This window comes from Loktanella atrilutea (genome assembly GCF_900128995.1).
Taxonomy (GTDB): Bacteria; Pseudomonadota; Alphaproteobacteria; order Rhodobacterales; family Rhodobacteraceae; genus Loktanella; species Loktanella atrilutea.
Genome location: NZ_FQUE01000007.1, coordinates 56283 through 113953, shown reverse-complemented (window position 1 = coordinate 113953; position 57671 = coordinate 56283). Strand labels below are relative to the sequence as shown.

The following is a 57671-nucleotide window of genomic DNA, read 5'->3' as shown; positions in this document are numbered from 1 at the left end:
CATTGGGGGGCCAGTTCTTCCAACCCACCATCGTGACCCATGCCACTCAGGACATGAAAGTCGCGACCGAAGAAACCTTTGGACCCTTTGCACCGCTCTTCATGTTCGAGGACGAGGACGAGGTGATCGCCATGGCCAATGACACGATCTTCGGCCTCGCCTCCTACTTCTACGCCAAGGACTTGTCCCGCGTGTACAAGGTGCAGGAGGCGCTGGAATACGGCATCGTCGGCGTAAACACGGGCATCATCAGCACAGAGGTCGCGCCTTTCGGCGGCGTCAAGCAGTCAGGTCTTGGCCGCGAAGGTAGCCATCACGGCACCGACGACTACCTTGAAATGAAATACATCTGCACAAGCATCTGACACTGCCAGGTCACCACAGGCCGGCCACCCGCACGGTGGTCGGCGACTTTCAACGATGACCTTTTTGCCGGGTTGTCCACAGCGACGGTGCGCCGTATGTCAGGCGACATAGTTCCGTTCTCCTGATCTTTCGTCTGGATAAGGCCTCATGCGCGCGCCTCTTCACCCTTCCGAAAACGACCGTCTGCGCACCCTTGCGGACTATGACATCATCGACACCCCCTCCGATGCCGATTTCGACGAGATCGTCGCGCTAGCCTCGCGCATCTGCGAAACGAAGGTTTCGCTCGTGTCCCTGGTCGAGGAGACGCGGCAATGGTTCAAGGCGTCGCAAGGTTTTGCCGGGACCGAGACCGCACGCGAAAACGCGATCTGCGGTCATGCCCTGCTGCAGGAAGACATCCTCGAAATTCACGACACGACGTTGGACCCACGCACCCTCGACAATCACCTGGTGGTGACGGAACAGGGGATGCGCTTTTATGCCGGTGTCCAGTTGAAGGCCCACAATGGACTGCCGATCGGCACCCTTTGCGTGCTGGACGATAAACCCCGGACGCTGACAGACCTGCAGCGCCAGACCCTGCGCACTCTGGCCAATCAGGTGATGACGCAACTCGAACTTCGTCGCACCTTGCGCAATCAGGAAATCCTGCGCGGCGAGATGGATCACCGCGTCAAGAATTCCCTGCAGACTGTACAGTCGCTGATCCGGCTCTATGCCGGCAAGATCAAGGATCCCGATGCCCTGACCGCCTTTGCCGCGATCGAGCGGCGGGTTGCGGCCATCGTGGCCTTGCACCGCGAGTTGCATCAGTCCAGCAGCATCGCGCAGGTCAAGATGAAGCCCTTCCTTGGCGGCGTCCTCAACCACCTTTCGGCGACCTGCCCCGACCACGTTTCGATCAAGACCGATATCGCCGATTTCGAACTGGCCTCGACCGAGGCGACGGCGCTGGCCGTGGTGGCATCGGAATGTGTCGCCAATGCCATCAAGCATGCCTTCCCGGAAGATCGGAAAGGCCAGATTACCGTCACGCTGGCTTATACGCCGGAAGGTGAGGTGCGCATGACCTGTCGCGACAACGGCGTCGGCGCGACAGAGGAACTGGCCAAACCCGACGCGCTGACGTCCCTTGGCCTGCGCATCATGGATGCCTCCGCGCAGCAGATTGCGGCACGGGTCGACCGGCAAAGCACTTCCGACGGTTACGTGGTGACCATGACCTTTCAGCCCGTTCAATCCTGATCAGGCAAATCTGCTGCGGGAATGATGGGAAAGAACTCGCCTGCGGATCGCAAACCGAACCAGTCGATACCATCGATCGGCGCGTTCTCTCCCATCTCGACAAGGCGGTAAAAGCTCTTGCGGTCGATCAGTGCCTCGAGCCTGTCGCGGACGAGGACGTAGGGAGACGGTTCCCCGGTCTCGGCATCTCGGGTAACGCGGATCGGATGTGCGGCATCCGCAGTGACACGATCCCCGACGTTCGTTTCGAAGACCAGATCACCACCTGTGCGCTGGAAATCGACAGCAACGAAAGGCGCGTCCTCGACCGTGATCCCTACCTTCTCGACGGGGGTGACAAGGACATAATCGTCGTCGTCGCGCCGCAGGATAGTCGAGAAGAGCTTTACCAGCGCCGGACGACCGATCGGTGTCCCCTGATAGAACCAGGTCCCGTCGCGCGCGATGCGCATGTCGATGTCGCCGCAATGGGGCGGGTTCCACAGATGCACCGGCGGAAGCCCCTTGCCCGACTGCGCCTTCTGCGCCGCCGCCGCGAGTCCCTCTGCGTCGGGGGTCACGTTCTTTTGTGCGTTCGTTGCTTTTGCCATTGGGGCCAACCGGAATAAATGCTGCTATGCCAGACATAGAGTTGCAGGGAGCATTGTCATGTCCGACACCGACGATCTGGTCGCGAAGATCGAAACGCTCGGGGTGAAACTGGGTCAGGCCCGGTCCTCGATCGCCAGCCGCTTCCTTGGCCAGGATCGCGTCGTCGATCTGACGCTGACCGCCCTGATCTGTGGCGGGCACGCGGTGCTGATCGGCCTGCCGGGGCTGGGAAAGACGCGGCTGGTGGACACATTGTCGACCGTCATGGGCCTTGATGGTAACCGGATCCAGTTCACGCCAGATCTGATGCCCGCCGATATTCTAGGGTCTGAGGTGCTGGACAGCATGGCCGACGGCACCCGCCAGTTCCGCTTCGTCGAAGGCCCGATCTTCTGCCAGCTTCTGATGGCGGACGAGATCAACCGTGCCTCGCCCCGCACGCAGTCGGCGCTGCTGCAGGCCATGCAGGAAAGGGAAGTCACCATCGCGGGCCAGCATCGGCCCTTGGGCAAGCCTTTTCACGTCCTCGCCACCCAGAACCCGATCGAGCAGGAAGGCACCTATCCCCTGCCCGAGGCGCAGCTCGACCGCTTCCTGGTGCAGATCGATGTCCCCTATCCGGACCGGGCGACGGAGCGAGACATCCTCATCGCCACCACCGGTGCGGTCGAGGCGCAGTCTACAGCGGTCTTTACCGCCGATGAATTGCTGGAGGCGCAGTTGCTGCTGCGGCGGATGCCCGTGGGCGATGCTATCGTGGAGATGATCCTCGACCTCGTGCGCGCCTGCCGCCCCGATGCCGACGCCCCCGCCGCTGTGCGCAATGCCGTCAGCTGGGGACCCGGCCCCCGTGCCGCACAGGCCCTGATGTTGTGCGTCCGGGCGCAGGCGCTGCTGGCAGGTCGCCTCGCCCCCACCCCCGACGATGTGCGCGTGATGGCAGCCCCGGTGCTGAAGCATCGCATGGCTCTGTCCTTCGCCGCCCGCGCGCGGGGAGAGAACCTGGATGCCCTCATCGATGGCATCGCCGCCGACGCGACCCGGACCGCCCGCGCCGCATGACCGATGCGCTGACCCTGCGCGCCGGCGCCGAGGCACAGGCCAGTGCCCTGCCCCCGCTGCTGGCGGCGGCAGAGCATCTGGCCAGTACGGTGATCCTGGGCGATCACGGGCGCCGCCGGGCGGGCACTGGCGACACTTTCTGGCAATATCGCTCGGCCCAATCGACAGACCACGCGCGCAGCATCGATTGGCGCCGCTCGGCGAGGTCCGACGCCAGTTTCGTGCAGGACAAGGAATGGCAGATTGCGCAGTCCGTCGTGCTGTGGTGCGACCGTGGTGCATCGATGCGCTTTGCCTCGACCGACAAGCTCCCCGAAAAGGCGACTGTCGCCCGCACGCTGGTGTTGGCCTGCGCGATCCTGCTGATCCGGGGTGGAGAACGCGTCGGCATGACCGGCAGCGACCTGCCACCACGGCGGGGCACGGGGCAGATCGCGCAGATGGCCGCCTTGCTGGCGCGGGACGACGACGCCGACTACGCCTTGCCAGAGGTGCGCGGCCTCATCCCTCACTCGCGTGCGGTCTTCGTCTCGGATTTTCTCGGTGACATCGCGCCAGTCGAAGACGCGCTGACCCGTGCTGCCGACCGCGGCGTGCGTGGCGCCCTGGTGCAGATCCTCGACCCGCAGGAGGAAGCCTTTCCCTTCGACGGGCGCACCGTCTTCGAATCCATGTCCGGCACCCTGCAGCACGAGACGCTGAAGGCCGGCGACCTCCGATCGCGCTACCTCGACCGCCTCGCACAGCGCAAAGACCGCCTAACTCAACTGGCACGCACGACCGGCTGGCAATTCAGCACCCACCACACAGACGCCCCCGCCACACAGTCGCTGCTCTGGCTCTATCAATCCCTCGCCCAGCCCGCATGACCGGGGCCCCCCTTCTTCTCGTCACAAATACCTCGGGGTCTGGGGCAGAGCCCCAGGACGTCGCCCAAATCACAAGGCCCGCCTGATGTTCACCCTCGGCCCCCTCGGCTTCACCGCGCCATGGCTCCTGCTGGGTCTGATCGCGCTGCCGGTCCTGTGGATCCTGCTGCGCGCTGTACCGCCCGCGCCGATCCGGCGCCGCTTTCCCGGCGTGGTATTGCTGCTGGGCCTGACCGATGCCGACAGCCAGTCCGACCGCACGCCATGGTGGCTGCTGCTGCTTCGGCTGGCCGCTATCGCTGCGGTCATCATCGGGTTTGCCGGGCCCATCCTGAACCCGCAGGACACCCGCGCGGGGACCGATCCGCTGCTGATCGTTGCCGACGGAACCTGGGCCGATGCCAGCGACTGGCAGGCCCGCACCGACCGTATCGGCGCCCTGCTTGACAATGCCGCCCGTTCGGGGCGGACCGCAGCCGTCGTGACACTGACCGACCTGCCTGTCGATGGTCCCACATTCCAGTCGGCCGAGATCGCGGCGCGAGGCCTGCCGAACCTTGGACCCGCCCCATGGGAACCCGACACTGTGGCCTTGACGACTTTCGCCGACACGCTGACAGGAACCTTCGATACCTTCTGGCTGTCGGACGGATTGGCACGAGACAGCCGTGCACCTCTGCTGGAGGCACTGGAACGCCATGGCCGCGTGACGGTCTTCCAGACACCGCGCAGCACGGTCGCCCTGCGACCGGCCCAGTTCGTCGACGGCAACATCATGTTGTCCGCCACCCGCACTCCGACCGGGCCGGCACTGACCGTGCCCGTGCAAGCCATCGGCCTCGATCCCGCGGGAGCGGAACGTGTCTTGGCAAGCGTCGACATGGCTTTTGAAGCTGGCGAGGGCATCGGTGATGTCACGCTGTCCCTACCCCCCGAACTGCGCAACCGCGTCACCCGCTTCGCCGTCGCCGCCACCCGCTCGGCAGGGGCCGTCACGTTGACCGACGATGCCCTGCGGCGGCGCGAAGTGGCACTGATCGCCGGAGGAGGAGAGGCTGAAGGGCTCGACCTGCTGTCGCCGCTCTATTACTTGCGCGAGGCGCTGAGCCCGACCGCCGACCTGATCGACGGCACGCTGGACGACGTGCTGCTGGCAAACCCCGACGTGATCGTGCTGGCCGATGTCGCCAATCTGTCCCCGACCGAGGAAGACGGCCTCGTGCAATGGGTCGAAGCGGGCGGCCTGTTATTGCGCTTTGCCGGGCCACGGCTGGCCGCGTCCGACGTGGGCCGCACGACAGAAGATCCATTGCTACCCGTTCGCCTGCGCGCCGGGGGCCGCAGTGTCGGAGGCGCAATGAGTTGGGGAGAGCCGAAAGCGCTGGCGGCTTTTCCCGAAGGCTCGCCATTCTTCGGCCTCGCAATCCCTGCTGACGTGACGGTTGCGTCACAGGTCGTGGCCCAGCCGGATCCGACGCTGGCCGACCGGTCCATCGCACAGCTTGCCGACGGTACGCCGCTGGTCACGCGCAAGACGATGGGTGAAGGCCAGGTGGTGCTGGTTCACGTCACGGCGAACGCCGAATGGTCGACGCTCCCGCTTTCCGGACTTTTCGTGCAGATGCTGGAACGGCTCGCGATTTCCACCCGCCCCACCGCGCCGGATGCCGAAGCGCTGGAAGGCACGGTCTGGCTGCCGCAGGCCCGACTGGATGCCTTCGGGCGGCTTGACGATGCGACATCAGAGGCTGGGATTGCCGGCGAGATGCTGGCGCTGGGCGTCGTTGGCCCGGACTTGCCCCCGGGTCTTTATGCCAGTGAAGATGCGCGGATCGCCGTGAATGTCGCGGGGCCCGATACCGTCCTCGCGACAGCCCAGTGGCCCGCCCGCGTCCCAGTGGAAGGTTTGGACGTCGCCCGAGAGACGCCGCTGAAAGGCGCCCTGCTGGCCGCTGCGCTGGCGCTCTTGATGATCGACGTGATTGCCTCGCTCGCTGTCGGCGGGCGGTTGCGCGGGCCACGCGCTGATGTCGCGGCGGCGCTGACCTTGGGGCTGCTGCTGGGACTTGCGCCGCATGCCACGCGCGCCCAGACCCCGCCCAATGCCGCAGCCGACGATTTCGCCATCGCCGCGACCAGCAACGTGGTTCTGGGCTACATCCTGACCGGTGACCCGCAGACCGACGAGATTTCAGAGGCCGGGCTGCGCGGCCTGTCTGACACGCTAACACGCCGCACCTCGATCGAGCCGGCCGCACCGATGGCCGTCAACCTCGAGACCGACGAACTGGCCTTTTTTCCGTTCCTCTATTGGCCCGTCGTGCCGAATGCGCCGCTGCCCAGCCGCGAGGCCTATGCCAAGCTGAACCGCTACCTGCGAACCGGCGGCATGATCCTGTTCGACACCCGCGACGCGGATACCGCGCACTTCGGCTCTGCCAGCCCCGAGGGGCGGCAGTTGCAGGCGATCGCCCGCACCCTGGACATTCCACCGCTGGAGCCGATCCCAGAGGATCACGTTCTGACGCGGACCTTCTACCTTCTGCAGGATTTCCCGGGCCGGACCGACAGCCGCGACGTCTGGGTCGAGGCGGCACCGCCCGATGCGGAGCTGGCGGACGGCATGCCCTTCCGCAACCTCAACGACGGCGTGACGCCGGTGGTGATCGGCGGCAACGACTGGGCGAGGGCCTGGGCGGTCGATGCGCGCGGCAATTCGATGTTCCCGGTCGGTCGCGGTCAGGCCGGAGAAGTCCAGCGCGAGTACGCCTATCGCTTCGGGGTGAACCTGATCATGCATGTGCTGACCGGCAACTACAAATCCGACCAAGTGCATGTGCCGAACCTGCTGGAGAGGTTGGGTCAATGACCGGACGACGCGCGCGCGGCTCGGGTGAAATGCCTCCGGCGAAGGTATTTGAGACGAGAAGAAGCAGGGGACCCGCGCAATGACCGGAACAATCGTTCTCGACCCGCTGCTTCCGCTTCTGGCGATCTACGTCGTGGCGACTATGGTTGTTTCGGGGATCGCGCTGGCGATCTGGCGGCGGCTGCCGGGATGGTGGCTGCGCGGGCTCGCGGGGTTGGCGCTGCTGGCAGCACTGCTGAACCCGGCGGTCCAGTCAGAGGAGCGTGAGGCACTGTCCGACATCGTGGTGCTTGTCGTCGACCAGTCCGCCAGCCAGCGCCTGAGCGACCGGCCCGCGCAAACGCAGACGGCCATCGCCAATGTCCGGGCAGAGGTCGCCCGGCTGGACAACACGGAACTACGGGTCGTCACGGTCGGTGACGGCGAAGGCGACGGTGGCACGTTGCTGATGACCGGCCTGTCCGAGGCCTTGGCCGAAGAACCGCAGGGCCGGATCGCGGGGACCATCCTGCTGACCGACGGGCGGTTGCACGATCTGGAGCGGACCCCGGCGCTACCTGCACCATTGCACGCCTTGCTGACGGGCCAGCCTGATGACTGGGACCGGAGGCTGGTCGTCTCCAACGCCCCCGCCTTTGCCATTCTGGGCGAACCCGTGACCCTGACGCTGCGGATCGAGGATCAGGGCGCGGCGCCGGCGGGTGTTCCCACCGTGCCCCTGACGATCAGTATCGACGGAGCAGAGCCGCTGCCTTTCGACGTGCCGGTGGGGCAGGATATCGAACTGCCGGTCGATCTGCCTCACGGCGGCATGAACGTGCTGCAATTCGCGACGCCAGCGGTGGATGGCGAGCTGACGGCGCGCAACAATGCCGCTGTTGTACAGATCAACGGCGTGCGCGACCGGTTGCGCGTGCTGCTCGTCAGCGGCGAGCCCCATGCGGGCGAGCGCACCTGGCGCAACCTTCTGAAGGCTGATGCGGCGGTGGACCTCGTGCATTTCACCATCCTGCGCCCACCGGAAAAGCAGGACGGGGTGCCGGTCGACGAGTTGTCGCTGATCGCCTTCCCGACCCGCGAACTCTTCATGGAAAAGATCGAGGATTTCGACCTGATAATTTTCGACCGCTATCGGAGGCGGGGCATCCTGCCGTCACTCTATCTGGAGAACATTGCCAATTACGTCCGCAACGGCGGCGCGGTGCTGGTCTCCTCCGGCCCGGAGTACGGCGGGGCCGAAAGCATCTATCGTTCGCCACTGGAATCGGTCCTGCCCGGCGCACCGACCGCACGCGTATTCGAGGAAGGCTATGTCCCCCAGGTCAGCGATCTGGGCGAACGCCATCCGGTAACCGAGGGTCTGGAAGCCATGTCGCCCGCCCCGGCAGAGGGCGAGGGTCCCGGCTGGGGCCGCTGGTTCCGGCTGGTGGATACGACGGTGGCCGACGGGGCTGAGGTCCTGATGACCGGCCTCGACGATCGCCCCCTGCTGACGCTGAACCGTGTCGGCGAGGGCCGCGTGGCACTGATCGCCTCGGACCAGAGCTGGCTGTGGGATCGTGGCTATGAAGGCGGCGGGCCACAGGCAGAATTGCTGCGCCGGCTGGCACACTGGATGATGAAGGAACCGGAACTGGAGGAGGAGGCGCTGTGGGTCGAGCCGACCGGGCAGACCATGCGCATCATTCGCCGCACGCTGGAGGAGACGACGCCGGACGTCACCGTGACGGGCCCGGACGGAACGGAGACGGTGCTGACTCTGGACGAGGTCAGCCCCGGGCGGTTCGAAACGCTGTGGGACGCGCCCGACGTTGGCCTTTATCGGCTGACGGACGGCACGCTGGACAGCGTTATTGCATTGGGACCGGCGGCACCGAAGGAATTCGAGCAGACCATCGCCACGGGCGATTTGCTAAATCCTGTCATCGACCGTACTCGAGGCGGGATGACCAATATCGCAGACGGCGCGATCGACCTGCGTAGCGTGCGCGAAGGGCGGCCCGCTGCTGGCCGTGGCTGGATGGGGATCACGCCACGCGGCGCCTACCGCACCGCGGCGATCAGCGTCCGGCCTGTGCTTCCAGCCTGGACCTTCCTTCTGATCGCGGCCCTGCTGACCGTGGCTGCATGGCTGCGCGAAGGGCGAGGATCTCGGCGCTAGACGATCTCGCCCAACAGGATGCGGCGAGGGAGAGAGGCGAACTCCCGGCTCCAGATCGTCCAGGCGACGACGAGCGTGGCAAGGATCATCGCCCATGCCCCAATCAGCCACGCGAGGGCGCCCAGCGCGAAATACATGGCGCGCAGTCCCCGGTTGAAGTTCATCGCAGCGCGAACGTTCAGTTCCCCCGCTTGCGCGGCGAGGGGATAGGCTTTGGGGTCGTCCGGGTCCTGCGGGACGGCAGCCATTACGACGGAGCAATAGCCGAACACCCGGTTCGACCAGACGAACTTCAGGAAGGCTGTGACAAGGAACAGCGTGACAAGGCCGAGCTTTACCTGCCAGACCAGTGCGGGCGTTTCGACCACCATGACCTCTGCCGCGACACCGCGCAGGGGGTCCGTGTTGCCGATCAGCGCGAGCACGCCGCCGATGGCGAAGATGCTCGTCGAGGCGAAGAAGGATGTGCCTTGCCGCAGGCTCGAAAGTATCTGGCTGTCAAAGATGCGGGGTTCGCGGGTGACGAAGACCTTCATCCAGTCACGGCGACGCTGCGCGACAAGGACGGTGACAGAAGGACGGTGCGGATGCGGATGCTCGATCAACCAGCCCAACGCAAGCCAGGCGCCGACGATCAGCAAAAGCGCGACGATATCGAGCGCGCCGAGTGCGGCGAGGTGGGTCATGGCTGTCATCCTTTGGATCTACCATACCCCCGGCGCCTTGCCATCCGTCCGAATTGGTTATATTTACTTACCAATCCGGAGGATTCCCATGCAGATGCCAGACCCAAGCGCCCGCGTCATCGCCCTGAAGGAGCGACTTGCCGAACGTCTGAGACAGGTCCTGGCGGCTGATGCGGTGATTTCCGATGTGTCAGAGACAAGGGCCTATGAATGTGACGGGCTGTCCGCCTACCGGTGTCCGCCGCTCCTCGCAGTTTTGCCGGCCTCGACCCAGGAAGTGTCGGACGTGCTGCGCATTTGTCACGAGATGGGGGTGCCGGTCGTACCACGGGGCTCGGGTACATCCCTTGCGGGTGGGGCGATGCCGACGGCAGACAGCGTAATCCTCGGCGTGTCTCGTTTGAACGCGGTGATGGAGACGAACTATGCCGATCGGATCATCCGGGTACAGACCGGACGCACGAACCTGAGCGTCACCGGGGCCGTGGAGGGCGCAGGTTTCTTCTACGCGCCTGACCCGTCGTCTCAACTGGCCTGCGCGATTGCCGGGAACATTGCGATGAATTCCGGCGGGGCGCATTGCCTGAAATACGGCGTGACCACGAATAATCTGCTTGGCGTCACGATGGTGATGATGGACGGCACGGTGGTCGAGATCGGTGGGGCGCATCTGGACGCACCGGGCCTCGACCTGCTGGGCCTGATCTGCGGGAGCGAGGGTCAATTGGGCGTGGTGACCGAGGCAACTTTGCGCATCCTGCGCAAGCCGGAAGGCGCGCGGCCTGTGCTGATCGGCTTCAACGGCAATGCCATCGCCGGCGCCTGCGTGTCCGACATCATCAAGGCGGGGGTCCTGCCCGTCGCCATCGAATTCATGGATCGCCCCTGCATCGAAGCCTGCGAAGCCTTTGCGCACGCGGGCTATCCCGACTGCGAGGCGGTGCTGATCATCGAGGTCGAGGGCTCTGACACGGAGATTGATCACCAGCTAGCGCTGATCGGAGAAATAGCGGCGCGGCACGATCCGGTAGAGGTGCGCGAGGCGCAGGATGCCGATCAGGCGGCGCGCATCTGGCTGGGTCGCAAGTCGGCCTTTGGCGCGATGGGACAGATCAATGATTATATGTGCCTCGACGGCACGATCCCCGTGACGGAATTGCCGAACGTGCTTGACCGTATCCGCCAGATGTCGGCTGAATACGGGCTGGATGTGGCCAACGTCTTTCACGCTGGCGACGGCAACATGCATCCACTGATCCTTTATAACGCCAATACGCCGGGCGATCTGGAGCGTTGCGAAGCCTTCGGCGCTGCGATCCTGAAGCTGTGCGTCGAGGTCGGCGGTTGCCTGACCGGAGAGCACGGCGTTGGCATCGAGAAGCGCGACCTCATGCACGTTCAGTTCAATGCTGCCGATCTGGAGGCGCAGATGGCGGTGAAGGATGTCTTCGATCCCGGCTGGCTGTTGAACCCGGCGAAGGTGTTTCCCCTGGACGCGAGCGAGGCGCATCGGGCGGCCTGAGCCTTTGGGCCAGCCCCCAAACCCCCAAGATGTTTGTGACGAAAAGAAGGGTGGACCGGCGCCATGATGCCAGTGACCGAGGATGAACTGGCCGATGTGATCCGGGATGCTGACGGGCCGCTGGAGGTGCGGGGCGGTGGCACGCGCGGAATAGCTTGCAAGGGGGCCATTGTGTCCACCGCAGGGCTGACTGGCATTACACTCTACGAACCCGGCGCGCTGACGCTGGTCGTCAAGGCGGGCACGCCGCTGGCGGAGGTCGAAGCGGCCCTGGCCGCTGAGGGGCAGCGGTTGGCCTTCGAGCCGACTGACATGAGGAGGCTGCTTGGGACAGGCGGTGAGCCCACCATCGGCGGGGTCGTGGCGACAAATGCCAGCGGACCGCGGCGAATTCAGGTCGGGGCCTGCCGGGATCACCTGTTGGGCGTGCGCTTCGTCGACGGCACCGGCAACATCGTCAAGAACGGCGGACGCGTGATGAAGAACGTCACGGGCTACGATCTGGTCAAGCTGCTTGCCGGGTCGTACGGCACGCTGGGGGTCATGACCGAAGTCAGCCTGAAGGTGCTGCCCTTGCCGCAGGCGATGGCCTCGGTTGCGATAACGGGACTGGACGACATGCAGGCGGTGGCAGCGATGTCGGCAGCACTTGGCTCGCCCTACGACGTTACGGGGGCGGCTTTTGTCAATGGTCGCGTCGTCGTGCGGCTGGAAGGATTCGGCGAATCTGTCACCTATCGCGCCGAGAAGCTGATGCGCGAACTGGCCACGTTCGGGGCGGCTTCGGTGACGGATTTCGACTGGCAGGCGCTCCGCGACTGTGCCGTCTTCGGGAACCGGTCCGGCGACGTCTGGCGCGTGTCGATCAGGCCGTCGCGGATGCCCGACACCGTCGCAGCCCTGCGCGCCGGTGGAGAGGTCGACGTCATTGCCGACTGGGGCGGCGGTCTGTTGTGGGTTCTATGCCGGGCGGAGCGCGATCTGCGAGCCGACATCACCACGGGCCATGCCACACGGGTACGTGGCACCGGCGGAGCGTTCCCGCGCTTTCATCCCGAACCCGCGCCGGTGGCGACCCTCAGCACGGGGCTGCGCCGGCGCTTCGACCCGCGCCGAATTCTCAACCCTGGAGTTATGGGCTGATGCAGACGACATTTACCGAAGCCCAGCTGCGCGACCCCGGCACGGCACGCGCTAACCAGATCCTGCGGGCTTGCGTGCATTGCGGGTTCTGCACCGCGACCTGTCCGACCTATCAGGTGCTGGGCGACGAACTCGACAGCCCGCGCGGGCGCATCTACCTGATCAAGGACATGCTCGAAAACGAGCGGGTCCCCGATGCGAAGACCGTGAAGCATATCGACCGTTGCCTGTCCTGCTTGGCCTGCATGACGACCTGCCCATCGGGCGTTCACTACATGCATCTGGTCGATCACGCGCGGGCCTACATCAACGAACACTACCAGCGTCCGCCCGGCGACCGCGTGCTGCGCTGGGTGCTGGCGCGGGTGCTGCCCTATCCTGGGCGGTTCCGGCTTGCGCTGCTGGGGGCGAAGATTGCAAAGCCGTTCGCCGGATTGATCCCCGATGCCCGACTGCGTGCGATGATCCGCATGGCGCCAAAGGTGATCCCCCCCGTCAGCCGCAACGACGATCCGCAGACCTTTGCCGCGGCGGATCAACGGATGCGCGTGGTCCTGATGACCGGCTGCGCCCAGCGCGCACTGAACACAGATATCAACGACGCCACCATCCGTCTGCTGACACGTCTGGGGGCAGAGGTCGTGATCCCCGAGGGGCAGGGCTGCTGCGGCGCCCTCACCCACCACATGGGCATGGAGGACGAAGCCCATGCCACCGCCGCCCGCAACATCCGGGCGTGGACGGCGCAGATGGATGCAGGCGGCCTCGATGCCATCGTCATCAATACAAGTGGATGCGGAACAACGGTGAAGGACTACGGCCACATGTTCCGCAACACCGATCTGGCGGAGGATGCCGCGCGGGTTTCGGCCATCGCCAAGGACGTGAGCGAGGTGCTTCTCGATCTGCTGCCCACCGGGTCGCCGCATCTGAACCTGAACGTGGCCAAGGGCGGTATTGCGGGCATCGACGCCGCACGCCTGCCGTCTGACCCCGATGGTGCCGAAACCGGGGGGCTGCGCGTTGCATATCATGCCGCCTGCTCCCTGCAGCACGGACAGAAGGTAAGGGCGGCGCCGAAGGATCTGCTGAAGCGCGCAGGCTTCACTGTGCTGGAGCCGGCCGACAGTCACCTGTGCTGCGGATCAGCCGGCACCTACAACCTGATGCAGCCCGAAATCTCTGAACAGCTGAAAGTCCGCAAGGTGAGGTCGCTGGCGGCCCTACGGCCGCATGTGATCGCGGCGGGCAATATCGGCTGCATGATGCAGATCGGGACCAATGCAGGTGTCCCGATCGTGCACACGGTAGAGCTGCTGGATTGGGCGACAGGCGGGCCACGCCCCCCTGCCTTCGATCGTCCGGTCGATGCGCCACCGGTTCCCATATTGCGGTAGACGCCATATGACCGCCGTAACCGGTCACTACAATGACCGCAAACCGACGGGACGAGGCATGCGAAACCTTCTTCTGGTATTGATTCTTGGTATTCTGGCATCACGTCTGCCGGCGCAGGATACGGACCTGCAACCGATGGTGACCAAGGAAACCAGTCGCGGCTGGGAAGCGGTCGGCCGCCTCGACATCGACCGGAGCGGGTTCTGCACGGCGGCACTGATTGCCGAAACGACGATCCTGACCGCAGCACACTGTCTGTTCGACGATCAGGGCGCTCGCATTCCGCCTGACCGGTTCACCTTTCTGGCAGGCCTGCGCGATGACCGCGCCGCTGCGACGCGTGCAGTGACCCGCGCCACGCCGCATCCCGATTACATCCACCACGGTGCGCGCGCGCAAAACGACGCGGTTTCGGTCGATTTGGCAGTGCTGGAACTCGACCGACCGATAAGACTACCCAGCCTTGCCCCCTATCCGGTCGGCGTCGCGCCGACGCAGGACATGCCGTTGACGGTCGTGTCCTACGCCCGTGACAGGGCCAATATCGCGAGCCTGCAGAAGACCTGTCATGTGCTGGACGCGATCAGTCACGTGGTGATGATGACCTGTGCCGCGGATTTCGGCGCCAGCGGCGCGCCGGTCTTTGCCACCGGCAACGGCATCGCGCGGATCGTGGCCGTGCTCTCTGCCAAGGGAGAGTCGGATGGTGACGCCGTGTCATTGGCCGCGACGGTATCAGATACGCTGGACGCGCTGCTTGCGGCACACATCACAGCTCAGACCCCGATCTTGTCCAACGGTCCGCGATTTACAGCCAGCGGGGCACGCAACGACACCGGCGCAAAATTCGTCAGACCCTGAGGGGACATACCCTCTTGAACGGAACGAAATTGATTCCCAAATATGCCGGGCGACGGTGCCACAGCGGGCCGTTGCAAAAACCCGGCCCGTCCTCGAAGGGGAGGGCTATCACCATGTTATCGCTTTGAAAAGGATGACCCAATGCGTACCTTTGACCTGACACCCCTATACCGTGCCACTGTCGGATTCGACCAGATCGCCGACCTTATGGACCGTGCCTTGGCCTCTGACGTCGGCCAGTCGACCTACCCGCCTTACAACATCGAAAAGACCGAAGATGACGCGTGGCGCATCTCGCTCGCGGTGGCCGGATTTTCTGATACCGACCTGTCGATCGAGGTCAATGACCGTGCCCTGCTTGTGACCGGTCGCAAGGCCGAGGACGACAGCGATCGCAAATTCCTGCACCGTGGCATCGCCACCCGCGCCTTCGAGCGTCGTTTCCACCTCGCCGACCATGTGCGCGTGACCGGCGCAAGCCATGTTGACGGCATGCTGCATATCGACTTGGCTCGCGAAGTACCCGAGGCGCTGAAGCCCCGCCGCATCGCGATCGAGAAGGCTGCTGCCAGTCATACGGACGTGGTGGACGCCAAGGCCGTCAACTGAAGTTGCCATAGCCCCGACATGACGAAGGCGGGCCGTCAGGCCCGCCTTTTCTGGTTGTAGCGGTAGCGATCAGAACGTCAGATCGGCCTGATAGCCCTGATCGGGTTCTGCACCCGTGATATTCGCCTTCGCGATTTCGTAGATGAACTTGACGCCGCTTGTAGTGCTGAACCAGCATCCAGCCATGCGGGGCGTCAGGCACAGCAGTTGAACGTCCGGGTCTTCTTTCCCATCGTCAAACCATGCCGCGGCGACGGCATTCCATAATTCATCGAGGATGGCCTTGTCGTTCACATGGGCAAGTTGCCCTTCGACGTTGGCATAGAGGCCGGATTTCGCATCTGCGATGACGAAACGCGCATCCTTGGATGCCGCCGCGGTATTGTCCACGATCTCTTCGCCCTTCGCGGCGATGAACCAGATTTTGCCATCACGCGCCTTGCGCAGGGTCGGCGACATTGGCACCAGCTTGCTGTTTTCCGCAAGGCCCAGCATGCCAGCCTGCACGGTGTCGACGCGATCCCAGAAATCAGCTTTTGCGTCTTTGGTCATGTACTCTTTCCTTCGTTGATACGTCGCACAAGAAACCCGCGCGTCGCGGGCTTTGTTCCCGTCGCCGCGAACGGCGAAAGGCCACGATCATGCGATCGCGGCCCCTGCTCTGGTCTTCGATCCTGTCGTCAGGCTGGCTGCGCCTCGCCAAGATCGTGATCGGACATGTCCATGACATCTTCGTTGTCCGCGTCCCACTTCCGGCGCTCCTCGTCCGTCGCTTTGGGCGAGAAGAGGCCCGTGATGGCATAGAAGATGCCGATTACCGGCGCCGTCCAGCAGGCGAAGGCCAGCGGTATGTAAAGCAGGTTCTGCAGGTTGCCATCCATGATCCCCAGACCAAGCGCGCTGATGACGAAGGCGCCACCGGCGTTCCACGGGATCAGAGGCGACATCATGGTGCCACCCTCTTCGACGGCACGGGACAGGTTCAGCGTGGAATAGCCCATGCCGCGGTAGAGGGGCGAATACATCCGTCCCGGCAGCGCGATACTGATGTAGGGATCGCCAGCCACCACGTTGGTCGCAAAGGACGTGGCAATGGCAGAGGTCTGGACCGCGCCGAAACTGCTGACCTTGGAAATGATCGACTGGATGATCGATTCGAGGCAGCCAGTCCGTTCTAGCGCACCGCCAAAACCCAGCGCGATGAGGATCAGGGAAATCGTCCACATCATCGACTGGATGCCACCGGCGTTCAGCAGGTTGTCGATGTCGCCGACGCCCGTCTCGATGCTGTAGCCGGATTGCGCATAGGCAAAGACGTCGTGAATTCCCACGCCCTGCCAGAAGACCGCAACAAGACCGCCGGCCAGTACACCGGCAAAGAGCGAAGGCAGCGGTGGATTCTTGGTCAGCGCCAGCACGACCACCACGACGGCGGGCAGCAACGGCACGATCCCGAGGTTAAATTGCGATTGAAGCTCTGACGTGATTGCCGTGATCGCGTCAAAGGAGGATTCGCCTGTATCGATAAACATGTATTCGGCAACCAGATAGATTACCAATGCGATCAACATCGCAGGGATCGTCGTCGCGAGCATGTTTTGAATATGGTCGAAGACGTTGGTGCCTGTAACGGCGGGGGCGAGGTTGGTGGTATCCGACAGCGGAGAGATCTTGTCGCCAAAGAATGATCCGGACACGACAGCGCCGGCGGTCCAGTAGACCGGCACACCGAAGCCTGCACCTATCCCCATGAGTGCAAGGCCGACAGTGCCGACCGTCCCCCAACTCGTACCAAGCGAAACCGAAACGACGGAACACAGGATCATCGCGGCAGCGAGGAAGATCGACGGGTTAAGGATGTTCAGCCCGTAGTAAATCAGCGTCGGAACGGTGCCAGACGCAATCCACGTGCCGATGATCATGCCGACCACGATTAGGACGGCGACGGACGGCATCGAGACATGGATGACGTGAAATATGCCTTCGCGGATATCCTCCCACGTCTGCCCGCGCAGTACGCCGAGCAGCGACGTGATGGCAAGGCCGATCGCCAGCGGGATGTGAGGGGTGAAATCGCCGTAGTAAAAGAGCTGAAGGGCAAGTAGCCCCAGCGTCAATACGACCGGCAACAGCGCCAGTCCCAGCGATGGCAAATTCTTTTGCGACATTGTGGTTCCCTCGGTTTTGTTCCGTCTTGTTGACGGGCCAACGGACTCATCGGCAATTTAGTTCCGATTTCCTGACTGGGTTGAAGATTATTGCGCCAACCATCTGATACGCAGCAATCTTTTTGCGTGCCACATCTGTCGGTTTAGGCGTCCGGCTCGCTTTTCGATCTGCCGGCTTTACTATGAAGCCGCCCAGGTCAGGCCGAGGGTATGGCCTCAGACGACATTTCGCCTCGCGTTTCGCCCTTCATCAGGTCCGCAAGGGTCATGCCTTCGAACATCAGCAGATAACCGTAATAGGCATCGGAAAAGGCGCGGCGGATGCGGCAAGTCGCTTCGTCGGTACAATCGTCGCAGATCCGGTAGGCTACCCGCGACAGGCATGGCAGTGGAGAGATCGGGCCATCGATCAACCGAAGCAGAGACGGAATGGATATGCCAGCAGGATCCTTGATCAGCACGTAGCCGCCGGACCGGCCACGAGTAGATGCGACCAAGCCCGATTTCTTGATATCCAGCATGATGTGTTCAAGAAACCGCTTTGGCGCGCCGGATTGCTGGGCAATATCTTCGATCCGCAAGGGCCGCCCCTGCCCCGCAGCCTCGTCGCCAAGGACCATGACGGCCTTGAGGGCATATTTCATCTTTTGCGTGATCATTCCGCACAGTATGCAAACTGCGCTGCCGCTCGCAAGCCAATGACGCCGTGATCGGTCGTGATTTCAATTCACCATCGGCTGCCGGGTGGCAGTGGCGTTCAGTGGGCAGCGGCCCAGTTCGGCCCCTGCCCCGCATCGACGGCCAGTTTGACGTCGAGCCGGACCGCAGGATCAGAGGCGTTCTCCATAATATCGCGCGCCGTATCGATCAGCTTGTTCTGCGCGCCGTCCTCAACCTCGAACAGCAGTTCGTCGTGAACCTGAAGCAGCATCTTCGCCGGCTGCCCCTTGATCGCCTCCGGCATGCGGATCATCGCGCGGCGGATAACATCGGCAGCGGTCCCTTGGATCGGCGCATTGATCGCCGCGCGGCGGGCGAATCCGGCTTGCGGGCCCTTCGCGTTGATCTCGGGCGTGTTGATCTTGCGCCCGAACAACGTCTGGACGTACCCGTGATCCTTTGCAAAACGGATGGTGTCGTCCATATATGCGCGGATGCCGGGAAAGCGTTCGAAATAGCGATCGATGAAGCCCTGAGCCTGATCGCGCGGAATACGCAGATTTCGGGCCAGGCCGAAGCCGGAAATCCCGTAGATCACGCCAAAGTTGATTGCCTTGGCCTGCCGGCGAATGTCCGGTGTCATCTCCTCCAGCGGCACGTTGAACATCTCTGATGCTGTCAGGGCGTGGATGTCGACACCTTCGCGGAAGGCCTGTTTAAGCTCCGCAATCCCGGCGACGTGGGCGAGGATGCGCAGTTCGATCTGGGAGTAGTCGAGACTGACCAGCACCTTGCCCTCTTCGGCAATGAAGGCCTCGCGGATACGCCGCCCTTCCTCTGACCGGACCGGGATGTTCTGCAGATTCGGATCGGTCGACGCGAGACGCCCAGTATTCGCCCCGGCGATGGAATAGGAGGTATGGACGCGCCCTGTCTCCGGGTTGATGTGCTTTTGCAGCGCGTCGGTATAGGTGCTTTTCAGCTTGTCCAGTTGCCGCCAGTCGAGGATCAGGCGCGGCATGTCATGGATCGTTGCCAGATCCTCGAGGATATCCGCCCCTGTGGAATAGGCCCCGCTTTTCCCGGTTGCCGGCTTCTTGCCGTCCGGCATCGTCAGGTTCATCTCGTCGAACATCAACTCGCCCAGTTGCTTGGGTGAATTGATCGCGAACTTTCGTCCTGACAGGGCATATATCTCGTCCTCCAGCCCCGCCATCTTCTGGCTGAAGGCGTTGGACATGCGGCTTAGCGTATCGCGGTCGACCTTGACGCCCGCCATTTCCATTTGCGCAAGCACCGGCACCAACGGACGTTCCAGAGTCTCGTAGACAGTGGTGACGCCCTTGACGTGAAGTTGCGGCTTCAACACTTCCCACAAGCGGAGGGTAATATCCGCATCTTCGGCCGCGTAGCGCACGGCATCGTCGATCGGCACCCGATCAAATGTGATGGCGGATTTGCCAGATCCCAACAGTGGCTTGATCGGAATCGGTGTGTGACCGAGGTAGCGTTCGGACAACGTGTCCATGCCGTGATTGTGCAATCCTGCGTGCATCGCGTAGGACAACAGCATGGTGTCGTCTATCGGCGCGACGTTGATGTCCAGCAGGGCCAGAACCTTCGCGTCGTATTTCATGTTCTGACCGATCTTGAGGATGCTTTCATCCTCCAGCACCGGTTTCAAAGCGGTCAGACAAGCGGCCATGTCCATCTGCCCTTCGGCCCGGGCGTCAGAGCCGAACAGGTCGTCCTGCGACGCCGCCTTGTGTCCCAGCGGAATGTAGCAGGCCTCCCCTGCCTCCACGCACAACGATATTCCGACCAATTCGGCCCGCATCTCGTCAAGGGACGTGGTCTCGGTGTCGATGGCGACGTGGCCCCGTTCCACGATCCGATCGATCCAGACCTGCAGCGCCTCCATCGTGCGAACGCATGCGTAGGCATCGGTATCGAAAGGCTTGTCCGCGACCTGCGCCACCTCGGCCACGGGTGCGGCCTCGATCACCGGCGCAGCTGTACCGAGTCTGTCCGCGATCCGCTTGGTGACCGTGCGGAATTCCATCTCGGCCAGAAAACCCAGCAGGGTCTCCGGGTCCGGATCGCGGATTTCCAGATCGTCGAGGCCGAAAGGCAATGTCATATCGCAGTCAAGCTGCACGAGCCGCTTCGACAGTTCGATCTGTGCTCGATGTTCGATCAGCGTTTGTCGCCGCTTCGGCTGTTTAATCTCCTCCGCCCGGTCCAGCAGGCTCTCCAGATCGCCGAACTCGTTGATCAACAAGGCGGCGGTCTTGATTCCGATGCCGGGCGCGCCGGGGACGTTGTCGACGCTGTCGCCTGCCAAGGCCTGCACATCCACCACCCGCTCCGGCCCGACGCCGAACTTCTCGATCACGCCGTCGCGGTCGATGCGCTTGTTCTTCATCGGGTCCAGCATCTCGACCCCGTCACCGACCAGCTGCATCAGGTCCTTGTCCGAGCTCAGGATCGTGACGCGGCCACCAGCTTCGCGGGCCATGTGGGACAGGGTGGCGATGATGTCGTCGGCCTCGAACCCCTCCAGTTCCTCGCAGGCGATGTTGAAGGCGCGGGTGGCGTCGCGCGTCAGCGGGATCTGCGGGCGCAGATCCTCCGGCATCGCCTCCCGGTTGGCCTTGTACTGGTCGTACATCTCGTTGCGAAAGGTCTGCGACCCCTTGTCGAAAATCACCGCCACATGGGTCGCCGCATCGGGACCGGCGTTCGTTTCCACATACCGCTGCAGCATGTTCACGAAGCCGCTGACCGCCCCGACCGGCAAACCGTCGGACGCGCGCGTCAGCGGGGGCAGCGCGTGATAAGCGCGAAAGATGAAGGCCGATCCGTCGATCAGGTGCAGGTGGCAGCCCTTGCCGAATTGCGTCGTCATGTGCTCGTCTCCCGGTGCGGCGTTTCGTCGTTCTGCCATGAAGTCATGGAAGCGTCCATGTGAATGGCGTCCAGATGCCGACCCGTGCCCCCGCCTGCCGCAGCATGTCGCCGACCCAGACATTGCAGGTCCGCCAGAGGGTGAAGCGGCCTGTCGCGGGATAGAACGCGTCCCAAGGGGTGAAGCCCGGACCCGGAAGCGGCACCGGCCGGCTGACGGAAGCGCGGATGCCGGTGACGAGCCGTGTGAACTGCGCCGCCGTCAGCGACACACGTGACAGGCGCGACGTGTCCCAACCGGCGCCGCCCGTCTCGATCCGCATGACTGCGCTGTCGCCCATGATCGCACGCAGCGCGGGCCGCAGCCGCAAGTCCCCGGCAGTCCGGGTCCGTTGGTAGAAATCATGCGCGCCCCACCCGACCACGATCCAGGTTGTCGCAGGGTCGGTAATGGGCTGGCCTGCATCCGCAAGAAAGGCAAAGGCGCGGCGGACCTCAGGCGTGACCGGCAGGACGATATCCGTGTGGATCGGACTCGGCAGCAGCAGGACGACCGCATCGGCGCTGTCCGCCACCTGACCTGTCCGGATCAGGCCGCCCAGCGTGCCGGCCGCCAGATACAGCAGCACGGCCAGCAAGGCGACAATGGCTCCGCGCCGGATCAGTCCGGCTTGCTTTCGAAATCCCGGTGCACGTATTTCGCATCGCAATAACCGCATTCGACCCAGCCCAGGTCGTGCGGAATGGCCAGCCAGACGCGCGGGTGGCCAAGCCCCGGACCGCTGCCGTCGCAGGCGACCTTCCACGTGTCGACGATCTTGGTTTCCGGTGCGGGACGTGTCATGCGCTGGCCTGTCAGTTGTCGCGGGCCACGCCCGCCTTAGATCGACCCCGACACTACCCCAGCCCCGTCAGGGGGGAAAGACACCAATGACCGACAATGCCATCGAAATCACGGGCCTGAAGAAGACCTACGCCGCGACCGGCCGTTCCCCGGCGAAGGAGGCTTTGAAAGGCATCGACCTGTCGATCCCGCGTGGTTCGATCTTCGGGCTGCTAGGGCCGAACGGGGCCGGCAAGTCGACGCTGATCAACGTGCTGGCCGGGCTCGTCGTGAAATCCGCCGGCAAGGTCAGGATCTGGGGTTTCGATCAGGACGTGAACCCGCGGCAAAGCCGGGCTGCCATCGGGATCATGCCGCAGGAACCCAACCTCGACCCCTTCTTCACCCCGCGCGGTTCGCTCGACGTGCAGGCCGGACTCTACGGCGTGCCCAAGGCGCAGCGCCGCACAGAGGAGATCCTCGACCTCATCGGCCTCGCCGACAAGGCCGATGCCTACGCCCGGTCCCTGTCCGGCGGCATGCGCCGCCGCCTGTTGCTGGGCAAGGCGCTCGTGCACAGCCCGCAGATTCTCGTGCTGGACGAGCCCACCGCCGGCGTCGACATCGAGTTGCGCAACCTGCTGTGGCAGAACGTGCGCAAGCTCAACGACGCAGGCATGACGATCATCCTGACGACGCACTACCTCGAAGAGGCCGAGGCGATGTGCGACGAGATCGCCATCATCAACCACGGCGAGATGATCGTGCGCGATACCACGGCAAACCTGCTTGGTACCTTGGACCAGAAGACGCTGGTCATCACGCCGGACGCCAATCACCCGAACCTGCCACCCCTGCCCGGCGGCATTACCGGCCAGCGCCGCGACAACGGCACGCTCGCCTTCACCTACCAGTCCAGCAAGACCCCTGCGGGAGAGATCATTCAGGCCGTCCGCGATGCCGGCATCACGATCCGCGACGTGACGAGCGAACAGCCGGACCTGGAGGACGTGTTTCTCTCACTCACCTCCGGACGCTGACGCCGCAGGGGACGGCGGGCGGGGCGCCTTCGCGGCCGTGGCCGCAAACAGCGTCGCTCGGCGTCACTCCGGCAGCATCCGGCCCAGCCGCGTCCCGCCCAAGATGTGCAGATGGAAATGCGGCACATCCTGCACACCGTGGGCACGGGCATTGGCGATCGCCCTGAAACCCTCCTCGACCCCGGACAGCCGGCAGACCTCGGCCACCGCCTGAAAGAACCCGACCTGCTCCTCAGGCGTGGCCTCGGACGCGAAGTGATCGAGGCTGACATAAGGCCCCTTCGGGATCACCAGCACGTGGACCGGCGCCTGCGGCGCAATATCGGCGAAGGCCAGCGCATGGTCGTTCTCGAACACCGTCTTGTTCGGAATCTCGCCACGCAGGATTCTGGCAAAGATGTTCTGGTCGTCATAGGCAAATGTCGTGTCGGTCATCGGGGCAATCCTCAGTCAACGAAAAGGTAGGGTGTCTCGGCCAGCGCGCGGGCGGTGTCGTCCGGCACCTGCAGGAACGTGGCAAGCGCCGGCGCGTTCTCTGCCGGCGTTGCATTTTCGCGCAGCCGCAGGTGATTGGGGAACTCCGCCTCCCTGATCCGGTCCGATTCGAACAGGATGTCGGCGCGCAGGGCCGGAAGCAGCTGGCCCAGACCCTCCGGCGACGTTTCCTCGCCCGCCAACCCGACCCGCCGCGCGTGACCGATCAGATAGGCGTCGGTCATGTTGCATTCGATCTCCAGCAGGCGCGTGGTCGACCGGTCCGAACAGAAATCCTGCAAGAGGTCGATGTTCGCGGTGTCGAGGCAGATGATCAGCCGGTCACTCCCATAATAGTCGAAAAGCATCCGCATCAGAGCGCGCCGATGCCGCGTCCGCTTGCCGAGCGTTGCCTGAATGCCGCCGAGGTCGGGCATCTCCGTGCTGTCCTCGTTGAACAGGTATTCGATGGCCGGGATGTTGGTATGATGCTTGATCGATCCCAGCAGCCGCTTCGCGACGTGCCATTTCTTGCAGGCCACGATCAGCAATTCGCGCTCACGCCCCAGCGTGCTTTCCGCTTCCCAGAACCGGGGGGCGAAGCGTCGCCCGATCCGGCCGCGCCCGGTCAGGAAGGTAAAGAGGTTGCGACCCTCGTTGGATATCTTGAAGTCGCGCCGGTCCGAGGCATAGAGCTCTCCCAGTCGCGCCTTGAGATCCTTAGCTTCGGCGCTGATCTTGCGCGCGAACAGCGCATCCTGCCCAAGCAAAAGGTCGTAATGGTCGTTGTAGAAAGTCACCGGCATCCCGTAATCGGTGAACATCAGGAACGTCAAAGTCCGCGTCTCGATCTCTCGGCTCGGGATCAGGTGCCGTACGAGCGTCTGGAAGAAGGTCTCGTCCGGAATCCATGTCGTGCGAAAGAACCGCATCACGTCGTGGCGTGCGCGGGTGAAATCAAGGATTGCCTCGATCGTGCGCCGTCGCAGGCACCACCACTGGCTTCCGATCATGACCTGCAGGTCCGAGGGCACCTCGCGCGTCAGGCCGAACCGCCGCTGCGTCCAGAAGCTCCAGTAAAAGCGCCGCTTCTGCGTACGTTCGTTGAACCAGTGGCGATAGATCAGCCGCTCCGCCTTGAACCCTGTCCTGATCCAGTCACTCTCGAAGAAGTCGAAGCTTTCGATATAGTCGCAGTCGCGGCGGTCAAGGAAATCATGGGCGTAACTGGCCGACTTGATCGCAAGGCAGTCGCCGGACACCATGTAGAAATGCGTCGCCCGCGGAAACGCCTCCACCGCCGCCTCGACGGCATAAAGCGTCGCCTGCACGAGGCTCCACTCTCCCCAGCCGCAACGGATACGGCGGGTCGCAAAGGTGACATTCGGATTGTCGGCCAAGGCGGACCGGATCAGGTCGTAGGCCTCTTGCGGGGCACGCGCGTCGAAGTGAATCGCGATGCAGTCACCCACGGCCGTCAGTTGCCGCGCCTGCTGGATGACAGCCTCGGGGTCCTTGTGGCACAAGAGAATAAAAGCGATTTTTGCCATGAAAAGGCCGCGTTGGTCCCTTTTAGCTGCCGGTCATGACGTCATAGCGTGAAGGCCACCCGAACTTACAGGGTTTCTTTGCAAAAGACGGTCAACTAAGACGTGCTGTGAACGGGCCCCGGCAGAGGCCCGGGAGAGAGGGGACATGAGCATGGGTTTTCCAGGCACCTGGATGACGGAAAGCGAGAGCATGGTGTACCGCGTGGTGCCGAAATGCGCCTGCTCGACCATCGGCCAGATCATGTTCTATTCGGACCACGGGACCTTCTACGACGGCGACATCCACGACGCCGATGCGGGCATGCACAAATGGGCGATGGACGACAGCCAGCCGCTGATCACCGCCAACGTCACGGCCCGCAAAAGCTATGCCTTCACTTGTGTCCGCAATCCCTATACCCGGATCCTGTCGTCGTTCTTCGACAAGATTTGCGGCATCCAGCGCAACGGCCGTCGCTATCGCGGCAACCTCGTCCCCCTACTGATTCAGAAATACGGAATCGCGGTGGGCGATCCCGACACCGGCTTCGAGTTCGACCAGATCAAGTCGTTCCGGCGCTTCCTGCTGTTCGCCCGGGACACGATCCGCTGGCGGCGCCCGATGGAACCGGACATCCACTGGTCCGCCATGGCGGGACATATTTCGACCTTCATCGTCAACGGTGGCCGCTACGACAAGATCTTCTGGACCGAGGATTTCAACGACGGAATGCAGGACGTGCTGTCGGCGGTGGACACCCCGCACAAGATCGACCTGAACGAAATTCCTCGCTTCAACGAAAGCGAAGGCCATGGCCCGAAGCGCCTGCACAAGGTGTCCGACTATTTCGACGACCTGTCCATGCACCTGATGTTCGAGATCTACAAGAAGGACTTCCAGCTGTTCCGCTACGATTTCGACAATCCGGACAACAAGATGCCGATCGGCGAGATCGATCTGGCGGAAGTTCACGCGAAGCTGGGCGAATGATGCAGATCGATGACCGATGCCATGGCCGGGCCGATCGCGAACGACCGGCCCGGTTCTGAATTACATGCGGTCGCTGATGACCTTCAGAAGCTTGCGATAATCCGCATCGAAATTGCGGATGCCTTCCGCCAGCTTCTCGGTCGCCATGGCGTCGGCGTTCAATTCCCACCGGAATTTACCCTCGTCCATCTCGACCTTTTCCACGCCACTGGCACTGTCAGGGCTCAGCGCGCGCGGCAGTTCGGCTTCCTCTTGCCCCAAAACTTCCAGTAGCTTGGGCGAGATCGTCAAGTTGTCACAGCCTGCCAGCGCCTTGATCTGGTCGACATTGCGGAACGACGCACCCATGACGATGGTGTCGATGCCATTGGACTTGTAGTAATCATAGATCTGCCGCACGGACCTTACACCCGGATCCTCATCGGGCGCATAGCCCTCGACACCTTCGGATTTCTTGTACCAGTCCGTGATCCGGCCAACGAAGGGCGAGATCAGGAATGCACCCGCATCGGCACAGGCCACGGCCTGTGCCATCGAGAACAGCAAGGTGAGGTTGCAGTCGATACCCTCGTCCTGCAGCACCTCTGCCGCGCGGATGCCTTCCCAGGTCGAGGCGAGCTTGATCAACACGCGGTCCTTGCCGACGCCGCGTTCGGCGTAATCGGCGATGATCGCGCGGCCCCGCGCGATCGAGGCGTCGGTGTCGAAGGACAGGCGCGCGTCCGCCTCGGTCGAGACACGGCCGGGCACCACCTTGGTCAGTTCGGCGCCCAGGGCCACGGTCAGCTTGTCGGCCAGGTCCTCCGCGCTCAGCCCGGATTTGCGCCCTGCTTCCATCTCGTGGACAAGCATGTCTTCAGACGCGGGGTCCGTCATGGCGGCAAGCACGAGGGACGGGTTCGTCGTGCAGTCCACGGGGGCATAGCGCTTGACCGCGGCAATATCGCCCGTGTCGGCCACGACGCTCGTCATCTCGCGCAGTTGATCGAGAACGCTTTTCATGTCGAATCTCCTATAGGGTCTGCACCGCGCCAAGGGCGCGGGTGTTGCCGGCACCTTGCGTGATACGGCCGGCATCGTAAAGCGGGTTCGCCGGTCGCCGATCAGCCCTGCGCTTTCATCGCGGCGGCCGCGGCGGTGTATCCGCCGTCGGCGCCGTCGACGAAATGGACGTGATCGTCGCGCAGGATCGACGGCACGATACAGGTCATGATCGCACTGTCCTGTCGGTGCAGTCCATAGCGCAGGATGCCGCGACTATGGTAGTCTGACAGCAGCGCCTCGATCCGCACCAGCGTTTCGGTGTCGCAGTCGAGCGTCATCTTCAACCCGTCGTCCCATTTGCGAAAATCGGAATTTGCCGCGACGATCCGGTTGTGATGACGGGCATCGAAACCGCCGACTTTCCACCCCGTGCGCGTCAGCACCAAGGCCAGGAAGCTCTGAAACAGGATGCCGATCCGCTGTCGCCTCAGACTGCCGCTGCCGCGCTGCGCCCGGGCCTCCAGCGCCAAGCCTTCCGGTGGCCACTGCATCGCCGGGCCGTCGCGCGGGACCGGATGGCCGCCTCGGTCAAGCGCCTGCGCCAGCGACACGACCTCTGCCGCGACCTGCGCGAATTGCCGAGGTGAGGCGCCGGGCACCGGAACGACGACCAATGACAGGATCATGTCGTTGCGCGCGGTCTGCGGCGCCCATCGGCACGACAGCCCGCTCAGATCGGGCCGGACTCCGGGCGGGGCCGGGGCAAGTCCATAGGCGCCGTCCTTCAGCGCCCTTTCGGCCCAGGACGCACCGCCGCCATGGAACATTGCATAATCCACGCCGTCGGATACGCGGTAGCGCGCGACTGCGATCCGCAGCCCTGCGTCAAGGATGTCACGCACTGGCACCAACGCTGCCCGCAGGACAATGCCATATTCATCAAGGGCCCATCGCTGCACGGCGCGCAGCGAAGCCTCCGCCGCCTGCGCCTGCGCCGGCCAGATGGCAAAGGTCGCGCCGTCGCCGCCGAAGACAAACGGGAAAGCGGCACCTCTCGCGGCATTCAACTGGGCCGAGATGACCGCCGCACCCACCATGTTCACAGCCTTGTAGCGGCCTTTCGCAATCTCGGCGGTTGACCCTTCGATATCGGATACGCCGATCAACCAGTCGTCCGGCAGGGCGCTGAAATTGGCCGTATCGCTCAGGCTTTCGAATGCGTCGATGAGTGGCAGGGCGGTATAGAAGCTGGCGTTGTCGATCGGTCTGCTCCTTCGCGTGGCTTCACCAGACAATCATGGCACGGAATTTATCGACCGCACGCAATTTTGCGTGTAGGTGCCCCCGCCATCGCCGGGGATTACATCCCCAGATTGACGATATCGCCGCCGGCCGCTGCGGCATCCTCGGCGTCATGGGTAACCATCAGGACCGGCAGGGCGCGGTCACGCGCGCGGGCAAAGACGAGTGCGCGGACCTGCGCCCGCAGCGCCGTGTCAAGGCGACTGAACGCCTCGTCCAGCAGCAGCGCGCAGGGATCGGCCAGCAACATGCGCATGAGCGCCACACGCGCTTTCTGCCCGCCGGACAGGGTACCGGGGTCGCGATTTTCGAACCCGGCAAGGTCCACGTCGACCAAAGCCTTGGCAATCCGGTCGCGACGCTCGGCGGGGCTGCCACCGGGACGCAGGCCAAAGGCAAGGTTTGCCCCGACGGATAGATGCGGGAACAGCAGATCGTCCTGAAACAGGATGCCGACCATGCGACGGTGCGGGGCCGTATGGGTCACATCCCGACCGTCAAGCAAAATGCGTCCGGTAAAGGTGAAGGCCGGTGGCAGGGTGCCGGTAACGACGGACAGCAAGGTCGACTTGCCGATGCCCGACGGCCCCATGACGGACACCACCTCTCCCGGCGCGATATGCCGATCGAACGCCACCAGCGGGGTGCCGTTCCGGAAAATGGCCACGCGGTCCAGGGTGAGGCCCTTATCCATGTTGCAATCCTTTGCGGTTGCGCCACGCCAGTGCCGGGACAAGAAGTGCCAGAGCAAAGGGCAGCAGAGCGGCTCCGGTCTGCATCAGGCCAAAGACTGCGATTGCCCGGCGGTCGCCGCCCGATGACAGGGCGACCGCCTCTGTCGTCAGGGTGGCAACGCGCCCGCCGCCGATCAGAAGCGTCGGCAGATACTGCCCGACGCTGACCGACAGACCAACAGCCACCGCCGTCAGGATCGGGCGAAGCAGCATCGGCAGGCGAACCCGCCACAGCACGCCATCGGGCGAAGCCCCCAGCGCCGCCGCCACAGTGCCGGTACGGGCATCCCAAGCGCGGAACGGATCAGCGAGCGACAGGAAGACATAAGGTAGCACAAAGACCAGATGCGCCAGCATCACCGGCCCCCTTCCCACATCGGCCCCGAAGTTGAGAAGCAGGCCCTGCAGGCCGGGCAGGAAGGCCGTCTGTGGCACCAGCAGCGGCAGGTAGAGCAGCCAGAGCCCGCGTTGCGTCAGGGTGCGCCGATGGCGATACTCCGCCTCGAGGCAACCGATCGTCAATACCAGCGCGGCCATCGTCACGATCCCGGCAATCAGCGCGGTTTCCGCCAGCGCCGCCAGCACGCCATGGCCGTGGCGTATCCACGACTTCAGCGAGAAAGCATCCGGCAGCGCATCGGGAAAGCCCCAGTAACCGGCAAAAGACCAGACCGCCAGCACCGCAAGGCCCAGCAACACGGACAGCGCGGCGACGGTACCGGCCGTCAGCGCCACCGCCCGCACCGGTCCATCGCAGGTACCGCGGTGGCCCGTCTCGATCCAGAGCCGGCCAACGCGGGCGACCAGCACTTCGCTCAATCGCCAAACCAGAAGGGCTCCGACCACCAGTGCGAGCTGCAGCAGCGCGGCCGAGGCGGCGAGCAGACGGGCGGTGAAATCCGGTTCTCCCATCCAGCGAACGATCTGGACCGACAGCGGCGGCGGGGTGTTGGGGCCAAGGATCAGGGCAACGTCGACGACGCTCATCCCGTAGGCCAGCACCACGTAGACGGGCAACCTGATCTGGGCGTAGACGCGCGGAAACACGGTTTTCAACCACCCGGTCGTGCGACCGTAGCCCAGCGCCGCCGCGATCTGGCGCGCGCGGGCGGCGTCGGTCTGGCCAAGCGCCGCAAGGGTCATCAGCAGAAGGAACGGCATTTCCTTCACCACTAGACCGCCGATCATCGTCAGACCCAAAGGATCCTGCACGATCAGCCAGTCGGGAGGATTGGTCCAACCGGTCAGCGCCGGAGACAGCGCCCGGGCAATCCAGCCCGACGGCGCGATCAGAAAGGCAAGGCCAAAGGCCGCTGCCGCATGCGGCACGCTTAGAAGCGGCGACAGCAGGCGTTCAAGCAGCCTGAATGCGCGCGTGCCGGACCACCCCGCCACCAGCAGCATGACCAGCGCAAGCGCGACAACCGTCGTACCTAGCCCGGTCGTCAGCGACAGCGTCACGCTGCGCGACAGTCCGGGCCACGCCAGCAGCGCGCGAAAGGCATCGAGGTTCGGCCCCCTCAGCCCTGCCGCCGGAAGGTGACCGAAGGCCGGCAGGATCGTCCCGTAGAGCCCGGCGACAACCGGGCCCAGCATGGCCACCAGCGTCAACGCCGGCACGACGGGCAGCAGGCGGTTTTTCATGCCTGACCGCAGGTCCGCTGAACCATGATCGGCCGCACCCTTGGTGTGCGATGGCTGCTGCCGGCCACGATAGACAGCGGCCGGGCCAAGATTACTGCGCCACGCCGTAGCGGCTGTTCCAGTCGTCCGCGATGCGTGTCATCCAGCTTGGGTGCGGTTCCGCCTGCACGGTGCCCAGTTCCTCGGGCGACAGCGTGGCGACACCAAGGTCCAGGGCGTCGAACAGAGCGCGTTGATCCGTGTCCAGCTTGTCCATCGCAAGGACCGTGCCGTAGCCAAGGATTTCCGGATCCTGCGCGCGGGCCTGCGCCTCGGGTGACAGCAAAGCGTTCGCCACGATCATCGCGCCTTCGGCATGGGCCGCGTTGTAGGGGATCGCCACGAAGGACGCGTTGCCGATCGTGCCTTTGTCCAACACGAAGGTCCGTACCGTCTCCGGCAATTCGTTGTTGGCGATTGCCGCCGTCGCGGCACCCGGGCTGAACGAGGTTGAAAGGTCGATCTCGCCATCCGCGATCAATGGGAACATTGCCGTGCCGGTCGCCGGGTAGGCGCGGCCCTCGCGCCACAGCGACGGCGTCAGCTTGTCGAGGTAATCCCAGAGCGATGCCGTCACTTGGGCGTAATTTTCGTCGGTTGCCGGCTGCTGCAGCACCGACGGATCGTCCAGCGTGTCGACCAGCACCTGCTTGAGGAACGTCGTCCCGAGGAAGTCCGGCGGCTGGGGATAGGTGAATCGGCCCGGATGCGCCGTCGACCAGTCCAGGATCGCCTGCATGGACCCCAGCGGCTCCATCTTTGCGCTGTCGTAGATGAAGACGACCTGCGCCATTGCCCAAGGGGACTCGTAGCCGTCGACCGGCACGGTAAAGTCGGTCTGCACGGTCTTTCCTTCGGTATCGACGTATCGCCAGTTCGGCAGTTGCTCGGCGAAGGGACCGAACAGCAGGTCTGCCTCCTTCATCGCGGCAAAGTTCGCGCCGTTGATCCAGATCAGGTCGATCGCGCCTCCGGTATCGGTCCCGGCCTGCTTTTCACTTAGGACGCGGGTGACGGCATCGGCGGTGTCCGTCAGCTTCACATGTTCCAGCGTGACGCCGTATTCGGTTTTCACCTTGTCGCCGACCCATGCGATGAAGTCGTTGGTCGTCGTCGACCCACCCCAGGCATTCCAGTATACTGTCTGCCCCTTGGCGGCGGCGGTCACCGCGTCCCAGTCGGCGGGGTCGGTCTGGGCCTGAGCGGCCAGTGGCAGGGCCAGGGCGGCCAGAAGGGCGAGGGATTTCATCGGAGTCCTTTCAGGTAAACAGCTTGGATGCACCATGGATACGCAGCGTCGCAGTCAGGAAACATAGTCCGCCGAAGACCCATGACAGCGGGGCAAAGGCCATTGGAAACAGGCACAACAGAATGAAGTAGACGATCGTTTCAGTCCCCTCCAGCAACCCGTTGGAATAATACAGCGACTTGACCCCCTGCGCCTGCGTTGACAGGCCGCGCTTTTCCGCCAGAACCGCGTAGCCGAGAAAACTGGTGCCGTTCACGTAGAACGACGCCAGCACGAAGGCGGCCGCAAGCCCGTTGTCGGCATCAAGGAATACGAAGGACAGGGGAATGACCGCGTAGAAGGCGAAATCGCAGGCGATATCGAGGTAACCGCCGAAATCCGTCCGGACGGTCGCGCGGGCGACCGCACCGTCCAGCCCGTCCGCCATCCGGCTCGCAAGCAGCGGGACCAGGGCAAGCGTCGGCGCGCCCAGCGCGACGCACACCGCCGCGATCAGTCCGAGGGCGAGGCCCAGCAAGGAGACACCATTGGCCGTCCAGCCCCGAGCCGCCATTGCGCGGCCAAGACGGTTCAGCGGCGGGTCGATCAGGCGACGGGCGTGACGGTCGAACATGACGGCAAGATCCTGCTTGTCGGCTTGTTCTGACGCGCCTGCCCTGCCCACGCAATCCGTCTGACGCGATCGTGACGCCCTGTCGCATTCCGGCCACCGGGGGTGGCCTTTCCTTCGGGTGCCTATCGCGGCACATTTGCCGACACGCCGATCAGTCCCGCGCAATCCGCGGCCGCCCCCGTGCGGTGGCGCGGATGTCGGCGCCAAAGAACGCCTCCTGCCCTTCGATCACCGCCGCATTCACGTCTCGGGCGACGCTGACCGATGGGTCTGCCACGCCCGCGGCACGGGCCTGCGCCGTGGCACTGGCGATCAGCGCGGTCTGAAGTGTCGCCATCGCCGCCTCGGGCGTGGCAAAGGTCTGTGGACCTCCTTCCAGATGCGCGACGTACCGGCCGGGTGCGGGGGCCGTAACGCTGCCGCCGGCCCGCATGACGACCTGCCCCACGACCGCACCGATTGCGTTCGCCACGTCCGCATGCTTCGGCACGATCATCCGTGTGGCAAGGCGCTGCCCGACAGCAGGGTAGTAGCTGGCAGCCGGGGCCCCCAGACCGATCACCGGCACACCGAGTCCCAGCCTCATGGTGATCAGGCCGACATGTCCGTCCAGACCGGCACGCGTCAGGGGATGACCGGCAAGCCGATCCGGCGCAACACCGGCCCAGTCGCGCCCGTCATCCGCAAAGGCTGCCTGCAACAGGCAATCGACGGTCTGCGTCGTTAGCTGGTCGACGATCGCCTGCGCCAGCGTTGCGGCATCTGGTGCGATGCGCTGCCCGTCGCCACGCCGTCGCCGCGCAAGCAGGGTCAGAGCCTTTTCCGATGCCTCGGCCTCCCAGTCCGCGACCAACCCCAGCACATGCGCGGCGTCCGACGGTGTCACATCGGCAATCATCACCTGCCCCCGCGCCACCAGCCGCATCAGCGCCGGTTGCTCCATCCGGGTCGTCACCACGTCGCCCATGCGCGCGGGCCCGCCGGCCAGTCGCGCGACGATAGCGGCCTCGCGCGTGTCTCGCCCCTCCGGCGCCGCGTCCCACAAGGGCGCTACAAAGGCCGCCCCGTCCAGAGGCGGTCCATCCTGCGCCAGCGCCGCGTCCAAAGCGCCATGCACCAGGCCGGGATGAGCCTGTGCCAGAAGGGCGATCGGCATGACCCGCCGCGGCCCCAATTGCAGTCCGCCCGCCAGCCCATCGGACAGTCTGACCGCACTATCACCGCCAAGGCCGAAGGTGCGCATCGCCACCGCCTCCACCATCGTGCGGAATCCGCCGACCATCGCGCCCTGCGGATCGATCCGCGGCCGGCCGTCCTGCAGTTGGCAGATATCCGTCGTGGTGCCGCCGATGTCAGAGATCATCGCATCCCCTACATCCGTCAGCCAAGCCGCGCCGGCAACAGAGGCCGCCGGACCGCTGAGGATCGTCTCGATCGGTCGCACGCGGGCCATGTCGGCCGGGATCAGCGCACCGTCGCCGCGTACGACCATCAGGCGGGCAGAAATGCCGGACAGCGCCAGATGCCGCTCCACCGCGGCGATCAGGCCCGCGATCATCCCGATCAACCGCGCGTTCAGCACAGCGGTCAATGCCCGCTTTGGCCCGCCAAGGGCCGCCGACAGCTCGTGAGAGCAGGTAACGGGCAGTCCGGTCCGGGCTCGGATCAAATCAGCCGCAGCAAGCTCGTGCGCAGGATTGCGTGTCGCGAACTGCGCGGCTACGGCAAAACCGGTAATCCCCGTCGTGTCCTCCAGCGCCCGTTCCAAGGTCTCCAGATCGAGGTCGGCTGCCGCATTGCCTGCGTGGGTATGACCGCCCGCGATGGCAACGACCGGATCGCCGCGCAAGGCGTCTTCCAGCCCCGCGCGTGACAGGGATGCGGCGTCGAAGCCGATGGCGATCAGCGCGATGCGACCGCCCTGCCCCTCGACCAGCGCATTCGTGGCAAGCGTTGTGGACAGGGACACGATTTCGATCTCTGCCGCTGGAATGCCGGCACCGGCAATCGCGGCATCGACGGCGCCCGCCACGCCGGCAGAGAGATCTGGACGACTGGTCAGTGCCTTGGCGCGTGCCAGCACCCGGGTCGCGTCGCCGTCCAGAACGACCGCGTCTGTGTAGGTGCCGCCGGTATCGACCCCTAAAAGATATCCCATGGCCCACGCCCCCTTGCCTGCGGCCCGGTTTAGCCACAGGGCCCGCTACGCCGCCAGCCCCAATCGGTGGCCCTACCGCATGACCGCCGGACGTGCGCCGGGTGCAACAGGCGCGACGGCGCCCGGCCGCGTCAGACCGAAGGACCCGCCATCGCGACGGCGCACGCGGCCTCCTCCGCCAGTCAGAGGATCCGCCCGGTGAACTCCTGCGTTGTCGGCATGACACGGACTCATTATCTATGGGGCATGCCCAGCCTTTGCCGCGACTGCCTGACGACGTTCGACACCGCGCGACGGTGCCCGGCCTGTCGCAGTCCGCGCGTGACCTCGCATCCGGAACTCTTCGACCTGACCATCGCCCACATGGATTGCGACGCCTTCTACGCCAGCGTGGAAAAGCGCGACAATCCAGCGCTCGCAGACAAGCCGGTCATCATCGGCGGCGGCCGGCGGGGCGTCGTGTCGACTGCCTGCTACGTCGCCCGCATCCGCGGCGTCAAATCCGCAATGCCGATGTTTCAGGCGCTGAAGCTTTGCCCCGACGCCGTCATCGTCAAGCCACGCTTCGATGCCTATGTCGCGGCCTCCCGCGCGATCCGGGCGATGATGGACGATCTGACCCCCGTCGTCGAACCCCTGTCGCTGGACGAGGCCTTCATGGACATGACCGGCACCGCCCGTCTGCACGGCGCCCCCCCCGCCGTCATGTTGGCGCGACTGGTCAGGCGCATGAAGGATGAGCTTGGCCTTTCGGGCTCCATCGGGCTAAGCCACAACAAGTTCCTGGCCAAGGTTGCTTCGGACCTCGACAAGCCGCGGGGCTTCTCCCTCATCGGTCAGGCCGAGACGACGGAGTTTCTGCGCCCTAAATCCGTCCGCCTGATCTGGGGTATCGGGGCCGTCGGACAGGAGAGCCTGGCCTCTGCCGGCATCCGCACCTTCGACGACCTGCTGCGCTGGGACCGGCGCGATCTGGCGGACCGGTTCGGCGGCATGGGCGACCGGCTGTGGCAACTCGCTCGCGGACAGGACGGGCGTCGGATCAGTGCCCATACCCCGGTTCGCGGCCTGTCGAACGAGACAACGTTCCACGAGGATACCAGCGATCCCGAGATCCTCGACGGGCACATCTGGCGCATGGCGGAAAAGGTCAGCGCCCGTGCCAAGGCCAAGGACATCGCCGGTCGCGTCGTCCTGCTGAAGCTCAAGCGCAGCGACCATGCACTGATCTCGCGCCGGCAATCCCTGCGGCATCCTACCCAGATCGCCGACACGATCTATCGCACGGCGCGCGCCCTCTTCGACGCAGCAGGGCCGCATCCGACCTACCGGTTACTGGGCGTCGGCCTGTCGGAACTGACCTCCGGTGCCGACGCCGACCTGTCAGGGGACCTGCTCGACCCGGATGCCGACCGCCGGGTCAAGGCAGAGCGTGCCGCCGACGCCATCCGACAGCGATTCGGCGACGCGGCGATCATCAAGGGCCGCGCCTTGCGCTGAGCCTCAGAACGGAAAGAACAGCGGGATCGCGAGGACCGAGGCCGCGCCGACGATCAGGTTCATCGGCACCCCGATCTTGAGAAAATCCGCGAACCGGTAGTCCCCCGCACCATAGACCAGCGTATTGGTCTGATAGCCGATGGGTGTGGCGAAACTGGCAGAAGCTCCGAACATCACCGCCACCACCAGCGGGCGGGGATCGATCCCGGCCTGCGCTGCCAGCCCCACGGCAATCGGCGTCAGGATCACGGCGACGGCGGAATTCGTCACCATCTCTGTCAGGATCGAGGTCACGGCATAAAGCGCCGCAAGCAGCAGGATCGGCGGAAGCCCATTCAACACGGGCGCCAGCGTATCGACGATCAGCTGCACCGCACCCGTCTCCTGCAGGCCGACCCCGACAATCAGCATCGCGAAGATCAGCACGAGGATCTGCGCGTCTATGGCACCCCAGGCCTCGTCGCTGTCAATGCAACGCAGGATCAGGATGGCAGCCACGGCCACCAGCGCAAGAACGGCGATCGGCGCCACGTCGAAGGCGGCAAGCGCCACAACCGCCAGCAACGCCAGCAGCGCGATGGGTGCACGTGCCCGCCGGTAGGCCCGGCCCGAAGACAAGGTCACGGTCATCATGTCCCCTGCCGAGGACAACTGGTCGAAGGCGCCCTGCGTCCCCTCCAGCAGCAGCGAATCGGCGGCCCGCAAACGGGCGCTGCGCAGATCGGGGCCGACCTGATGACCATGCCGATAGGCGCCCAGAACACGCATGCCGTGACGATAGCCAATCGACATCTGATCGAGCGTCTGGCTACCACCGCGCCGACCGGCCGTAACCATTGCCTCGGCGATCACCAGATCGCCTTCGGTCACGTTGGTGGGCGCCGCGCCGCGCCGGTAGCCGGTGATCAGGCCCGACATCGTATGCAGGGTCAGCAGTTCCGACATGGTCGCCCGCAGCACGATCTCGTCACCGGGCGTCACGATATGATCCGATAGCTGGCTTCTTCGCAGCACGCCCCCTTGGCGGACGCCGGTGATCTGGACGCCCGCATGGGCAAAATCGGCGATCTCGCCGATGGGTTTGCCAAGGCCGGCGAAATCATCTGTCACCCGCACTTCCGTCAGGTAGACCGCATCGCGCTTCGCCGCATTGTCCATGCCGCCGCGTCGCGCCGGCAACAGCAGCGGCCCCAGCACCGCAAGCGTCCCGACCCCGGCGGCAATCGCGATCAGGCCGACCGGAAAGATCTCGAAGATGCCGAAGGGCTCCAGTCCCTGATCGGTTGCCACGCCGGAAATCAGGATGTTTGTCGAGGTACCGATCAGCGTCAGGGTGCCGCCCAAGATCGCGACATAGGACAGCGGGATCAGCAACCGCGTTTCGGCCACGTCCAGCGACCTTGCCAGCCGTATCACCACCGGAATCAGCACCAGCACGACCGGTGTGTTGTTGACGAAGGCCGAGGCAAGCATCGTTGCCAGCACAAAGGCCACACCGGCCACCAGCGGCCGATTGGCCGCAGCACGCACGATCCGATTCGACAGCGCCTCCAGCAGGCCCGTCCGGACCAGGGCGCCGGACAGCACGAACATTGCGCCGATCGTGATCGGGGCAGAATTCGAAAACACCGTCATCACCTGATCGACAGGGACGAGGCCCAGAACGATGAACAGCGCGGCCGCCCCCGCGGCCGTCACCTCCGGGGGGTACTTCTCCCAGATGAAGGCGGCCAGCAGCACAAGAAGCAGGCCCAGCGCGACAAAGGGCGCCCAGTCGGCAGGAATCAGATCGGTCATCATGTCCATCGAAAAAGGGTTATTCAGCCGCCAGAGCCCGGTCGTCGGATGCGCCATAGGCGGCGATTCGTGCTGCGACGCCGCCGAGTGCCTGACGCAGGTCCTCGAAGTCCGGGCGCCGTTCCAGCGTCACTTCATTCATGTAGAGCGCGCGGTCCACCTCGATCTGCACCGCGTGCCGCCGGCGCGCGGGCTTGCCGTAGGCCTGAGTCACGTAAGCTCCGGCAAAGGGCATGTTTCGCGCAACACGCAGGCCGGCGTCGGTCAATGCCGCTTCGACCTCGGCCACGATGTCGACACTGGCCGAGGCGCCGAAACGGTCGCCGATCACGACGTCGGGACGGGCGGCTACGGTGGTGTCCAGCGCCTCGTGCGGCATCGAATGGCAGTCGACCAAAATTGCCCGCCCGAATGCACGCACCGACTCGTCCAGCAGCGTCTGCAACTGGTCGTGCCACGGACGCCAGTAGGCTGTGATACGCGCATGCGCCTGCGCCAGCGTGATCTTTCCGTCGTAAATCGCGCGTCCACCCGCCACAACGCGCGGGATCACGCCCAAGCCGCTGGCCACGCGGGGGTTCTGTGACAGGCGGCGTACGCCTTCGATCACGGCCGGGTCGAGATCCTCTGCCGCGCGATTGAAATCGACGAAGGCGCGTGGCACCCGCGCCAGCAAAAGTGGCGCCCCGTGCTTCGGTGCGGCATCGAAGAGCGCGCCCACATGAGCATCCTCCGACGACCGGATCGTGAGAGCGTCCAGCCTTGTCTGGGCGAGAAAGGCATCGGTATAGTCTGCACCGCTGTGCGGAGAAGCGAAGACCACGCAGGTCGACCGGGCCGCAGGCAGCAAGAGTTCATAGGCGGCGTGGGTCATGGAGGCTCCTGTCTGGTGCCATAGATAGCGCGTTTGCAGAAAACAGCAAAAGCCCTTGATCCCCCCGTTTGATCCTTTTATAGACCGCCTACCCGACGCGGTTCGCCCGCGTCCTTGTTCGTTAAAGGGCGCTGGCAAATCGTACACGGAATGGATGATTAGCTCAGCGGTAGAGCACTTCGTTGACATCGAAGGGGTCACTGGTTCGATCCCAGTATCGTCCACCAGAATTCGCGGGGGCCTCAGGCGGCCCCCTTTGTGTTAACCCAAGGCGCAACCGCCGCGCCGCGACAAGAGGAGCCTTTCAAGATGAAAGTGCGCAACTCCCTCCGTTCGCTCAAGCAGCGCCACCGCGATTGCCGCGTCGTGCGCCGCAAGGGCCGTGTCTACGTGATCAACAAGACACAACCCCGGTTCAAGGCCCGTCAGGGCTGAAATCGGGTCTACAGACCTATCGGAATTGGCCGCGCTCCTACGATGGGGACGCGGCCTTTTTCATGGCGAAGGCAGTATTTTTAGCCTAGGTTTTGCCGATACCTCGCAAAATCTTTGGTCACATGTTCCGATATCTTATTCCGATTTCCGCCTCTCTATTGCTGACTGCGACTACCTTGTGCGCGCAAAGCCGGCCCTGCGACGATGCGGGCTGGCTCGGAGGTTCCGAAGAATCGTCGGACGTCGCCACACGCGACACCTTCGTGGAACAGATGGCGCTGGTACTGAATGCGAATACCTTCGTCGGTCGCTTCACGCTGTCAGCCCCGCATGACATCCGGGTTGAGGCCGCGGGTCGCGCCAATGGCGACCCGACGCTGACGTTGTTCGCCGAGGATGGTTCACAAGTCGCGACCGATGACGATTCGGGTGGAAACGGCGCGGCCCGCATCGAGACCGCGCTGGAAACCGGGTCCTACTGCGCTGTCGTCAGAAGTTTCGACGACTCGCCGATGACCGCCTTTGTCCGCGTCGGTCGTCAGGACATGGAACCCCTGACCCCCGGTATGGATACGCCCGCCGCGGCCACCGAACCGGCGGATGTGACGAACTCCTGTGTCGAGGCCCCGGACCTCGGGACCATGACAGATGCGCCGCTGCAGAACTCGGGCAGCGCGCAAGAGGTGCCCTTCATTCGCTTTACGTTGGACGCCCCCGCGCAGATCACCGTGACGGCCGAGAACGCAGAAGCGGACCCCAAACTGATCCTGACCGGTCCCGACGGCGGCACAATCGGAGAGAACGACGACTACGAGGGGTTGAACGCTCGGCTCGACGTCAGCACGGACCTGCCGCCGGGTACCTATTGCATTGCCCTCCAGGCCATCGGCGATTCCAGCCTGCCGATCGACGTGGCGGTCAGCGTCTTCGATCCGATAGCGGCCTTGGCAGATCTTTACGCACGAGGTGAGGCAGCCCCGCCACTCGACGGTTCGGTGGCGGTGACCGACCTCGGCACCTTGCCATCGCAACTCATCAAGGACCTACGCGTCGGCTCCGATGCCGAGTGGTTCAGCCTGACACTCGATGCGTCGGGGCTCCTGCTGGTCGAAGCGATTGCGGCCGGCAGCGGCGGTGACCCTTGGCTTGTCCTGTTCGATAGCCTCGGCCGCCAGATCGCGCAGAACGACGATGAAGGCCAAGGCACCGATGCCCGCGTCACCGCGCGGGTGCAGGCCGGAACCTACGTGATTGGCGTGAAGCAGGTCGGGGATCAGACAGGTTTCGTGCGGCTGCTCGCGGAACGATACGTCAAGGCACCCTGATCGCGTCATACTTTAATCGGACCCGCCCCCTTGTCGCGACAGGCCCGTCCCTGCCGCTGTTAGCGGAATGCGTCGGTCAGCATCTGCGATACGGTCGCCTGATCCAGATAGCCGGTGGCATTGATCTGCCGATCCCTCTGGTACCGCCGGATCGCCCCGCGCGTGTCGCTGTCGATGTTGCCGTCGACCGTTCCCGGGTCGAGCCCCAACTGCGACAACCGCGCCTCGACCAGCCGCAGGCTGATCGGATCGAGTGCGAGAGCACGTTCACCCGCTTGGGCCGCCTCGGTCTGCGCTTTGTTATCATCCGCGCGGTTCAGGGCTGTGACACGTGATGTAGCTTCTTCACGAAATGCTCCTTCCGGTTGGTCGGAAAGGTAGCGGCGGTAGCCAGCAATATCATTTCGTTTAACGGCTTTGTCCCAAGCCTCATTGTCAGCGCTTGCAGCAGCAGCTCGGTCACGTGCGCGAAATGCGGCGATCGCTTCCTGCGCCTGCTTGGCATAAAGTCCATCCGGATAGCGTTCCAAATAGTCACGAAGATCGCGGCGCTTTCCGGAAACGCCCGTTTGCGCCCAGTATGCCCGGTCAGCGCGAAGTTCGGTTTCCCGCCGCGCCTTTGCTTCAGCTTCCAATTTGATCGATCGGGTATTCGCTTGCGTGTCGATCAATCCGATTTGTTCAGCCGAAAGGAATCCTGTCTCGGACATGCTGTTTGCGGCCTGCCACTGCTTGATCGCCCCGCGGGATCCCGGGCCGAAAATACCATCGATCCCGCGCGTGTCGTAGCCCAGTACCTGAAGATCGCGCTGGATGGCGCGGCGGGCTTCGAGCGGCAGGTTCAGCGCATCCTCGACCTTGCGGTAGGCGAGGTTGGGATCCCGCAGCTCCCTTAGACGCTCGACCGCGGCAGAGGCGTGTGGCCCGTCAGGATAGCGATCGAGGTAACGGGTGTAGGCAGCCTGATCGTCAGCAGCGCGCGCCTGCTCCCAGACCGTCGCCTCTGCACTGCCGTTCGGAACGCTGGCGACCGGAGGGGTCGATACCGCCGGCGGCGGCGTTGACGGGCGGGCGTCGGACTTGATCAGGACCAGGCTGGCGGGCATGAACCCCGACCCGGTCAGATCGCGACTGCCCCGTACACCGGCGATCACGTCGCCGCCCGGTGTTGCAATGACATCCGACAGCAAGTCGCTGGCGGCGGCAACGCTGCCCTCGACCACTGTCACGCCGCTCGGCACGTCCAGATCGCCGATGCCGCGGCTCAGGCCGTCGCCGAGATTTTCGTCCGACCTTTCATCATGGCCTAAAACCAGCACCGCCGCGCCGGGTGTCTGTTCCAGTGTGGCCAACACCGTTTCGACCGAGATCGCGCCATTTGCCACGGTAAACGGCTTCGGTGACGCGGCATTCGCGGGCATCAGCCACGTCCGCTGACCGTCCGTCACAAACTGTCCCGTCAGCACCGCTACCAGACGGTCGGCATTCGCAGCGGCATCGGAAAACGCGTTGGCCTGAACCTGTACGTCACCCGATCCACCGGTGCCATAGACCGAAAAACCAAGCCGCTGCAGACTTGGCACAGCGTCGGTGACCCGCCCCGCGCCCCGCACATCGCGCAGCGTGTCATAGTCGGCGATACCGACGATCAGGGCCGCATCCTCTGCCTGCGCCAACGACGCGGCGCAGATCATCACGGTGGACAGCAAAAGTTGACGCATGGTGTATTCCTCGTTGAATCAAGTATCGTAGCGGCGGCGGTCTTCGATCACTTTTCCGTCGCGCGGCAAGGTGCCGGGGTCATGCAGGGTCACGTCGCCGCGCAACTTCAGGATATCCCTCACGGCTGCGGATAACGCGTCAACATCAAGTTCGGTCCCCTCGACCTGCACGGTCATCGTGTCAGCATCACCCTGTCGATCGGCGATCACGCGGGCCCGGCCGGCGCCGGTCCGTGTGACCAGCGCGGCAACCTGTTCGGGCCGCACGAACATGCCCTTGATCTTGGTCGTCTGGTCGGCGCGACCCATCCAGCCCTTGATGCGCAAATTGGTCCGACCGCAGGTCGACTGACCCGGCATGACGGCACTCAGGTCGCCGGTTGCAAAGCGGATGAGGGGATAGTCAGGATTGAGCGTGGTGACGGTGACCTCTCCCACCTCGCCGTCCGCCACCGGGTCGCCGGTGCCCGGTGTGCAGATTTCGAGGATCACGCCCTCGTCAACGATCATACCGCTCTCGGGCGTGGTTTCATAGGCGATCAGGCCAAGATCGGCAGTTGCGTAGCATTGCAGGCAGGCGATGCCGCGGTCGGTGTAAAACTGACGCAGTTGCGGGAACAGCGCCCCGCCGGACACGGCAGCTTTGGTGATCGCCAGTGCGACACCCATCTCGTCGGCCTTTTCCAGAATGACCTTCAAATAATCGGGCGTTCCCGCATAGGCTGTCACCCCGGCCGCGGCGGCGGCTTGCACCTGAAGCTCGGTCTGGCCAGTACCGGCGGGAACAACCGTCGCCCCCACGGCCCGTGCGCCACTCTCGAACATCGCGCCGGCAGGTGTCAGGTGGTAGCCAAAGCAGTTCTGCACCACGTCACCGTCACCGATGCCGCAGGCATGCAGGAAGCGACCGAAACGCCACCAGTCGTGACCATTGCCGCCCGGTTCGTAGATCGGACCGGGGGATTGGAAGATGTGAGATATATTCCTGACAGGGATCCCGCCGAAGGGCGGATCGGCCCGCTGCCATTCCAAAAGTTGCGATTTGCGAAGAACCGGCAGGCGGGTCAGGTCACCGAGCTGGACCACCTGTCCGCCTGCCAGACAAGACCCCGGCGAATCCTCCACCCGCGCGATCTGCTCTCGAAGGCCCGCAAGCTGTGCAGTCGCACGGGTCTTGGCGTCGCGGGTTTCCAGATCGTCGTAAGGGGCAGTCATCGTGGTCTTCCTCCTGTCCGGGTCTGGCGACAGTGTGCCGCCCCGGACGGGCGAAAGCTAGGGATGACGCCCCCCGCTATGCAATAACGCGTGGCTGTCAGCGTCTGGGATCAGGACGGTTCGGCCGAGTTCTGGCAGATGTTGACCACTGCGCGCACCATGTCGGGCGACACCTCTGCCCCGACGCCCATATTGTCGGCGCCGGTATCGGAGTTCTCTTTCGTCATCGCCGAATCCGCTGGGGCTGCGGCCGCATCGGACGATGTCATGTTGCCGACGTCGCCACTGTCCTTTCCGGCGTCGGCCGGCGGCATCTCGTTCGATCCGACGGTCATCAGAGTCGCGATGGCATCCTGTTGCGCGGCCTCGTCCATTTCGAGGTACTGCTTGCAGGACAGCGTCGGGTTCCCAGTGCCGGTCTCTGGCTGGGTCTGCGCCAGCAGCGGCGTGGCCAATACGCTGAACAGGCCAATCAGGCAGGTGGTCTTCATCGATCGTCTCCAGAAATGATAAAGGACTGCGGGATGCAATCCTATCTGTGGTTACAGCAGGATCAGGGTCACCGCCGCCGCGCCGCGGCACACTATCGCGACGCGGGCAAAGGGCTGGTGCGGCAAAGGACGCGCGGCAATGCCGCGCGCCCCCGGGGCCGGTGGCGGTTGCCGCTGGTCAGTTCGCAGCCTGACCGGAATTGCCGCAGATCGTCACCAGTGCCAGCACGATATCCGACGATGCATTGTCCATGCTGCTGCCGGACGCAGTGTCAGAAGTGCTGTCGGCCGACATTGTTGCGCTATTGTCGGTGCCAGTCGCACTGCCGCTGTCGGCCGTGGTGGTCGCACCGCTGTCAGCCGTCGCCGAGCCGCTGTCGGCAGTGGTCGAACTGCCCGTATCGGTCGCGCTGCTGTCTGTGGATGTCGCCGCATCGGCCGTCGCCGATCCCGTCGTGGCGCTGTCACCGGTGGTCATGCTACCATCGGCCGAAGCGGTCGCGTCGGGGGTCGAATCCGCGGGCATCGTGCCATCCATCGACGCGCTGCCATCGGCATTCACGGTCGCATCGGATTCGGTTGGTGCCGCAGCACTGTCAGTCGCCATCGTTCCAGTCGCTGCGCTGGAATCTGTAGCCGAGGCACTCGTATCGGTCGAAGTCGTGTCAGGGCTGGAGGCAGTCACATCGCTGCTGCCCATGGATTTTTCGCGGCCGGCCGCGGCTAGGGTCTGCGCCCCTGTTTCCTGATCCGCGGGCGCCAAGGCCAGGAACTGCTCGCAGGTCATCATGGCGTCGCCTGTATGGGCTGCGGCAAAGGCCGGCACCGCGCCGCAGGACATCGCGATCGCGCTGATGCCGCTCAAAAGCGTCATTTTCATTTCAGATGCTCCTCATCAGATTATTGGCGGTAGCGACCGCCGATACGAGACAATGAGGATATTGCAATAAAGTTTCTTAAAATGGATCAGTTCGGCAATATTTTGTCAAATTGTCAGGCTAGCCAGCGCTTGCGCCTGCGATAACTGCGCACATCCCGAAATGACTTCCGTCCTTCGTCGGATACGCCCAGGTAGAACTCCTTCACATCGGGGTTCTCGCGCAGATCCTGCGCCGGCCCTTCCATGACGACCCGTCCGCTTTCAAGGATATAGCCGTGGTGCGCGAACCGAAGGGCGACGTTGGTATTCTGCTCTGCCAGCAGAAAGCTGACACCTTCGCGCGCATTGAGATCCCTGACAATGCCAAAGATCTCCTCGACCAGCTGCGGCGCAAGACCCATCGAAGGCTCGTCCAGCAGAATCGTTTCGGGACGGCTCATCAATGCCCGCCCGATCGCGCACATCTGCTGCTCTCCACCAGAGGTGTAGCCCGCCTGACTCTTGCGTCGCTCTCGCAGGCGCGGGAAATAGGTATAGACCATCTCGAGATCGGCGCTGACCGCCCCCTTGGACGCGCTGCGGGTATAGGCGCCGGTCATCAGGTTCTCTTCGATCGTCAGGTGTTCGAAGCAGTGCCGCCCCTCCATCACCTGGATCACGCCGCGCTTCACCAGCGCCTCCGGCGAAAGCTCCTGCACCCGCTCGCCGCGATAGTGGATACTGCCCTTGGTCACCGCACCCCGTTCGGAGTGCAGCAAGTTGGATATCGCCTTCAGCGTCGTGGTCTTGCCTGCCCCGTTGCCACCCAGCAAAGCAGTGATCCCGCCCTTCGGCACCTTCAGGCTCACGCCCTTCAGCACGAGGATCACGTGATTGTAGATCACCTCGATATTGCTGACCTCCAGCAAGGTCTCGGTCTCGGCAGTCTCCACCATGGCGCGGCCCTGTCCTCGCTTTTTCAGAAATACTCGAAGATTCGGGTGGCCCCGCGGGGCCACCCGACAAAGGTTACAGACAGCCCGGCGTGATATTGTTCTCGGCCGCATAGGCCGCCGCATCCTCGGCGATCAGCGGGTCGATCACGCTCTTGTCCGGGGTGATGAAGTCGGTCAGCGGCACCCATTTCTTTTCGGCCGCGTTCCACTGCTGCACCAACCCCTCGCCCGACCCGGAGTGGTTCTGGCAGGAGACCTTGAATTCCGGCCCGATGCCTTCCATTCCCAGTTCCGCCATGCGGGCATTGGTGATCTCCAGCGCCTCCATCCCGGCGCGCATCTGGGCGGCGGTGATCTGCGAAGTGCCGGCCAGCTCCTGCGCCTTCGCAATCGCCTCGGCCGTCAGCATGGCGTTGTACATGCCCCGGATGTACAGAACCTGTCCCACGTTGGACCCGTCGCCGGCCCCGTTGCCCGCGTCGATGACCTGCGCCTGGATTTCCTTCAGGACAGGATAGTCCTGCACCCGGTTCATGTTCAGCGCCTTGTAGCCGTCGGCCGCCATGCCAGCCGGCATCACGTCCGGCTCTGCCCCGGCCCACCAGTTACCAATGAAATGATCCATCGGAAATCCGACGTTCGCGGCCTCCTGAATGGCGACCTGGTTCTGCACACCCCAGCCCCACATGATGACGTAGTCTGGCCGCTCGCGCCGGATCTGCAGCCACTGCGACTTCTGCTCCTGCCCCGGAGGATCGACCGGCAGCTGGCTCAGGGTGAAGCCGTGCTTGGACGCCAGCGCTTCCAGCGTGCGGATCGGCTCCTTGCCGTAGGCAGAGTTGTGGTAAATCAGCGCAATCTTCTTGCCCGACAGATCGTCGTTATTCTCGCTTAACAAGTAATTGATCGCGACACTCGCCGCATCCCAGTAAGTCGCCGGATAATTGAAGATCCACGGGAACGTCTCGCCAGCCGCGGCCGAGGTCCGTCCATAACCCAGCGTATGCATCGGGATACCGTCCGCGCTGACCTTGGGAATCAGCTGATAGGTGATGCCCGTCGACAGCGGTTCATAGATCAGCGGGCTGTCACCCTTCGTCGCTTCGTAGCATTCGACGCCCTTCTCGGTGTTGTAGGCGGTCTCGCATTCGTTGATGCGGATCATCTCGCCGCCGATGCCGCCGTCACGGGCGTTCAGCAGGTTCAGGTAATCCTGATAGCCATCGGAAAACGGCGTGCCGTTCGCCGCATAGGGGCCCGTGCGATAGCTCAGGTCGGGAACCACCAGTTCCGCCCATGCGGCACTGCCGGCCAGCAGACCGGCCATCGCCGCTGTAACAAATGTCTTCGTCTTCATCTCAAGTCTCCTCCCAAAGATTGATCGTGAATGCCGGGGTGCGCCCGGTCGGTCCCGGCGGGGCATCCCCCGCACGGTATCAGTATGGAAACGGCCAAAGCCGCAGTTTCTCCTTCGCAATGCGCCACAGCTGTGCCAACCCGTGCGGTTCCTTGATCAAGAAGAACATGATCAGCGCGCCGACGGCGACCAGTTGCAGATGCGCGACGGTCGAGCTTGGCCAACCCAGCAGATCCACGCCGAGCACCTTCAGCGCGACGGGCAACAGGACCAGAAACGCCGCCCCGGCAAAGCTGCCGAAGATGCTGCCAAGCCCGCCGATGATGCACATGAACAACACGAGGAAGGATTTCTGGATGCCGAAGGCCTCGCCCACCTCGACCGCGCCCAGGTAGACAGCAAAGAACAGTGCCCCTGCGATCCCGATGAAAAAGGACGAAACGGCGAAGGCCGAAAGCTTGGCGGTCAGCGGATTGACCCCTATGATCTCGGCCGCGATGTCCATGTCGCGGATCGCCATCCACTTGCGCCCGACGCTGCCCCGCGTCAGATTCCGTGCCAGCAGGGCGCAAAGCGTCACGAAGAACAGGCAGATCAGGTATTGCGCGGCAGGCGCCGTGCCAGCCCCGGTCACGGCGATGCCGCCCACGAACCGCTCCGGCGCGGAAATCTGGCCGGATGCGGAATAGTTGTAGAACCACGGCACCTTGTTGAAGAGCCATACGAGGAAGAACTGCGCTGCCAGCGTTGCCACGGCAAGGTAGAACCCCTTGATCCGCAAACTGGGCAGACCAAAGGCCGCGCCCACCGCCGCGGTGATGAACCCCGCCAGCACGACATGGATCAACATGCTGACGTCCGGAAACGCCGTCATCAGCTTGTAGACGGAATAGGCCCCCACGGCCATGAACCCGCCGGTGCCAAGGCTGACCTGCCCGCAGTACCCGGTCAGGATGTTCAGCCCGATCGCCGCGATGGAATAGATTAGGAACGGCACCAGGATCGCGTTCGCCCAGTAGTCGTCGATGACGAAGGGGATCACCAGCCAAGCCACCGCGAGCACCGCCCAGTAGCGCCACCGGTCGAAGGCAATCGGAAAAGTCTGGCTGTCCGCCGCGTAGGTCGTCTTGAAATCGCCGGCCTCACGATAGAGCATGACGCATCCCCCTAATCTGACGTGACAAACTCCCGCCGAAGGCCCGCGTGGCCGGGCGGGCGGGCGTCGTGAGGCTCTGCCTCACGCGGGCGCATGACAGGTCACACACGTTCAATGATCCGCTCCCCGAACAGGCCCTGCGGACGGAACACCAGAAAGATCAGCGCGAGCACGTAAGCGAACCAGTTCTCGGTCGCCCCACCCACCATCGGCCCAACGGTATATTCGAACAACTTCTCGCCGACGCCGATGATCAGCCCGCCGACGATGGCGCCGGGGATTGAGGTGAAACCGCCCAGCATCAAGACCGGCAGCGCCTTCAGCGCGATCAGCGACAGCGAGAACTGAACGCCGGACTTCGCGCCCCACATGACACCGGCCACCAGCGCGACCATCCCCGCCAGCGACCAGACCAGCACCCAGATGAAGTTCAGCGAGATACCCACCGAAAGCGCCGCCTGATGATCATCGGCCACCGCCCGCATCGCCCGGCCCTGCTTGGTGTATTGCGCGAAGACGATCAGCCCGGCGACGAGGATCGCCGCCACGATGCTCGCCGTGATGTCGAGCTTGTCGATGAAGAAGCCGTAGAAATCGTCGCCGCCGAGATGGGCCGAAATGTTCTCCACCCACAGCGACCCGCCCTGCGGGATGCCCACGTCCAACGTCTTGATGTCGGACCCCCACATCAGATCACCCACGCCTTCCAGAAAATACGCGAGCCCGATGGTCGCCATGAAGAGGATGATCGGCTCCTGACCCACAAGGTGCCGGAACACGAAGGTATGCACCATCCAGGCAAAGACGATCATCACCACCAGTGTCAGCGCGATCCCCAGCAGGGCGGGCACGGTCCAGCCGAAGGTATGGATATCGGTTCCGAAAGTCGCGTTGATGACATGGGCAAAGGGCACCTGCCCCTCCATGATCCCCACCAGCGTCAGCGCCGCGAACAGCGCCATCACACCTTGCGCATAGTTGAAGATGCCGCTCGCCTTGAAGATCAGCACGAAGCCCAGCGCCACCAGTGCATAAAGCACACCGGACATCAGTCCGTTGATCACGACCTCAAAGGTATAAAGGATGTCAGCGGACATGGGCGCCTGCCTCAGTCATGGGCCACACCGAGATAGGCATCGATGACCTCCTGATTGTTGCGCACCTCGGACGGCGTGCCGTCGCCGATCTTGCGGCCATAGTCCATGACGACCACCCGGTCGGATAGGTCCATCACCACGCCCATGTCGTGCTCGATCAGGGCGATGGTCGTTCCGAACTCGTCGTTTACGTCAAGGATGAAGCGGCTCATGTCTTCCTTCTCCTCGACATTCATGCCCGCCATCGGCTCGTCCAGCAGCAGCAACTTCGGCTCCGCCGCCAGCGCGCGGGCCAGTTCCACCCGCTTCTTCAGGCCATAGGGGAGCCGCCCCACCGGCGTCTTGCGGATCGCCTGAATTTCAAGGAAATCGATGATCCGCTCCACCACGGCGCGGTTCTCGACCTCTTCCCGCTCGGCGCGACCCTTCCAGATCATCTGGGACAGCATCCCGGTCTTCATGTGGGTCAGCCGCCCGGTCATGATGTTGTCCAGCACGCTCATCCCGTCGAAGAGCGCGATGTTCTGGAATGTCCGGGCAATGCCAAGACGCGCGACCTGAAAAGGCTTCATTGCCGGACGCTTCTCGCCGCGAAACCACACTTCGCCCTCTTGCGGGTTATAGAAGCCAGAGATCACGTTCAGCATCGACGATTTGCCAGCCCCGTTCGGCCCGATGATCGCGCGGATCTCGCCCTCGCGGATGTCAAAGCTGATATTCTTGATCGCCTCCACCCCGCCGAAGCGCAGGGTGATGCCGCGCATGTCCATCAGCACGTCGCCGATCTGGCGACCGTCGGTGGTGACGTAGGGCGCTGCGGTGTCTTTCATGCGCGGCCCCCCGCCTCACCCAGCCGGACAATCTCCCGCCGAAGGCACGATTTTTTAGGAAAAATCGTCATGCCGCAGTCGCCCGTGCACTGTCGACGACGGTCGCATCGCGGATGGCTAACGTCGCCTTGATCTTGCCCTTGCGGCCGTCCTCGTATGTCACTTCCGTTTCCGTATAGATCTCGGGCGCGCCGTTGTAGAGCGCCGCGATCAGGTCGGCGAACTTGTCCCCTACCACCGCGCGCCTGACCTTGCGCGACCGGGTCATCTCGCCGTCGTCGGCGTCCAGTTCCTTGTGCAGGATCAGGAAGCGGTGGATCTGGCAGGCAGCCAGCATCGGGTCCTGCGCAATGCTCTCGTTCACCGCGTTCACGTGCCCCTCCACCAGGTCGAGCACCTTCGGGTGCTGCGACAGCTCCTGGTAGGAGGAATAGGCGATGTTGTTGCGCTCCGCCCAGTTGCCCACGGCGGCGAGGTCGATGTTGATAAAGGCCACGCAGTGATCCCGGCCGGCGCCGAAGACGACCGCCTCGAGGATGTTGGGATAGAACTTCAGCTTGTTCTCGACATACTTGGGCGCGAACATCGCCCCAGAAGCCAGCTTGCCCACATCCTTGGCGCGGTCGATGATCCGCAGGTGGCCGCTGCCGTCCTCGATGAAGCCCGCGTCACCCGTCGCGACCCAACCCTCGGAATCCTTGGTCGACGCAGTGCTTTCGGGGTTCTTGTAGTATTCCACAAAGGTGCCGGGCGAGCGGTAGAAGACCTCTCCGTTCTCGGCGATCCGCAATTCCACGCCGGGGGACGGCACGCCGACGGTGTCCGACCGGACCTCTCCGTCCGGCTGTTGGGTGATGAAAACGGTGGCCTCGGTCTGGCCGTAGAGCTGCTTCAGGTTCATGCCCAGCGCACGATAGAAATCAAAGATCTCTGGCCCGATCGCTTCCCCCGCCGTATACCCCACGCGCACGCGGGACAGGCCCAGCGTGTTCTTCAGCGGTCCGTAGACGAGCAGATTGCCAAGCGCATAGCGCAGGCGGTCGAACGCCCTCACCGAATTGCCATCCAGCAACGCAGGTCCAACGCGACGGGCGACCTTCATATAGTGGTCGAACAGCTTCTTCTTGAATTGGCCAGCATCCTCCATCCGGATCATCACGGTGGTCAGCTGGTTTTCGAACACCCGGGGCGGAGCGAAAAAATAGGTCGGCCCGATTTCCCTCAGATCAGTCAGCATGGTGTCGGCGCTTTCGGGGCAGTTCACGCAGAACCCGGTCCACATCGCCTGCCCGACCGAGAAAATGAAATCTCCCACCCATGCCATCGGCAGGTAGGCCAACACCTCGTCCCCCGCGCGCAGGTCGTCGAAGCGGGCTGAATTCTTCGACGTCTCGATCACATTTCGGTTGGACAGCACAACGCCCTTCGGTCGTCCCGTCGTGCCCGAGGTATAGAGCATGACGCAGGTGTCATCGTAAGTGCGCGCGTCGGTGCGGGCCTCCATTTCGTCCCGCCGCGCCGACTTGCGCCCCATTGCCTGCACATCGGCGTAACTGGTCATTGCGCTGTGGTCATAGCGGCGCAGCCCGCGACCATCGAGATAGATCACCCTTTCCAGCGTCGTCAGACCTTCGCGAGCCTCTTCCAGTTTGTCGACCTGCTCCTGATCGCCCGCGATGGCGAAACGCGCACCGGAATGCTCAAGGGCATAGGCGATCTCCTCCGCGGCGGCCTCCTGATACAGGGGCACGGGCACGCAGCCCAGTTTCTGCGCCGCAACCATCGCCCAATACAGCGCCGGACGGTTGCGGCCGGAGATGGCGATGTGATCGCCTGTCTTGGCTCCCAACTCCAGCAGACCCAGCGCCAGCGCGTCGATCTCCTCCGCCGCCTGCGCCCAGGTCCAGCTTTGCCAGATCCCGTATTCCTTTTCGCGATAGGCGGCCTTGTTACCACGCTGCGCGACATTGCGCGCCAGCAGATGCGGCACTGTCACGGCTCCGGCCTCCGGCGCGGCTGACGGCATGCGATCTCCTCCCTCGTCCGGGTTGGCCCGGATCGGCGATGCGCCGCCTCCTCGCGTCGCATCTGCTGCAGATCATACTGTGAGGTCGATCGTCTTGCGTCAAATATTTTATGAACGCCCGTTCATTTAATTCCCGCAGACAGACAAAAACGGGCGGTGGCTCTCGCCACCGCCCGCCTGTCGTGGACCGATCCGTCTGGATCAGTTGAAGTTGTAGACGACCGAAACGCCCAGCGAGTTCTGCGCATCGCCGAAGTCCTCGTCCGAGGAGTCGTCGTAGGCAGTGGTCAGCGAGGTGCGCAGGGACAGCGCATTCGTCAGCGACACGTTCAGCGCCAGTTCGTTGGTGACGAGCGTGGAACTGTCCGAGTAGATCACATCGGTGTCGTTGGTGACGTAGGACGTCTCGCTCAGCGAACGGTAGTAGTTCGAGGAGATGGAGGCCGCCGCTTCGGAGTTGTCGCCATTGTTGACGGACTCGGTGTAGCGGTAGCCCGGGCCGGCCTGAATGGACCATTGGCTCGTTGCGTCGTTCAGGATGCGGTAACCGATACCGGCACCCACGAAGACGTCGGTGTAGTTTTCGGCGTTCGGTGCAGCATCGTCGAAGGATGCGTTCAACTGACCATAACCGAAGAAGCGCGGTCCGAAATCACGACGGTAGTCGGCGCCCATCAGCAATTCCTTGGTGTCGACGACGCCGTTGGTCTCGCTGTAGTTGTAGGTCGCAGTCACGTCGATGCCGTTCACGCCGTCGAAGGTGCCGTAACGCAGGCCCAGGCCGACTTCGTAGTTGTCGTCCTTCTGGGTGCCGATCACGTTACCGACGCCATCGGTCAGGTCACGGCCGTTGTTGTCGTTCTGAGCGGTGGCGCGCAGCGCGATGGAGCCGTAGGAACCGACGACACGGCCTTCGTTGCCAAAACGGCCGACATCGCGCGAGGCGTCGTTCGCGATCTGCGTCTGCAGGTCGTCGAACTGATCGTTCGCGCTGTTGGCACCGTTGAACGTGCTGGTCTGTGCCGAAGCTGCACTGGCGACGATGGCAGCGGCAACGGCGGCAGCAAAGATGTTGGCAGTCTTTTTCATGGCTAAAATCCTTTTGAGTGCTCCCGCAGCAGCGCGGGGTCTGAGCAATAAATGCGTCCGATGCCGTCCAAGTTCGAGAGGCTGACCCGCTTTCTATCTTTCAGCACAATCAGTGTTTTCTTTTTGCGACATGGGCTAAATTTGGCTTACGTTAACTTATTGTTATTTATAAAAAAGGCTATTTTCACAGAGCCGTGTTCGAAAAACCGACACCCCGCTCTTGATTGTGATGGAACCAATATCGCCCTTATTTTATGGGCGCCAAATTAGATGCGGGTTCGACCCGCACCGCAGCAAACTTAAATTCTGGAATTTTGCCATAGGGATCAATCGCCGGATTGGTCAGAAGGTTGGCGGCGGCTTCGACATAAGCGAAAGGCAGAAACACCATATCGGGTGAAACGGCGCGGTCTGCACGGGCCATCAGTTCGACTGTCCCTCGACGGGTCGTCAATGACACCCTGTCGCCGGCCGCAAGACCCATCCGCCTCAGCGTCGACGGATGCAGGGAACAATTCGCTTCCGGTTCCACCGCGTCCAGGACTGTGGCGCGGCGGGTCATGGACCCGGTGTGCCAGTGCTCCAGTTGCCGTCCGGTCGTCAGGATCATCGGATAATCCGCGTCCGGCACCTCGTCCGGCGCGATGACATTGGCCGGCGTGAACTTGGCCCTTCCGGTTTCGCGCGGAAAGCCGTCCGCAAACATGATTGGCTGTCCCGGGTCGGTGGGCGACAGCGAGGGGTAAGTGACCGCCTCCCGCTCCAGCCTGTCCCAGGTGATGTTATCCAGCGACGACATGGTCCGCGCCATTTCCGCATACACCTCTCGCGGATGCGTGTATGCCCAGTCGAGGCCCAGCCGCTGGGCCAGATCGGTGATGATGGACCAGTCCTCTCGGGCCTGACCTGGTGGCGGCACGGCCGGACGCCCCATCTGCACCTGACGGTTGGTATTCGTCACTGTGCCCGACTTCTCTGCGAACGCGCTGGCGGGCAGGATGACATCGGCATAATTTGCGGTCTCGGTGAGGAAGATGTCCTGCACGACCAGACACTCCAGCTTTGCCAGCGCCGCACGCGCGTGGTCGAGGTCGGGATCCGACATCGCCGGGTTCTCGCCAAGGATATACATACCCTTGATCTGACCGTCATGGACCGCGTCGAGGATCTCCGTCACCGTCAGCCCCTTGTTGGGGTCGATCGGCACGCCACCCCAGACATCCTCAAAGCTCGCACGAATTTCCGCACTGGTCACGGACTGATAGTCCGGCAGGAACATCGGGATCATGCCGGAATCGGACGCGCCCTGCACGTTGTTCTGTCCCCGCAGCGGATGCAGGCCCGTTCCCGGCCGCCCGATCTGCCCCGTCATCAGCGCCAGAGAGATCAGGCAGCGCGCGTTGTCGGTGCCGTAAGTGTGCTGGCTGACACCCATGCCCCAAAAGATCATAGCAGCCTTCGCCCCTGCAAAGGTGCGCGCGACATCGCGCAGCACATCGGCCTCGACCCCACAGACGGCAGCCATGCGATCGGGGTCGAAACCTCTCAGGTGCACCTGTTCCGCCTCCCACCCTTCGGTATAGCCATCGATGTACTGCCGGTCGAAAAGCCCTTCCTCGACAATGACGTTGCAGATTGCGTTCAGCATGGCGACGTCGGTGCCGGGCTTGAACTGCAGCATGTGCGACGCGAACCGCTTCAACGCCTGTCCACGCGGGTCCATGACGATCAGCTTGCCGCCGCGCTTGGTGAACTGCTTGAAATAGGTCGCCGCGACGGGATGGTTCTCGATCGGATTGGCGCCGATGACGATGGCCACGTCGGCATTCTCGATCTCGTTGAAGGTGGCGGTCACGGCACCCGACCCGACATTCTCCATCAGGGCGGAGACCGAGGACGCGTGGCACAGCCGGGTGCAGTGGTCGACGTTATTATGTCCGAAACCCTGACGGATCAGCTTTTGGAACAGGTATGCTTCCTCGTTGGTGCACTTGGCGCTGCCGAACCCCGCGACGGCCGCGCCGCCTTGATTGTCGCGCAACCCGCCTAAACCGCCCGCGGCGCGGGACAACGCCTCCTCCCAGGTCGCCTCGCGAAAAACATCGCCCCAATTGCCAGGATCGACGTTCAGCCCCTTGGCGGGGGCGTCGTCGCGGCGGATCAGCGGCACAGTCAGCCGATGGGGATGGTGGATGTAGTCGAAGCCGAAGCGCCCCTTAACGCACAGCCGCCCCTCGTTCGCCGGCCCGTTCAAGCCGTCGACGTATTTCACCCGCCCGTCCTTGACCTTCAGGCTGATCTGGCAGCCGACGCCGCAGAACGGACAGACCGAAGCGATCTCTTCGTCGAAATCTGCACTGTCGCCGACTTGCGCTTCGTCCAGAACCGAAGCCTCCATCAGGGCACCGGTCGGGCAGGCCTGCACGCATTCCCCGCAGGCCACGCAGGTGCTGGCCCCCATCGGATCGTCCATGTCAAACACGGGGTAGGCATCGTGACCGCGATAGGCCATGCCGATCACATCGTTCACCTGCACCTCGCGGCAGGCCCTGACGCACAGATTGCACTGGATGCAGGCATCGAGGTTCACGCGCATCGCGACGTGGCTGTCATCCAGCAGCGGCACATGGTCGGCCCGCTTTGCCGGAAAGCGACTGTCGCTGATGCCTTCCATGCGGGCCATGTCCCACATGTGACTGGACTTGTCGTGCGACACCGCATGGTCAGGATGGTCGGCCACCAGCAGCTCCATCACCATGGCGCGTGCCTTTACCTCACGCGGCTGATCGGTTGTCACGACCATGCCCTCCGTCGGCACCCGCAGGCACGACGCCGCCAGCACCCGCTCTCCCGCGATGCTGACCATGCAGGCGCGACAATTGCCGTCGGGACGATAGGACGCTGCATCCTTGAAGCACAGGTGCGGAATGACGAGGCCGCGGCCATGGGCCACCTCCCAGATCGTCTGGCCGGGCGCCGCCGTAACGGTTTCACCGTCAAGCGTGAAGCTGATGGTCTCGGTCATGGCACAACTCTCCCTCGGCCCCTCCCTGATCTATGATGCGGCACCGCCGTCGTCATGACACAAGGGCGACCAAACGATCACATTTTGCGCCAGCGGGAACAACTCATACCAATGACGGGCGCAGTCCGACCCATCCGGCCCAGCCGCTACAGTCAAGAGGTCGTACGACCGCGAGCCGGTCGCGAATGGTCATTCACGCACGATAGTCGCGGACGAACGCCCAGCTATCGCCTTGCGACCGTGTCGCGTCATGGCGATACCCCCCTGCGTCGAAGTCCTTTATCGCTTCCGGCTCTGTCAGCCCTTCCGTCATGACGAATCGCGCCATCGCGCCACGTGCCCGCTTGGCGAAAAAAGAGACCACGCGGGGACGACCTTCCTTCACCTCGAGGAATTGCGGCGTAATGACCCGGAGCCGCAGGGCCTTGCGGTCTGCGGCACCGAAATACTCCTGGCTCGCGCAGTTGATGAGCGTATCGGTCCCCACCTCTGCCGCCCAGGCGTTCAACGCCTTGGCGATTCTGTCGCCCCAATAGTCGTAAAGGCTATTGCCGCGCCGGGTCTTCAGCCGCGACCCCATTTCCAGACGATAGGGTTGGATGCCGTCGCAGGGCCGCAGAAGCCCGTAAAGTCCCGACAGGATGCACAGGTGCGCCTGCGCGAACGCGATATCCTCCGCCTCCATTGTCCGGGCTTCCAGCCCCTGATAGGTATCGCCATCGAACATCCATGCGGCGGGTTTGATCGCATCCGAAGCCGGGTCCGCGCTGAAGGCCCTGAACCTGTCACGGTTCAACCGCGCCAAATCGTCGGAAATTCCCATTAAATCCCGCAGTTCCGTCAATGTCCGGCCCCGCATCGTCCGGGCCAGCCGCACCGCATCCGACTCGAATTGCGGTGTGGTCGGTGTGACTTTGACCGGTGAAAGATCCAGAGATTTGGCGGGCGAGATGGTGACGAGCATGGAACCTCCGGTCTGCGATGCCGGCGTTGTAGCAGGCCCGTCCCCGTATGCCACCCACCTGCATGTCGCAGGTCAGCCGCCCCGCTGCAGCCGCGCGAGATAGTCGCGCAGCATGCCCGCCCGGCGAGGCCGAAAACTCTCCGCCGTCTGGATGACATCCACGATCCGGTCGGACTTGAACATCCGATAGTCATGCCGCAGGCAACACCACGCCAGCAACATGACCGATTGCTCAAGGTAGACCGTGGCGAGCG

49 protein-coding genes and 1 tRNA gene (2 of these 50 cut by a window edge) are annotated in these 57671 nt (G+C 63.8%); 17 read left to right on the top strand and 33 right to left on the bottom strand.

All coding sequences use genetic code 11. From position 1 onward, the window contains the following. On the top strand, positions 1-365 hold the end of the coding sequence (locus BUA54_RS14515; RefSeq protein WP_072857978.1) for an NAD-dependent succinate-semialdehyde dehydrogenase. 1114 nt of this gene lie to the left of the window's left edge; the window shows 365 of its 1479 coding nt (coding positions 1115-1479); its start codon lies off the left edge, out of view; its stop codon occupies positions 363-365. A 148-nt stretch (positions 366-513) separates the two neighbouring features. Beyond that, positions 514-1614, top strand: a complete 1101-nt coding sequence (locus BUA54_RS14510; protein ID WP_072857977.1) for a sensor histidine kinase — start codon at positions 514-516, stop codon at positions 1612-1614. Here the strand turns inward: BUA54_RS14510 and BUA54_RS14505 are convergent. Next, positions 1605-2204, bottom strand: coding sequence for a DUF1285 domain-containing protein (locus BUA54_RS14505; protein WP_072857976.1), 600 nt, complete (start codon positions 2202-2204; stop codon positions 1605-1607). The genes BUA54_RS14510 and BUA54_RS14505 overlap by 10 nt on opposite strands. Positions 2205-2262: 58 nt before the next feature. Here BUA54_RS14505 and BUA54_RS14500 point away from each other — a divergent pair, with 58 nt between their 5' ends. The 4 genes from BUA54_RS14500 to BUA54_RS14485 all read left to right on the top strand — a co-directional run bounded on the left by BUA54_RS14500 (position 2263) and on the right by BUA54_RS14485 (position 9166). Further along, positions 2263-3267: an AAA family ATPase gene (locus BUA54_RS14500; RefSeq protein WP_072857975.1), complete on the top strand. Its 1005-nt coding sequence runs from the start codon at positions 2263-2265 to the stop codon at positions 3265-3267. After that, on the top strand, positions 3264-4136 hold the full coding sequence (locus tag BUA54_RS14495) for a DUF58 domain-containing protein (RefSeq protein WP_072857974.1): 873 nt from the start codon (positions 3264-3266) through the stop codon (positions 4134-4136). Before BUA54_RS14500 ends, BUA54_RS14495 begins: the two co-directional genes overlap by 4 nt. Before the next feature lie 85 nt (positions 4137-4221). Next, positions 4222-7005 carry a DUF4159 domain-containing protein gene (locus tag BUA54_RS14490; RefSeq protein ID WP_072857973.1) on the top strand — a complete coding sequence of 928 codons (2784 nt, stop codon included), beginning with the start codon at positions 4222-4224 and terminating at the stop codon, positions 7003-7005. A gap of 79 nt (positions 7006-7084) precedes the next feature. Continuing rightward, on the top strand, positions 7085-9166 hold the full coding sequence (locus tag BUA54_RS14485; RefSeq protein ID WP_072857972.1) for a hypothetical protein: 2082 nt from the start codon (positions 7085-7087) through the stop codon (positions 9164-9166). On the opposite strand, the gene BUA54_RS14480 is transcribed toward BUA54_RS14485, so the two are convergent. After that, positions 9163-9861: a DUF599 domain-containing protein gene (locus BUA54_RS14480; RefSeq protein WP_072857971.1), complete on the bottom strand. Its 699-nt coding sequence runs from the start codon at positions 9859-9861 to the stop codon at positions 9163-9165. The two genes, BUA54_RS14485 and BUA54_RS14480, sit on opposite strands and share 4 nt — an antisense overlap. A gap of 79 nt (positions 9862-9940) precedes the next feature. On the opposite strand from BUA54_RS14480, the gene BUA54_RS14475 reads away from it, so the two are divergent. The 5 genes from BUA54_RS14475 (at position 9941) to BUA54_RS14455 (ending at position 15385) form a co-directional block, all read left to right on the top strand. Beyond that, positions 9941-11374 (top strand): FAD-linked oxidase C-terminal domain-containing protein, encoded by a 1434-nt coding sequence (locus tag BUA54_RS14475; protein ID WP_072857970.1) that lies wholly within the window; start codon positions 9941-9943, stop codon positions 11372-11374. Between the two features lie 63 nt (positions 11375-11437). Continuing rightward, positions 11438-12517 (top strand): FAD-binding protein, encoded by a 1080-nt coding sequence (locus BUA54_RS14470; protein ID WP_072857969.1) that lies wholly within the window; start codon positions 11438-11440, stop codon positions 12515-12517. Further along, positions 12517-13914: a glycolate oxidase subunit GlcF gene (gene glcF, locus BUA54_RS14465; protein WP_072857968.1), complete on the top strand. Its 1398-nt coding sequence runs from the start codon at positions 12517-12519 to the stop codon at positions 13912-13914. The genes BUA54_RS14470 and glcF overlap by 1 nt, the downstream gene beginning before the upstream one ends. A gap of 58 nt (positions 13915-13972) precedes the next feature. Then, positions 13973-14776: a trypsin-like serine peptidase gene (locus BUA54_RS14460; RefSeq protein WP_072857967.1), complete on the top strand. Its 804-nt coding sequence runs from the start codon at positions 13973-13975 to the stop codon at positions 14774-14776. A 141-nt stretch (positions 14777-14917) separates the two neighbouring features. Continuing rightward, the gene (locus BUA54_RS14455) at positions 14918-15385 is read left to right on the top strand and encodes an Hsp20 family protein (protein WP_072857966.1); all 468 of its coding nucleotides are present in this window, start codon (positions 14918-14920) and stop codon (positions 15383-15385) included. A gap of 69 nt (positions 15386-15454) precedes the next feature. Here the strand turns inward: BUA54_RS14455 and BUA54_RS14450 are convergent, their stop codons facing one another. The 6 genes from BUA54_RS14450 to BUA54_RS14425 form a co-directional block, all read right to left on the bottom strand. Then, positions 15455-15937 (bottom strand): pyridoxamine 5'-phosphate oxidase family protein, encoded by a 483-nt coding sequence (locus BUA54_RS14450; protein WP_072857965.1) that lies wholly within the window; start codon positions 15935-15937, stop codon positions 15455-15457. Between the two features lie 128 nt (positions 15938-16065). After that, positions 16066-17553 carry a Na+/H+ antiporter NhaC gene (gene nhaC, locus BUA54_RS14445; RefSeq protein WP_072857964.1) on the bottom strand — a complete coding sequence of 496 codons (1488 nt, stop codon included), beginning with the start codon at positions 17551-17553 and terminating at the stop codon, positions 16066-16068. Positions 17554-17750: 197 nt separating this feature from the next. Further along, on the bottom strand, positions 17751-18212 hold the full coding sequence (locus tag BUA54_RS14440) for an RrF2 family transcriptional regulator (RefSeq protein ID WP_072857963.1): 462 nt from the start codon (positions 18210-18212) through the stop codon (positions 17751-17753). A gap of 98 nt (positions 18213-18310) precedes the next feature. Continuing rightward, the gene (gene polA / locus BUA54_RS14435; RefSeq protein ID WP_072857962.1) at positions 18311-21121 is read right to left on the bottom strand and encodes a DNA polymerase I; all 2811 of its coding nucleotides are present in this window, start codon (positions 21119-21121) and stop codon (positions 18311-18313) included. A gap of 43 nt (positions 21122-21164) precedes the next feature. After that, positions 21165-21758 (bottom strand): TIGR02117 family protein, encoded by a 594-nt coding sequence (locus BUA54_RS14430; protein WP_178352758.1) that lies wholly within the window; start codon positions 21756-21758, stop codon positions 21165-21167. Between the two features lie 23 nt (positions 21759-21781). Next, entirely contained in the window at positions 21782-21964 is a 183-nt protein-coding gene (locus tag BUA54_RS14425) for a zinc-finger domain-containing protein (protein ID WP_072857961.1), read from the bottom strand. Between the two features lie 86 nt (positions 21965-22050). Here BUA54_RS14425 and BUA54_RS14420 point away from each other — a divergent pair, with 86 nt between their 5' ends. Beyond that, positions 22051-22983 carry an ABC transporter ATP-binding protein gene (locus tag BUA54_RS14420; protein ID WP_072857960.1) on the top strand — a complete coding sequence of 311 codons (933 nt, stop codon included), beginning with the start codon at positions 22051-22053 and terminating at the stop codon, positions 22981-22983. Positions 22984-23046: 63 nt separating this feature from the next. Here BUA54_RS14420 and BUA54_RS14415 read toward each other — a convergent pair whose 3' ends face one another. Beyond that, the gene (locus tag BUA54_RS14415) at positions 23047-23418 is read right to left on the bottom strand and encodes an HIT domain-containing protein (RefSeq protein WP_072857959.1); all 372 of its coding nucleotides are present in this window, start codon (positions 23416-23418) and stop codon (positions 23047-23049) included. Between the two features lie 11 nt (positions 23419-23429). Next, positions 23430-25007 (bottom strand): DUF5928 domain-containing protein, encoded by a 1578-nt coding sequence (locus BUA54_RS14410; protein WP_072857958.1) that lies wholly within the window; start codon positions 25005-25007, stop codon positions 23430-23432. 151 nt (positions 25008-25158) lie between these two features. Between BUA54_RS14410 and BUA54_RS14405 the strand changes: the two genes are divergently transcribed. Continuing rightward, entirely contained in the window at positions 25159-25977 is an 819-nt protein-coding gene (locus BUA54_RS14405) for a sulfotransferase family protein (protein ID WP_072857957.1), read from the top strand. Positions 25978-26037: 60 nt separating this feature from the next. Here BUA54_RS14405 and tal read toward each other — a convergent pair whose 3' ends face one another. The 7 genes from tal to BUA54_RS14370 all read right to left on the bottom strand — a co-directional run bounded on the left by tal (position 26038) and on the right by BUA54_RS14370 (position 34700). Then, positions 26038-26979 (bottom strand): transaldolase, encoded by a 942-nt coding sequence (tal, locus tag BUA54_RS14400; RefSeq protein WP_072857956.1) that lies wholly within the window; start codon positions 26977-26979, stop codon positions 26038-26040. Between the two features lie 101 nt (positions 26980-27080). Continuing rightward, positions 27081-28256, bottom strand: a complete 1176-nt coding sequence (locus BUA54_RS14395; RefSeq protein ID WP_245810689.1) for a DUF3095 domain-containing protein — start codon at positions 28254-28256, stop codon at positions 27081-27083. Positions 28257-28321: 65 nt separating this feature from the next. Then, positions 28322-28957, bottom strand: a complete 636-nt coding sequence (locus BUA54_RS14390; RefSeq protein ID WP_072857955.1) for an ATP-binding cassette domain-containing protein — start codon at positions 28955-28957, stop codon at positions 28322-28324. Then, positions 28950-30641: an ABC transporter permease gene (locus tag BUA54_RS14385; protein ID WP_072857954.1), complete on the bottom strand. Its 1692-nt coding sequence runs from the start codon at positions 30639-30641 to the stop codon at positions 28950-28952. Before BUA54_RS14385 ends, BUA54_RS14390 begins: the two co-directional genes overlap by 8 nt. Before the next feature lie 91 nt (positions 30642-30732). Continuing rightward, positions 30733-31929, bottom strand: coding sequence for an ABC transporter substrate-binding protein (locus BUA54_RS14380; RefSeq protein ID WP_072857953.1), 1197 nt, complete (start codon positions 31927-31929; stop codon positions 30733-30735). A gap of 10 nt (positions 31930-31939) precedes the next feature. After that, positions 31940-32542 (bottom strand): CDP-alcohol phosphatidyltransferase family protein, encoded by a 603-nt coding sequence (locus BUA54_RS14375; protein ID WP_072857952.1) that lies wholly within the window; start codon positions 32540-32542, stop codon positions 31940-31942. Positions 32543-32693: 151 nt separating this feature from the next. Beyond that, on the bottom strand, positions 32694-34700 hold the full coding sequence (locus BUA54_RS14370) for a hydantoinase/oxoprolinase N-terminal domain-containing protein (protein WP_072857951.1): 2007 nt from the start codon (positions 34698-34700) through the stop codon (positions 32694-32696). 246 nt (positions 34701-34946) lie between these two features. Here BUA54_RS14370 and BUA54_RS14365 point away from each other — a divergent pair, with 246 nt between their 5' ends. Beyond that, the gene (locus tag BUA54_RS14365) at positions 34947-36200 is read left to right on the top strand and encodes a DNA polymerase IV (RefSeq protein WP_072857950.1); all 1254 of its coding nucleotides are present in this window, start codon (positions 34947-34949) and stop codon (positions 36198-36200) included. 3 nt (positions 36201-36203) lie between these two features. Here the strand turns inward: BUA54_RS14365 and BUA54_RS14360 are convergent, their stop codons facing one another. Together BUA54_RS14360 and BUA54_RS14355 are read right to left on the bottom strand one after the other, a co-directional pair. After that, a complete protein-coding gene (locus BUA54_RS14360; protein WP_072858047.1) occupies positions 36204-37997 on the bottom strand; it encodes an SLC13 family permease in 1794 nt (597 codons plus the stop codon). Between the two features lie 19 nt (positions 37998-38016). After that, a complete protein-coding gene (locus tag BUA54_RS14355; protein WP_072857949.1) occupies positions 38017-38871 on the bottom strand; it encodes an N-formylglutamate amidohydrolase in 855 nt (284 codons plus the stop codon). A gap of 152 nt (positions 38872-39023) precedes the next feature. Between BUA54_RS14355 and BUA54_RS14350 the strand changes: the two genes are divergently transcribed. From BUA54_RS14350 to BUA54_RS14340, 3 genes are all read left to right on the top strand, one after another. Beyond that, positions 39024-39098: transfer RNA gene (locus tag BUA54_RS14350), tRNA-Val, on the top strand. 82 nt (positions 39099-39180) lie between these two features. After that, positions 39181-39306, top strand: coding sequence for a type B 50S ribosomal protein L36 (gene ykgO / locus BUA54_RS14345; RefSeq protein WP_072857948.1), 126 nt, complete (start codon positions 39181-39183; stop codon positions 39304-39306). A gap of 122 nt (positions 39307-39428) precedes the next feature. Next, positions 39429-40631 (top strand): DVUA0089 family protein, encoded by a 1203-nt coding sequence (locus tag BUA54_RS14340; protein WP_072857947.1) that lies wholly within the window; start codon positions 39429-39431, stop codon positions 40629-40631. Between the two features lie 59 nt (positions 40632-40690). Here BUA54_RS14340 and BUA54_RS14335 read toward each other — a convergent pair whose 3' ends face one another. The 14 genes from BUA54_RS14335 to BUA54_RS14270 all read right to left on the bottom strand — a co-directional run. Beyond that, positions 40691-42352: a peptidoglycan-binding domain-containing protein gene (locus tag BUA54_RS14335; protein ID WP_072857946.1), complete on the bottom strand. Its 1662-nt coding sequence runs from the start codon at positions 42350-42352 to the stop codon at positions 40691-40693. A gap of 18 nt (positions 42353-42370) precedes the next feature. Next, positions 42371-43567, bottom strand: coding sequence for a phenylacetate--CoA ligase family protein (locus BUA54_RS14330; protein WP_072857945.1), 1197 nt, complete (start codon positions 43565-43567; stop codon positions 42371-42373). A gap of 110 nt (positions 43568-43677) precedes the next feature. Continuing rightward, a complete protein-coding gene (locus BUA54_RS14325; protein WP_072857944.1) occupies positions 43678-44058 on the bottom strand; it encodes a hypothetical protein in 381 nt (126 codons plus the stop codon). A 178-nt stretch (positions 44059-44236) separates the two neighbouring features. Continuing rightward, positions 44237-44938: a hypothetical protein gene (locus tag BUA54_RS14320; protein ID WP_072857943.1), complete on the bottom strand. Its 702-nt coding sequence runs from the start codon at positions 44936-44938 to the stop codon at positions 44237-44239. A gap of 113 nt (positions 44939-45051) precedes the next feature. Continuing rightward, the gene (locus BUA54_RS14315; RefSeq protein WP_072857942.1) at positions 45052-45873 is read right to left on the bottom strand and encodes an ABC transporter ATP-binding protein; all 822 of its coding nucleotides are present in this window, start codon (positions 45871-45873) and stop codon (positions 45052-45054) included. A 73-nt stretch (positions 45874-45946) separates the two neighbouring features. Then, positions 45947-47230: an ABC transporter substrate-binding protein gene (locus BUA54_RS14310; RefSeq protein ID WP_072857941.1), complete on the bottom strand. Its 1284-nt coding sequence runs from the start codon at positions 47228-47230 to the stop codon at positions 45947-45949. Between the two features lie 79 nt (positions 47231-47309). Then, a complete protein-coding gene (locus BUA54_RS14305; RefSeq protein WP_072857940.1) occupies positions 47310-48386 on the bottom strand; it encodes a branched-chain amino acid ABC transporter permease in 1077 nt (358 codons plus the stop codon). A 101-nt stretch (positions 48387-48487) separates the two neighbouring features. Beyond that, entirely contained in the window at positions 48488-49483 is a 996-nt protein-coding gene (locus tag BUA54_RS14300; RefSeq protein WP_072857939.1) for a branched-chain amino acid ABC transporter permease, read from the bottom strand. An 11-nt stretch (positions 49484-49494) separates the two neighbouring features. Further along, on the bottom strand, positions 49495-50313 hold the full coding sequence (locus BUA54_RS14295; protein WP_072857938.1) for an ABC transporter ATP-binding protein: 819 nt from the start codon (positions 50311-50313) through the stop codon (positions 49495-49497). Between the two features lie 67 nt (positions 50314-50380). Continuing rightward, positions 50381-52339, bottom strand: coding sequence for an AMP-binding protein (locus BUA54_RS14290; protein ID WP_072857937.1), 1959 nt, complete (start codon positions 52337-52339; stop codon positions 50381-50383). 201 nt (positions 52340-52540) lie between these two features. Continuing rightward, entirely contained in the window at positions 52541-53428 is an 888-nt protein-coding gene (locus tag BUA54_RS14285) for a DUF481 domain-containing protein (protein WP_072857936.1), read from the bottom strand. 247 nt (positions 53429-53675) lie between these two features. Then, complete coding sequence (gene fdhF, locus BUA54_RS14280) at positions 53676-56453, bottom strand: formate dehydrogenase subunit alpha (RefSeq protein WP_072857935.1); 2778 nt, start codon at positions 56451-56453, stop codon at positions 53676-53678. A gap of 193 nt (positions 56454-56646) precedes the next feature. Next, a complete protein-coding gene (gene yaaA, locus BUA54_RS14275; RefSeq protein ID WP_072857934.1) occupies positions 56647-57417 on the bottom strand; it encodes a peroxide stress protein YaaA in 771 nt (256 codons plus the stop codon). 72 nt (positions 57418-57489) lie between these two features. Continuing rightward, positions 57490-57671: the 3' end of a helix-turn-helix transcriptional regulator gene (locus tag BUA54_RS14270; protein ID WP_072857933.1), read on the bottom strand. Its footprint extends 505 nt past the window's final position; 182 of the gene's 687 nt are visible here — the last part of the coding sequence; the start codon falls outside the window, past its right edge; it ends in the stop codon at positions 57490-57492.

Coding starts and splice junctions, on each gene's coding strand:
- nhaC (WP_072857964.1), bottom strand. CDS start 17,553: ATGTCGCAAAAGAATTTGCCATCGCTGGGACTGGCGCTGTTGCCGGTC.
- BUA54_RS14475 (WP_072857970.1), top strand. CDS start 9,941: ATGCAGATGCCAGACCCAAGCGCCCGCGTCATCGCCCTGAAGGAGCGA.
- BUA54_RS14470 (WP_072857969.1), top strand. CDS start 11,438: ATGATGCCAGTGACCGAGGATGAACTGGCCGATGTGATCCGGGATGCT.
- yaaA (WP_072857934.1), bottom strand. CDS start 57,417: ATGCTCGTCACCATCTCGCCCGCCAAATCTCTGGATCTTTCACCGGTC.
- BUA54_RS14495 (WP_072857974.1), top strand. CDS start 3,264: ATGACCGATGCGCTGACCCTGCGCGCCGGCGCCGAGGCACAGGCCAGT.
- polA (WP_072857962.1), bottom strand. CDS start 21,121: ATGACGACGCAATTCGGCAAGGGCTGCCACCTGCACCTGATCGACGGA.
- BUA54_RS14320 (WP_072857943.1), bottom strand. CDS start 44,938: ATGAAAATGACGCTTTTGAGCGGCATCAGCGCGATCGCGATGTCCTGC.
- BUA54_RS14440 (WP_072857963.1), bottom strand. CDS start 18,212: ATGATCACGCAAAAGATGAAATATGCCCTCAAGGCCGTCATGGTCCTT.
- BUA54_RS14315 (WP_072857942.1), bottom strand. CDS start 45,873: ATGGTGGAGACTGCCGAGACCGAGACCTTGCTGGAGGTCAGCAATATC.
- BUA54_RS14335 (WP_072857946.1), bottom strand. CDS start 42,352: ATGCGTCAACTTTTGCTGTCCACCGTGATGATCTGCGCCGCGTCGTTG.
- BUA54_RS14410 (WP_072857958.1), bottom strand. CDS start 25,007: ATGGCAAAAATCGCTTTTATTCTCTTGTGCCACAAGGACCCCGAGGCT.
- BUA54_RS14500 (WP_072857975.1), top strand. CDS start 2,263: ATGTCCGACACCGACGATCTGGTCGCGAAGATCGAAACGCTCGGGGTG.
- ykgO (WP_072857948.1), top strand. CDS start 39,181: ATGAAAGTGCGCAACTCCCTCCGTTCGCTCAAGCAGCGCCACCGCGAT.
- BUA54_RS14375 (WP_072857952.1), bottom strand. CDS start 32,542: ATGTTCGACCGTCACGCCCGTCGCCTGATCGACCCGCCGCTGAACCGT.
- BUA54_RS14425 (WP_072857961.1), bottom strand. CDS start 21,964: ATGACACGTCCCGCACCGGAAACCAAGATCGTCGACACGTGGAAGGTC.
- BUA54_RS14370 (WP_072857951.1), bottom strand. CDS start 34,700: ATGGGATATCTTTTAGGGGTCGATACCGGCGGCACCTACACAGACGCG.
- fdhF (WP_072857935.1), bottom strand. CDS start 56,453: ATGACCGAGACCATCAGCTTCACGCTTGACGGTGAAACCGTTACGGCG.
- BUA54_RS14305 (WP_072857940.1), bottom strand. CDS start 48,386: ATGCTCTATCGTGAGGCCGGCGATTTCAAGACGACCTACGCGGCGGAC.
- BUA54_RS14295 (WP_072857938.1), bottom strand. CDS start 50,313: ATGAAAGACACCGCAGCGCCCTACGTCACCACCGACGGTCGCCAGATC.
- BUA54_RS14455 (WP_072857966.1), top strand. CDS start 14,918: ATGCGTACCTTTGACCTGACACCCCTATACCGTGCCACTGTCGGATTC.
- BUA54_RS14365 (WP_072857950.1), top strand. CDS start 34,947: ATGCCCAGCCTTTGCCGCGACTGCCTGACGACGTTCGACACCGCGCGA.
- BUA54_RS14325 (WP_072857944.1), bottom strand. CDS start 44,058: ATGAAGACCACCTGCCTGATTGGCCTGTTCAGCGTATTGGCCACGCCG.
- BUA54_RS14480 (WP_072857971.1), bottom strand. CDS start 9,861: ATGACAGCCATGACCCACCTCGCCGCACTCGGCGCGCTCGATATCGTC.
- glcF (WP_072857968.1), top strand. CDS start 12,517: ATGCAGACGACATTTACCGAAGCCCAGCTGCGCGACCCCGGCACGGCA.
- BUA54_RS14285 (WP_072857936.1), bottom strand. CDS start 53,428: ATGAAAAAGACTGCCAACATCTTTGCTGCCGCCGTTGCCGCTGCCATC.
- BUA54_RS14450 (WP_072857965.1), bottom strand. CDS start 15,937: ATGACCAAAGACGCAAAAGCTGATTTCTGGGATCGCGTCGACACCGTG.
- BUA54_RS14355 (WP_072857949.1), bottom strand. CDS start 38,871: ATGACCCACGCCGCCTATGAACTCTTGCTGCCTGCGGCCCGGTCGACC.
- BUA54_RS14385 (WP_072857954.1), bottom strand. CDS start 30,641: ATGAAAAACCGCCTGCTGCCCGTCGTGCCGGCGTTGACGCTGGTGGCC.
- BUA54_RS14290 (WP_072857937.1), bottom strand. CDS start 52,339: ATGCCGTCAGCCGCGCCGGAGGCCGGAGCCGTGACAGTGCCGCATCTG.
- BUA54_RS14415 (WP_072857959.1), bottom strand. CDS start 23,418: ATGACCGACACGACATTTGCCTATGACGACCAGAACATCTTTGCCAGA.
- BUA54_RS14390 (WP_072857955.1), bottom strand. CDS start 28,957: ATGGATAAGGGCCTCACCCTGGACCGCGTGGCCATTTTCCGGAACGGC.
- BUA54_RS14340 (WP_072857947.1), top strand. CDS start 39,429: ATGTTCCGATATCTTATTCCGATTTCCGCCTCTCTATTGCTGACTGCG.
- BUA54_RS14380 (WP_072857953.1), bottom strand. CDS start 31,929: ATGAAATCCCTCGCCCTTCTGGCCGCCCTGGCCCTGCCACTGGCCGCT.
- BUA54_RS14490 (WP_072857973.1), top strand. CDS start 4,222: ATGTTCACCCTCGGCCCCCTCGGCTTCACCGCGCCATGGCTCCTGCTG.
- BUA54_RS14485 (WP_072857972.1), top strand. CDS start 7,085: ATGACCGGAACAATCGTTCTCGACCCGCTGCTTCCGCTTCTGGCGATC.
- BUA54_RS14300 (WP_072857939.1), bottom strand. CDS start 49,483: ATGTCCGCTGACATCCTTTATACCTTTGAGGTCGTGATCAACGGACTG.
- BUA54_RS14510 (WP_072857977.1), top strand. CDS start 514: ATGCGCGCGCCTCTTCACCCTTCCGAAAACGACCGTCTGCGCACCCTT.
- BUA54_RS14505 (WP_072857976.1), bottom strand. CDS start 2,204: ATGGCAAAAGCAACGAACGCACAAAAGAACGTGACCCCCGACGCAGAG.
- BUA54_RS14330 (WP_072857945.1), bottom strand. CDS start 43,567: ATGACTGCCCCTTACGACGATCTGGAAACCCGCGACGCCAAGACCCGT.
- BUA54_RS14460 (WP_072857967.1), top strand. CDS start 13,973: ATGCGAAACCTTCTTCTGGTATTGATTCTTGGTATTCTGGCATCACGT.
- tal (WP_072857956.1), bottom strand. CDS start 26,979: ATGAAAAGCGTTCTCGATCAACTGCGCGAGATGACGAGCGTCGTGGCC.
- BUA54_RS14310 (WP_072857941.1), bottom strand. CDS start 47,230: ATGAAGACGAAGACATTTGTTACAGCGGCGATGGCCGGTCTGCTGGCC.
- BUA54_RS14405 (WP_072857957.1), top strand. CDS start 25,159: ATGGGTTTTCCAGGCACCTGGATGACGGAAAGCGAGAGCATGGTGTAC.
- BUA54_RS14420 (WP_072857960.1), top strand. CDS start 22,051: ATGACCGACAATGCCATCGAAATCACGGGCCTGAAGAAGACCTACGCC.
- BUA54_RS14360 (WP_072858047.1), bottom strand. CDS start 37,997: ATGACCGATCTGATTCCTGCCGACTGGGCGCCCTTTGTCGCGCTGGGC.